Source organism: Streptomyces sp. NPDC026575, from assembly GCF_055567415.1.
In genome coordinates this window covers 1-57,671 of sequence record NZ_JBVHQM010000036.1, presented here as the reverse complement: position 1 = coordinate 57,671, position 57,671 = coordinate 1, and the positions used below count along the sequence as shown (strand labels likewise).

The 57,671-nt window shown below is 70.6% G+C and carries 34 protein-coding genes (1 of these 34 running past the window's edge); 16 read left to right on the top strand and 18 right to left on the bottom strand.

Going from position 1 to position 57,671, the window contains the following annotated elements; genetic code table 11:
- Positions 1 to 1,193, bottom strand: the 5' portion of a protein-coding gene (locus tag ACZ4NB_RS34360; protein ID WP_467666961.1) for a flavin monoamine oxidase family protein. The gene continues 934 nt to the left of window position 1, outside the view; only the first 1,193 of its 2,127 coding nucleotides appear in the window; it begins with the start codon at positions 1,191 to 1,193; the stop codon falls past the left edge of the window.
- 6 nt (positions 1,194 to 1,199) lie between these two features.
- Positions 1,200 to 2,615 carry a Dyp-type peroxidase gene (locus ACZ4NB_RS34355; RefSeq protein WP_467666960.1) on the bottom strand — a complete coding sequence of 472 codons (1,416 nt, stop codon included), beginning with the start codon at positions 2,613 to 2,615 and terminating at the stop codon, positions 1,200 to 1,202.
- A 601-nt stretch (positions 2,616 to 3,216) separates the two neighbouring features.
- Between ACZ4NB_RS34355 and ACZ4NB_RS34350 the strand changes: the two genes are divergently transcribed.
- Positions 3,217 to 4,365: an SCO2400 family protein gene (locus ACZ4NB_RS34350; RefSeq protein ID WP_467666959.1), complete on the top strand. Its 1,149-nt coding sequence runs from the start codon at positions 3,217 to 3,219 to the stop codon at positions 4,363 to 4,365.
- Between the two features lie 186 nt (positions 4,366 to 4,551).
- On the opposite strand, the gene ACZ4NB_RS34345 is transcribed toward ACZ4NB_RS34350, so the two are convergent.
- Together ACZ4NB_RS34345 and ACZ4NB_RS34340 are read right to left on the bottom strand one after the other, a co-directional pair.
- Entirely contained in the window at positions 4,552 to 6,087 is a 1,536-nt protein-coding gene (locus tag ACZ4NB_RS34345; protein WP_467666958.1) for an alpha/beta hydrolase, read from the bottom strand.
- A 185-nt stretch (positions 6,088 to 6,272) separates the two neighbouring features.
- Complete coding sequence (locus ACZ4NB_RS34340; protein ID WP_467666957.1) at positions 6,273 to 7,145, bottom strand: alpha/beta fold hydrolase; 873 nt, start codon at positions 7,143 to 7,145, stop codon at positions 6,273 to 6,275.
- A gap of 207 nt (positions 7,146 to 7,352) precedes the next feature.
- Between ACZ4NB_RS34340 and ACZ4NB_RS34335 the strand changes: the two genes are divergently transcribed.
- Positions 7,353 to 8,180 carry an alpha/beta fold hydrolase gene (locus ACZ4NB_RS34335; RefSeq protein ID WP_467666956.1) on the top strand — a complete coding sequence of 276 codons (828 nt, stop codon included), beginning with the start codon at positions 7,353 to 7,355 and terminating at the stop codon, positions 8,178 to 8,180.
- A 102-nt stretch (positions 8,181 to 8,282) separates the two neighbouring features.
- Positions 8,283 to 9,269 carry an MsnO8 family LLM class oxidoreductase gene (locus ACZ4NB_RS34330; RefSeq protein ID WP_467666955.1) on the top strand — a complete coding sequence of 329 codons (987 nt, stop codon included), beginning with the start codon at positions 8,283 to 8,285 and terminating at the stop codon, positions 9,267 to 9,269.
- 73 nt (positions 9,270 to 9,342) lie between these two features.
- Here ACZ4NB_RS34330 and ACZ4NB_RS34325 read toward each other — a convergent pair whose 3' ends face one another.
- The 7 genes from ACZ4NB_RS34325 to ACZ4NB_RS34295 form a co-directional block, all read right to left on the bottom strand.
- Positions 9,343 to 10,692, bottom strand: coding sequence for a cytochrome P450 (locus tag ACZ4NB_RS34325; protein WP_467666954.1), 1,350 nt, complete (start codon positions 10,690 to 10,692; stop codon positions 9,343 to 9,345).
- A 13-nt stretch (positions 10,693 to 10,705) separates the two neighbouring features.
- Positions 10,706 to 18,292, bottom strand: coding sequence for an SDR family NAD(P)-dependent oxidoreductase (locus ACZ4NB_RS34320; protein WP_467666953.1), 7,587 nt, complete (start codon positions 18,290 to 18,292; stop codon positions 10,706 to 10,708).
- Between the two features lie 419 nt (positions 18,293 to 18,711).
- Positions 18,712 to 19,416 carry a DUF2470 domain-containing protein gene (locus tag ACZ4NB_RS34315; protein ID WP_467666952.1) on the bottom strand — a complete coding sequence of 235 codons (705 nt, stop codon included), beginning with the start codon at positions 19,414 to 19,416 and terminating at the stop codon, positions 18,712 to 18,714.
- Between the two features lie 218 nt (positions 19,417 to 19,634).
- Entirely contained in the window at positions 19,635 to 19,973 is a 339-nt protein-coding gene (locus ACZ4NB_RS34310; protein WP_467666951.1) for a MazG-like family protein, read from the bottom strand.
- A gap of 17 nt (positions 19,974 to 19,990) precedes the next feature.
- Positions 19,991 to 22,051: an ATP-binding cassette domain-containing protein gene (locus ACZ4NB_RS34305; protein ID WP_467666950.1), complete on the bottom strand. Its 2,061-nt coding sequence runs from the start codon at positions 22,049 to 22,051 to the stop codon at positions 19,991 to 19,993.
- A gap of 349 nt (positions 22,052 to 22,400) precedes the next feature.
- A complete protein-coding gene (locus ACZ4NB_RS34300; protein ID WP_467666949.1) occupies positions 22,401 to 25,436 on the bottom strand; it encodes a BTAD domain-containing putative transcriptional regulator in 3,036 nt (1,011 codons plus the stop codon).
- A gap of 478 nt (positions 25,437 to 25,914) precedes the next feature.
- Positions 25,915 to 26,871, bottom strand: a complete 957-nt coding sequence (locus ACZ4NB_RS34295; protein ID WP_467666948.1) for an NAD-dependent epimerase/dehydratase family protein — start codon at positions 26,869 to 26,871, stop codon at positions 25,915 to 25,917.
- 200 nt (positions 26,872 to 27,071) lie between these two features.
- Here ACZ4NB_RS34295 and ACZ4NB_RS34290 point away from each other — a divergent pair, with 200 nt between their 5' ends.
- The 4 genes from ACZ4NB_RS34290 (at position 27,072) to ACZ4NB_RS34275 (ending at position 30,546) form a co-directional block, all read left to right on the top strand.
- A complete protein-coding gene (locus ACZ4NB_RS34290) occupies positions 27,072 to 27,782 on the top strand; it encodes a TetR/AcrR family transcriptional regulator (protein WP_467666947.1) in 711 nt (236 codons plus the stop codon).
- A gap of 171 nt (positions 27,783 to 27,953) precedes the next feature.
- Positions 27,954 to 28,367, top strand: coding sequence for a cytidine deaminase family protein (locus tag ACZ4NB_RS34285; protein ID WP_467666946.1), 414 nt, complete (start codon positions 27,954 to 27,956; stop codon positions 28,365 to 28,367).
- A 372-nt stretch (positions 28,368 to 28,739) separates the two neighbouring features.
- A complete protein-coding gene (locus tag ACZ4NB_RS34280) occupies positions 28,740 to 29,963 on the top strand; it encodes an MFS transporter (protein ID WP_467666979.1) in 1,224 nt (407 codons plus the stop codon).
- A 52-nt stretch (positions 29,964 to 30,015) separates the two neighbouring features.
- A complete protein-coding gene (locus ACZ4NB_RS34275; protein WP_467666945.1) occupies positions 30,016 to 30,546 on the top strand; it encodes a hypothetical protein in 531 nt (176 codons plus the stop codon).
- A gap of 430 nt (positions 30,547 to 30,976) precedes the next feature.
- On the opposite strand, the gene ACZ4NB_RS34270 is transcribed toward ACZ4NB_RS34275, so the two are convergent.
- The 4 genes from ACZ4NB_RS34270 to ACZ4NB_RS34255 form a co-directional block, all read right to left on the bottom strand.
- Positions 30,977 to 31,771, bottom strand: coding sequence for an ABC transporter ATP-binding protein (locus tag ACZ4NB_RS34270; protein WP_467666944.1), 795 nt, complete (start codon positions 31,769 to 31,771; stop codon positions 30,977 to 30,979).
- Complete coding sequence (locus ACZ4NB_RS34265; RefSeq protein WP_467666943.1) at positions 31,768 to 32,631, bottom strand: ABC transporter permease; 864 nt, start codon at positions 32,629 to 32,631, stop codon at positions 31,768 to 31,770. The genes ACZ4NB_RS34270 and ACZ4NB_RS34265 overlap by 4 nt, the downstream gene beginning before the upstream one ends.
- Entirely contained in the window at positions 32,628 to 34,004 is a 1,377-nt protein-coding gene (locus ACZ4NB_RS34260) for an ABC transporter substrate-binding protein (RefSeq protein WP_467666942.1), read from the bottom strand. The genes ACZ4NB_RS34265 and ACZ4NB_RS34260 overlap by 4 nt, the downstream gene beginning before the upstream one ends.
- 74 nt (positions 34,005 to 34,078) lie before the next feature.
- Positions 34,079 to 34,846 (bottom strand): GntR family transcriptional regulator, encoded by a 768-nt coding sequence (locus tag ACZ4NB_RS34255; RefSeq protein ID WP_467666941.1) that lies wholly within the window; start codon positions 34,844 to 34,846, stop codon positions 34,079 to 34,081.
- Positions 34,847 to 35,497: 651 nt separating this feature from the next.
- On the opposite strand from ACZ4NB_RS34255, the gene ACZ4NB_RS34250 reads away from it, so the two are divergent.
- The 4 genes from ACZ4NB_RS34250 (at position 35,498) to ACZ4NB_RS34235 (ending at position 39,480) form a co-directional block, all read left to right on the top strand.
- Complete coding sequence (locus ACZ4NB_RS34250) at positions 35,498 to 37,528, top strand: RICIN domain-containing protein (RefSeq protein WP_467666940.1); 2,031 nt, start codon at positions 35,498 to 35,500, stop codon at positions 37,526 to 37,528.
- Positions 37,529 to 37,680: 152 nt separating this feature from the next.
- The gene (locus ACZ4NB_RS34245; protein ID WP_467666939.1) at positions 37,681 to 38,289 is read left to right on the top strand and encodes a hypothetical protein; all 609 of its coding nucleotides are present in this window, start codon (positions 37,681 to 37,683) and stop codon (positions 38,287 to 38,289) included.
- A gap of 376 nt (positions 38,290 to 38,665) precedes the next feature.
- Positions 38,666 to 39,028, top strand: a complete 363-nt coding sequence (locus tag ACZ4NB_RS34240; RefSeq protein ID WP_467666938.1) for an RNHCP domain-containing protein — start codon at positions 38,666 to 38,668, stop codon at positions 39,026 to 39,028.
- 23 nt (positions 39,029 to 39,051) lie between these two features.
- Positions 39,052 to 39,480: an RNHCP domain-containing protein gene (locus tag ACZ4NB_RS34235; protein ID WP_467666937.1), complete on the top strand. Its 429-nt coding sequence runs from the start codon at positions 39,052 to 39,054 to the stop codon at positions 39,478 to 39,480.
- 186 nt (positions 39,481 to 39,666) lie between these two features.
- Here the strand turns inward: ACZ4NB_RS34235 and ACZ4NB_RS34230 are convergent, their stop codons facing one another.
- Both ACZ4NB_RS34230 and ACZ4NB_RS34225 read right to left on the bottom strand, forming a co-directional pair.
- A complete protein-coding gene (locus ACZ4NB_RS34230) occupies positions 39,667 to 40,647 on the bottom strand; it encodes an aromatic ring-hydroxylating oxygenase subunit alpha (RefSeq protein WP_467666936.1) in 981 nt (326 codons plus the stop codon).
- Positions 40,648 to 41,028: 381 nt separating this feature from the next.
- Entirely contained in the window at positions 41,029 to 42,915 is a 1,887-nt protein-coding gene (locus ACZ4NB_RS34225) for an AfsR/SARP family transcriptional regulator (protein WP_467666935.1), read from the bottom strand.
- Positions 42,916 to 43,651: 736 nt separating this feature from the next.
- Here ACZ4NB_RS34225 and ACZ4NB_RS34220 point away from each other — a divergent pair.
- The 5 genes from ACZ4NB_RS34220 to ACZ4NB_RS34200 all read left to right on the top strand — a co-directional run bounded on the left by ACZ4NB_RS34220 (position 43,652) and on the right by ACZ4NB_RS34200 (position 56,358).
- Entirely contained in the window at positions 43,652 to 45,070 is a 1,419-nt protein-coding gene (locus ACZ4NB_RS34220) for a cytochrome P450 (protein ID WP_467666934.1), read from the top strand.
- Between the two features lie 490 nt (positions 45,071 to 45,560).
- Positions 45,561 to 53,060 carry an SDR family NAD(P)-dependent oxidoreductase gene (locus ACZ4NB_RS34215; RefSeq protein ID WP_467666933.1) on the top strand — a complete coding sequence of 2,500 codons (7,500 nt, stop codon included), beginning with the start codon at positions 45,561 to 45,563 and terminating at the stop codon, positions 53,058 to 53,060.
- Between the two features lie 194 nt (positions 53,061 to 53,254).
- Positions 53,255 to 54,214, top strand: coding sequence for a hypothetical protein (locus ACZ4NB_RS34210; RefSeq protein WP_467666932.1), 960 nt, complete (start codon positions 53,255 to 53,257; stop codon positions 54,212 to 54,214).
- Positions 54,215 to 54,724: 510 nt separating this feature from the next.
- The gene (locus ACZ4NB_RS34205; RefSeq protein WP_467666931.1) at positions 54,725 to 54,916 is read left to right on the top strand and encodes a hypothetical protein; all 192 of its coding nucleotides are present in this window, start codon (positions 54,725 to 54,727) and stop codon (positions 54,914 to 54,916) included.
- Positions 54,913 to 56,358 (top strand): MFS transporter, encoded by a 1,446-nt coding sequence (locus ACZ4NB_RS34200; protein ID WP_467666930.1) that lies wholly within the window; start codon positions 54,913 to 54,915, stop codon positions 56,356 to 56,358. Before ACZ4NB_RS34205 ends, ACZ4NB_RS34200 begins: the two co-directional genes overlap by 4 nt.
- 688 nt (positions 56,359 to 57,046) lie before the next feature.
- Here the strand turns inward: ACZ4NB_RS34200 and ACZ4NB_RS34195 are convergent.
- On the bottom strand, positions 57,047 to 57,671 hold a 625-nt coding region (locus ACZ4NB_RS34195; RefSeq protein ID WP_467666929.1), incomplete at its 5' end, for a hypothetical protein.

Below are 57,671 nucleotides of genomic sequence, written 5' to 3'. Positions count from 1 at the left end.
GTCTGCACCTCGCCATACGGGTCGCTCTCGGGCACGGTCTGGATGGCGACGGCGGGGCCGCCGGGCCCGGTGAGCCCGCCCTGGTGGCCGTCGCGGCCCGCGTCGTAGTACTCCAGCCGGACCATCCGCTGGCCCATCACGATCTCGTCCCGCAGGTTCTTGGCGAGCGCCTCCGGGAGCTTGCGGCTGCCGCCCTCGATCTCCCAGTACGTGGCGGTCGGGTCGATGTCGCTGCGGCCCAGGAAGCTGTGGAAGAACGCCAGGTGCAGTCGCGACGTCATGTTCTCGATCGTCCCGATCGCCTCGATGGCCTCGTCGCTGAACCCGGCGTACTCGCGCAGGAAGCGGCCCATCGCATAGCCGTCGAAGTCGCGGATGACCGCGGCCCAGCCGTCCAGCCACTCCTTGAAGGGCTTGTTGACCCGCGTGCCGTCGTCCTGCCGTACGGAGTAGTAGTCGCGCACCGGCTCCAGGGCCTGGTTGACCATGTCGCCGACGGTCATCCGCGCTTCGCAGCCGGTGAGTTGGAAGCCCTCGTTGATCTGGGACGGGTCCTGGGCGTACTGGGCGCGCCGGGCCTGGGAGCGGTTGGTGCGGATCCAGGTGTGGTTGCGCTTGACCGGCTCCTTGAACTTGGGACTGGGCGCGCCGTTCGTCCAGACCGTGTTTTCCTTGAACGACTTGTAGACCACCGGCGGCACGGGCGCGGTCTGGTTGCCCGTCGACGGATCGATGTCGACGTTGAAGAACAGCCGCCGCTTCAGGCCGAGCTTGTCGATCAGGGCCAGGGTCAGCGGGTGGAAGCTGGGCAGCCGCATCGCCCCGGCCTCCGCGTACTGCGCGGGGTCGGTGAAGGGCGGCGGCTGGCCCTTCTTGGTGTGGAAGGTCTTGATCCGGCCGCCGACCCGGTTGGCGTTGGCCTCCAGGATCGTCACATCGTGTCCGGCGCGGGTGAGCAGATCACCGGCTACCAGGCCGGCGATGCCGGCGCCGACGATCAGGATGCGTTTGGGGGAGACGGGGGGTGTCAGTCCCTTGTCGATCAGGACGTCGAGGTAGCGCAGCTTGAGGTCCTCGTTGCCCGGATCGGGGCCGACCAGCAGCAGTTCGCGGGCCAGCTGCTGGTAGGTCTTGTCGTTGGCGCGCTCGACGCCGGTGCGCTCATCGCGGATGTCAGGGCGGTTCTTGGTCATGGCGGCTCAGACCTTCTCGTGCAGGGACTGGTTCGCGGCGAGCCGCCGCAAAGTCGAAAGGGAGGGGGTGAAGGCGTATACGGCACCGGTGGTCTGTACGAAGCGGTCCATCGACACGGTGCCTTCATGGCCGTCGGCCAGCACGATATGGGCGTCTGGGCTGCCGGCAGCGCCCTGCTTGAGGGTGCCGGTCACCTTGTCGATGCCGTTGGGCGCGCCCTCCGTGCCGGGAACGAAACCGGGGTTGTTCGACCAGGCGCGCTGTACGAACTCGAACTGCCGCTCCAGCGAGGTGCCGTAGCACACGAACATCAGACCGCGGTCCGTCGTGTCATGGCCTCCCGTGTACGCGGGGCCGTAGGGAATGCCGCGGCGCATGATGCGGTGCCGCTGGGTGGTCTCGAAGTGCCGGGGATGGGTTCTGCGGATATGCGCGGCGCACGGGGTCTGTCTTCCCGCACCGTCGTTCTCATAGGTGAAGTCGTTGCCGCCCGGACCCACCCCGGTCACCGGGTTCTGGCCCTGCGCGAGGGGCGTACCGTCCTTCTTGCGGCCGACCAGGCACGCGCCCAGCAGATCGGGCGAGACGGCGTGCGGCTGGAACGTGCCCGCCTCGCGCACCACGGCCTCGTTCCAGCCGGCGACGTCCTGCCGCAGCCGGCGCACCACCTGGAGGGATCCGTTGTCCATCCACGAGGGCGCCTCGGGCGGGGTTCCGCTCTCGCTCCTGTGCCCGAAGACGAACTCGCCCGGTTCGACCAAGGTGGCGCCCGGACGGTTCTCCCGGAATCCCGGATTGTCCCGGTCCTCGCGATGGAATTCCTTGACGCCCGGCTGGGAGATGCCGTCCTTGTAGCCGAAGTGCTCATGGCCGCGCAGATCGCCGGCCAGGGTGCGGCCGTCGTCCTGATGGACCAGCGTCACACCGTGCGCCGAATCCGCGGCGGCGATATTGCCGAGCTTGTCGTTCAGCGCGGATTCGGTGTCCGCGGCCACGATCAGTACGGCGTGCACAGCGGTGCCGTCCGCGCCGAACCGCCAGTTCTCGGGGGCGCTCGTACCGTGGTCGCCGAGGTCCGCCGCCCGCGCGGCCGCGCCTTTCACGAAGGACCCGAAGGGTGCCAGGTCCTGCTTCACCCTGTCGGGCTCGCGGACGACCTGGAGCAGGCCCGGGAAGGTTAACGACACCCCGACCCAGGTGGCGGTGAGGGACGGGTCCTGGCCCCAGGCCCGGCGGGAGAGGGAGAACTCCTCGTTGAAATCCTCGACCGCGGCGGTCACCGCGACCGTGTTCAGCATGACGGACAGCCAGCCGCGGCCGCCCGCGCCGCCGTCGTCCGGGAAGCGCATATAGCGGAAAGCCATGTAGTCCTTGTTGAACGCGGCCAGGATATTGCCCTGGATTTCTCTGGACCGGCGCAACGGTGGTTCTGGAAGCTGCTCGATATCAGGCGCGGCCACAGGGCGCGCTGAAATAGTCGTCACTGCTCTCCTTTGGAAATTCGGATGCCAGGCGCGCAGGAGGGGATGCGCGCGCACACGCATCCGGCTCCCGGCACCCGACGGCGACATGGATGGGGAAAGAAGCACAAGGGCACACCAAAGCCAGCCGGTGCACGGCCTGTGGCGCCAGCCCAGCACCGGATCGGCCACCCCGCAGAGGCACCGGCGCCAACCGGAGTACAGGACCACCCGTCCCGGTGACCGGCCGCGACCGGACGTGCGACGGACGCGGTGACGGGAAGGTCCCCGGCGTCGAGGCCGAACGCAGGGACCCCGGTTTCGGCGACTGGCAGTGCGACGGGGAGGCCCCGGACGGCGACGCCGACGTGGAACTCCAGTTCAGCCGGGACAACACACTCCGCCGAGCGGCTCTGCGACACCGCCAAGGCACTCTCCGCCAAGGCGACGAAGAACATCGCGAGGAACCTTGTGAAGAACGCCGTGAAGGACCTCGTGAAGGACCTCGTGAAGAAGTGAACGCGGTCGGCGCTACGGCACCGCCTCGCCGTGGCGGGCCCTCATGCCGACGTGGACCACACCGGGCGCCACCAGGTCCAGCGGCCCATCCCGGCATTCATCGAGACATGTCCGGAGTGCCGGCGCGGTCGGCAGAGAATCTCCACGGAAGCGTCACAACCTCTACCTGCGGTCTTCTGCGGGTGCCGTTAGCGTTGCTGGCCGCTCGACCCCGCGTTCGAACGTGAAAACAGATCGCCGGCGTCCCTGGCGACGCAGCACAGAAAGCTCGCAGATGGACTACTGCTCGTCGTGCCGTCGAAACCTCAATGGGGCACTCGTATGCCCGGGATGCGGTGATTACGCCCCGGACATAGCCCCGAACGTCCACCGCGACGGCTCCGTGGCCGCCACCGCGGCGACGTGGGAAGCCTGGGACGCATGGCAGACCGAGGTGGCCGCGGTTCCCGGATCCGAGGCCGGTGGTCTCCACTCCGGTGCCGCGCCGGTGGACGGTGGCGGCTATGAAGAGGCCGCGCGCGCGGATGCCCCGGATGCCGGTCCGGAGAGCGGTCCGGCGGCCGCCGCCACCGGTCAGGGGCGGGCGGCCCGGCGCCGGCAGCTCGCACGCTGGAAGAAGCACAAGCGCCGCGCCGTGGCGGCGACGGCCTTCGCCCTCGCCGGCGGTGCCCTGACCGTGGCTCTGCTGCCGGACAAGGCGTCCAACGGCCAGACGCACGCGTCCGCGGCGCCGGACCCGGAGGGTGCGGCCAAGTCCCATCCCCTGGCCACCGATGGGGCGGAGCAGCCGGAGGAGCGGGCTTCACGGCACCCCGGCGCGCGTCCGCCCATGACCGCCGACCGGCACAAGGACACCGGCGCCGCCACGCCTCCGCCCACCGCGACGCACCGGCACCCCGACGGCGGATTCACCGCCCAGCCCTCCGCCCCTGCGAGCGCGGCGCCGCACAGCGCGCCCGCGCCGGCCGCGAGCACCCACACCGGGAACGGCGGCGGCGACGGCGGCGGTGACACCGGTGGTGCCGGGTCGGCGCCGGCAGCCGCCCCCGCATCCGGCTCGCACTCCGACACCGGCTCCTCCTCCGCGCACGAGGAGCCGGCGGCCACGCCGACCGCCGAGCCGACCTCGCCGTCGGCCGACCCGGCGTCGCCGTCACATGTGTGCCTGCTGGGCGTCGTGTGCGTCGGCTGACGCCCTCCCTGCCGCCGCCCGCCCGTGCTGCTGTCGGCCCGAGCCGCTGCCCTCGCGGGCTGAGCGCTGACGGCTGACAGCTGACGGGCGGCACACCACCCCGGCCCTGGCGCCGCCCCGACGCCACCTTGGTCCCGCCCCGGCCCGGCACCGCTCGGACTCCGCTCCCGGGGCCGCCGAGGCGGGCTATCGCCCGCAGTTCATGTCGCGCTCCGGGCGCTGGCCCGTGGCGAGGAACGCGGTGACCTTGCGGTCGGCGCAGGCGTTGCCGTTGTCGAGGTAGACGCCGTGGCCGCCGCGCTCGACGGTGACGAGGCGGGCCCGGTCGCCGAGGGCCCGCCGCATCTTCAGGGCGCCGAAGTACGGGGTGGCGGGGTCCCGGCGGTTCTGGACCATCAGGATGTTGGACGGACCCGCGGCGGTTATCCGCGTGGGCCGCTCCGTGGGGGCGTTCTTCCAGTAGGCGCAGGGCGTGATGTTGGCCGGCATACCGGCCGTCAGCGGATGCCGAACGCGGTCGTCGGCCACCGCGCGCCGGTACCCGGAGACCGAGCCCGGCCAGCGCACGTCGTTGCAGATGACCGCGACGGTGACCGCGGCGTCCTCGTCCCGCAGGGGCTGGGCGAGCTCGGCGGGCAGGACCGGCTTCTCGGCCGGGTTCCGCGCCGCCTGGACGAGCCGGGCCAGCGGGGCGAAGGAGACATCGTCGAAGAGGGCGTTCTGCAGCGCCTGCCGCAGGCGGTTGCCGGTCAGCGGGACACCCGCCGTCGTCGTCTCCTTCGGCGTACGGTCCAACTTCGCCGCCAGCGCGAGGATCAACGGCCGTATGTCCTCGGGCCGTTGGGCCAGCCGCAGGCCGTCGGCCTCCCGGGCCGGGGCCGACGCCCAGGCCGCGAAGTCGGGGAGGCGGTCGTCGGCGCCCGCCGCCATGTTCACCAGCCAGCCCCGTGCGACCCGCGCCGGATCGGGGTCGCCGTTGCTGTCCAGCACCCAACGGTCGGTGCGGTGGGGGTACTTCTGCGCGTAGACGGCGCCCACATAGGTCCCGTACGAGACGCCCCAGGCCGACAGCTTCTCCTCGCCCAGCGCCTGGCGGAAGCGGTCGATGTCGCGCACCTCGTTCGCGGTGGAGAGACTGCGCAGCACGGCGCCTCCGTGACGCGCGCACGCCTCGGCGATCCGCCGCGACCGTGCGACGTTCTCCTCGATCCCGCCGTCGGGCTTCGGCCAGGACCGCAGATGCACCAGATGCCGGTCGTCCGCGTCGAGCCCACAGCTCGCGGTCGTGCTGGCGCCCACCCCGCGCGGATCGAAGCTGACGATGTCGTACCGGCCCGCCGTCTTCTTCCGCAGCGCCTCCCCCTTCTGCCGCAGCCACTCCACCCCGGAGCCGCCCGGTCCTCCGGGGATCATCAGCAGCGTCCCGCGCCGCGCCGCCGGCCGATCGCTGCGGATACGGGACACGGCCACGGTCAGCTGCGGTCCCTTCGGATCGCGGTAGTCGAGCGGCACCGGCAGCTCGGCACACTCCTGCCCGGCGGCCCCACCGGGCTGCGCACAGGACCGCCAGCCGAGCCCGGGTGCGGCGGCGGCAGTCTCGGCCCGCGCCTTCGGGGGAGCGGCAGCGGTCAGCGTCATCGCGGCGGCGGTGGCGGAGAGGGTGAGGAGGAGAGGCAGCGGACGAAGGAAGTGAACGGAGCGTCTGCGGAGGCAAGTCGTCATAGGACAAGGGTTGTTGAGCCGCCCCCCTTTGCCCATGCGGCAGGCCCGACGACGGTGGTGGGGCTAGCCCCCGCCACCGAACGGTGAGCACCGGAGGGCGCCGCGGAGTACGGCGCCGCTCAGCAGTGCTGGACCAGACGGAATTCATGCTCCTCGGGATCGGACCAGGGCGTCGTTGTCGCGTCCTACTCCAGGAACCCCGCTGTGGTTGCCGCGAACCGTTCGGCGTCGTCGAGCCACGGATGGTGTCCGGCCCCGGGCTGGACGACGAGTTCGGCATCGGGGAACAGTCCGGCGAACTCGGCCACCGTGGCGGGAGGGGCGCCCGGATCGACCTCCCCGGCCAGCAGGAGGACCGGCGAGGCGAAGCGGGCGAGCGCGGTGCGGGTGGCCTCCGGGGTGAACGCGCCCTCGGCGCCGAAGGCGGCCACCACCTCCCTGTCCGTCCGTTGGTCCGCCGCAGCCTGATGGGCCTGCGCCGCCTCGTCCCAACGGCCGTACGAGAACGGGGCGACGGCCTGCCAACTGCCCTCGGTGGCCTGGCCCGCCGCGATCGCCTCCAGGGCCGCGAAGGCCGCCGGGAACCACGGTTCGTCCCGGCGCAGCCGCGCGGTGGCGAGCCGGAGCGCGTCACTGATCGGGATGCCGACGGCCCGGACGCTCGGTGTGATCAGCGCGAGCCTGCGCACGCGTTCCGGATGGCGGCTCGCGTACAGGACGGCCGGATTCGCACCGGCGCAGTGCCCGAGCAGGTCGATCCGGTCCAGGCCGAGGTGCTCGCGCAGGGCCTCCACGTCCTCGACCAGCCGGTCGCAGCGGTAGGAGGCGGTGTCCACCGGGACGGCCGACCGACCGGTGCCCCGGAAGTCCAGCCGGATCAACCGGCGGTGTGCGGCGAGGCCACCGAGGTCGCCGAGGTACGCGGAGTCCGTCGGCCCCCCGGGCAGGCAGACCACGGGACGGCCGTCGCCGAAGACGTGGTAGGCGAGCGGGGTTCCGTCGTACGCGGAGAAGGTGGGCGAGACGGACTCGGACGTCGTCTCCGAGATGAGATGCATAGGGTGTGGGCCTTTCGGGATGCCTGTGGGCGCTCCCAGGGCCACCTACGTCAGATGAACCGCACAGCCATGTGGGAGGAGAGCACCCAGCCTGATACAGCGGTAATGGGTCTCACCTCCTAGGTCGGTCATGTGCACGGCGACGGTATCAGGTGATTGCCCCGGCCCCCGTCACCGGTGCACCCTGAAGGTCCTATGAAGACAGGCATGTTGAGCGCTCCCGGGGCCGAGATCCACTACGAAGTGCGCGGATCGGGTCCGCCGCTGCTGCTCGTCAACGGCGGTGACGGCGACGCGGCCATGTTCGCGCCGCTGGCCGGCCTGCTGGCGGACGGCTTCACCGTCGTCACCTACGACCTGCGCGGCAACTCCCGCAGCCGCCTCACCGGCCCGTCCCGGGCGCAGCGGATCGAGGACCACGGCCAGGACGCCCACCTCCTGCTCGGCGCGGTCGCCGGCGAGGAGCCGGCTTATGTCTTCGGCACCAGCTACGGCGGCATGATCGGCATGGACCTCCTGGCCCGGCACCCCGGCCAGGTGCGGGCGCTGGTGGCGCACGAGCCGTTCGTCATCGACCTGCTGCCCGACGCCGACCGCTGGCACGCCCTGTTCCAGGAGGTGTACGAGCTGTACGAGCGCGAGGGCACAGGCCCCGCGATGCGGAGGTTCACTACGGAGATCGGCGTGGACGGACCGCCGGAACCAGCGCAGAACCTGCCCGTACCGGTGCAGCAGATGTTGGCGCGCATCCGCGCCAACATGGAGACCTGCCTGGCGTACGAGCTGCGCTCGTTCGTCCGCTTCAGGCCGGACGCCGAGGCGCTGCGCGGCGGGCCGTTCGCCCTGGTGGTCGGTGGCGACGGACCCGAGACGCTGCTGCACCGTACGACGCGGGCCCTGGCGGAGCGGGTCGGCACCGGGATCGTGGAGTTCCCCGGCGGGCATGTGGGCTTCCTGTCCCACACGGCGGACTTCGCCGGGGCACTGCGCAAGGCTTTCGGGGCCATCGGGGCCATCGAGGTCATCGGGGACTGAGCGCAGGCATCGATCCGGCCTGCCGCACCGGCCCCCGCCGGGTGGCCGAGAACAGGTGGATCGCCGGGCCCTCGCCCGCCACCCGGTCCCTATGCTGACGGCATGATCGATGTACCGCTTTCAGCGTTGGAAGTCGCGATGGTCCAGACGGGGACCCGAGCCGTGAAGACCCTGCGCGACACCACCGCCTTCGCGCAGGGGATGGAACGGCTGGGCTACCACCGGGTCTGGTACGCCGAGCACCACCACTCGCCCGCCATCGGCGCTTTCCCGCCAGTTGTGCTGACCGCGCACTCCGCCGCCTCGACCTCGGCGATCCGCCTCGGTTCGGGCGGAGTACTGGCGCCCAACCACGCCCCCCTCGCACTGGCGGAGCAATTCGGCACGCTGGCCGCCCTGAACCAGGGCCGCATCGACCTGGGCATCGGCCGCGGCCCCGGCACCTTCGACGAGGCCACCGCACGGGCCCTGCGCCGCGGGGCCGGACCGACGACGGACGCGGAGTACCGCGACGACGTGGCCGCGATCCTGGCCTTCCTGGTCGACGAGGTCGCGCTCGACCCGCTGCCGGAGCCGTGGCTGCTGGCCTCCAGCACCGCGGGCGCCGCTCTCGCGGCGAGCCTCGGCCTGCCGATGGCCCTCGCGCACCACATCCGGCCGGAGAACACCCCGGCGGCGCTGGAGCGTTACCGGGCCGACTTCACCCCGTCCCGTTGGTGCGAGCGACCTCGGGTGCTGCTGTGCGTCGAGACGGTGTGTGCCGAGACGGAGGAGGAGGCCGTGCGGCGGGGCGGACCGATGAACGTGGTCAAGGCCGGCCTCCTCAAGGGCCTCAGCGAGATCCCCTTCCCCACGCCCGAGGAGGCGGCCGCCCACCCCTTCACGGCGGACGAGCGCCGGGCACTGGCCGCCTTCCGCGGGCAGCAGGCCGTCGGGACGCCCGAGACCGTCGTGACCCGGCTCGCGCAACTGGCCGAGGCCACCGGAGCGGACGAGCTGATGCTGACCACCCCCGTCTACGACCTCGACGACCGCATCCACTCCTACGAACTCGTCAAGAAGCACGTCGAGGCCGCGAAGGCGCCGTAGGAAGCACGCGTTGCAGGGACGCAGGAATCACTCAGGGCGCCGTCCGGACGGGCGGCGGCCGGGAGGATCGCGCCTACTTGGGAGTCAGCGCGAAGCGCAGGGAGGTGTGGTCGATGGTGTGCGGCAGCGGGGCCGGAGGGACGAGGGGGCGCCGGGGGAGCAGCAGGAGGGCCCTGTGGTCGCGTAGCAGCGTGGCGAGGAACGTTGCTGCGGTGAAGAGGACGAGGTCCTGACCGGGGCATTTCGCGGGGCCGTGGCTGAAGGGCGCGAGCGCCCAGTTGTCCTGGTTGCGGCCGTCGAGCCAGGCGTCGGGCTCGAACTCGTCGGCGTACGGCAGATGCCGGGCGTCGCGGTGGAAGAAGGAGCTGTAGAAGACGACGCCGGTGTCGGCCGGGGTGGTGGTGCCGTCGTGCCAGGTGGTCTCCGTCGTGGTGTCGCGGAGGATGGCCAGCGACGTGGGCCACAGCCGCAGCGACTCCAGGACGCAGGCCCGCAGCAGGGGCAGCGCGTCGGCGGTGGCCGGCCGGTCGGGTGCGATGCCGTCGATCTCGGTGTGCACACGGTCGGCGTGTTCGGGGTGGCCGGCCAGGAGGGCGAGGGCGCTGTACGCGGCGATGGCGGCGGCATCGTAGGCGAAGAGCCAGTGCGGGATCTGCCCCGCGGGTCGGGCCGCTTCGGTGCACGGGGTGGCGGCGACCAGGGCGGCCAGGCTGTCGGGCTCGGCACGCTCCACATACGCGCGCACGGCGGTGAGGAACGCCTCGCGGGTGCGGTCCTTCGGCCTGAGCAGGTTGAGCCAGTTGCCGTCGGTGCGGAGGGCGGCCAGCAGTTCGGTGATGCGGCGGTCGTCGCGGGCGGCGTCCCCGAGCACGACACGGCGGATGACGCGCCAGAAGGCCGCCGAGAAATCGTCCCAGACCAGGGGCCGACCCGAGCCGAGGTGGAGGTCGAGGAGGGCCTGGGCCTCTTCGCGGATGCGGGGGGCGAGGGCCGGGAAGAGCCGGTGGGCCGGGCTGTCCCAGTCGAGGACCGCTTCGTTGAACGCGCGGCGTTCGGGGCGGACTTCGGTGGGGCAGATCAGGACTCCGTCGGGCTCGAAGTGGCGCAGGCCGCCGGCCTTCTCCCGGTTGGCGGAGGTGAGCGAGGCGGGAGTGGCGGTGAACATGTGGCGGGCGTCCTGCGGGGAGAGCAGCAGCAGTACCCGCCGCCCGGGGATGTTGACCGAGACCGGGCCCGGTCCGTGCCGTCGGCGCAGGCGAGCGAGGGTGCGGTTGGCGCTGCGGTTGGTGTCGAATCTGGCGGCGAGGCGGACCATGCGGGGGCGGCGCAGGATCGCCCCCTGGGCCAGGGTGGGTACGAGGACGGTGACGCCCAGCAGGATCGTCTCCAGGGCCGATGCGCGCGCGGGTGGCCGCTGTGGCATATCGCTGTCCCTCTCAGGCTCGCGGTACGGGCAGTGCGGGAGGTTCGGGAGTTTCGGGTGTCTCGGAAGTGCGGGGCCGCTGGCCGGGCAGGTCGGTGGTCGGGGTCGTGGGATCGGCGGCGGCCGTGGCCTGGTCGTTGTGCAGGCCGAGGCGCAGGTGCAGCAGGGTGGTGAGGCCGTCGATGGTGCGGCCGCTGCGCAGGAACTCCATCGGGGGGATGTCGACGTCGAATTGGTGGCGGGTGGACGTCAGGAGTTCGGCGCCCATGAGGGAGTCGAGCCCGTACTCGTCCAGCCGGCGTCGCGGATCGAGGGCGTCCGGGTCCATCTGCATGACGCCGGCCAGCAGCCGCGTGATGGCGGTCTGCAGCGCGACGCGCGCCTCTTCCGGGGGCAGACCGGCCAGTTGGGCGAGGAGCTCCTCGCGGGATCGGCCGCCCTCCTTGCCGTGCGACGGCGTCAGCAGGCTGTGGCGCGGGGCGCTGAGGGTGGAGGTGAGGGCGAGGGCCCGGCCCCAGTTCCAGCGGGCGACTCCGGCCACCGGGGTGTCGCGGGTGAGCAGATCGTCCAGGGCGGCGAACGCGTCGCGGAGGCCGAGGGGTTCCAAGCCGATGGCGGAGAGCTGGGCGGCCAGGTCGTTGCGGATGACATATCCGGTTTCGCCGAGCGCGCCCCAGGCGATGGCCTGGGCGGGGAGCCCGGCCGCACGGCGCTGCCGTACCAGGGCTTCGACAAAGAGATTGCCCGCGACGTACGGGGCCTGGTGGAGGTTGCCGACGTACGCGGCGTCCGAGGAGACCAGCAGGAACAGGTCGAGCCGCCGGTCGCGGGTGAGCCGGTCCAGCACCAGTGCGCCGCCCGCCTTGGGGGCCAGCACGGCGGAGAAACGCTCCTCGGACAGCTCGCTCAGCGGCGCGTCGTCGAGGTGCATGGCGCAGTGCACCACGCCGCGCAGCGGTCGGCGTCCGGCGTCGATGCCGTCGATCAGGGCACGCATGGTCTCGGCGTCCGTGCAGTCGACCGCGTGCGCGGTCACCTGGACGCCGCGGCGGGTCAGCGCGTCGAGAAGAGCGGGGGCCTCGGGGGTGGCCGCCCCGCGCCGACCGACCAGGACGAGGTGGCGGGCGCCACGGTCGGCCAGCCAGTGTGCGGTGGCGGCCCCGAAGCCGCTGAGCCCTCCGGTGATGAGGTAGGTACCCCGCGGATCCAGGGCGGGGCGGGCGGGGGCCGCTTCGACGGTGACGGGTTCGTCGAGGGGGTCGAAGGCGACCACGACCTTGCCGATGTGACGGGAGTGCTGCATCAGCTCGAACGCCTCGCGCACCCGCGCCGCCGGGAACACCGTGTGCGGCAGCGGCCGGTAGGCACCGTCGCGTACCCGCTCACCGACCTCCTCGACCAGGGTGAGTGCCTCGTCGGGCCGGTGCATCAGGGAGAGCAGATCCACGCCGAAGAAGGCCAGGTTGTTGCGGAACGGGGCGAGCGAGAGCGGCTTGTTCTCATAGATGTCGCGCCTGCCCAGTTCGATGAACCGTCCCCCGGGCCGCAGCAGTTCGAAGCTGCGGTCGATGGCCTCGCCGGCGAGGGAGTTGATGACGACATCGACGCCCTGCCCACCGGTGAGGGGGCCGACCTGACCGGCGAAGTCGAGGGTGCGGGAGTCCAGCACCTGCTGGACGCCGAGGGTACGCAGCAGATCGCGCTTGACCTCGTTGCCCGCGGTGGCGATGACGTGCGCACCGCGCATCTGGGCGAACTGGAGCGCGGCCAGCCCGACACCACCGGCGCCGCCGTGCACCAGGACCGTCTCTCCCGGCCGCAGCCGGGCCAGGTGCTCCAGGCTGTAGTGCACGGTGGAGAAGGCCACCGGAAGGGTCGCCGCGGCCTCGAAGGACATGCCGTCCGGGATGTTCCGCATCGACCGAGCCGGTGTGGTCACGTGGGAGGCGAGTGCCGCGGACGCGAGGCCGAAGACCCGGTCGCCGACGGCCAGCGCGCTCTCCCCGGGCCCCACGGCGGTGACGATGCCGGCGCACTCCATACCCGGTGCCGTGTAGAGGGTCCCTTCGCTGGCTTCGGACGGCAGCAGACCGGTCACCGACATGACGTCCCGGTAGTTCAACGCGGCGGCCCGCACCGCCACCGTGACCTCTCCGGGGCCCGGCACCCGCGGCTCGGCCGCCTTCCAGCTGAGGGTGTAGGACAGGCCGGGGCTGTGAACGTCCAGGGCGTAATGGTCCGGAGCTCGGGCGGGCGTGGCGGGCAGCGGCATCTCGCGGGGGACGAACCGCCCCTCGCGGGCGAGGAGGATCTCGTCCTCGTCCGAGGGCGTGAGCAACTCGCGGGCCAGCGAGGACGCGTCCGCAGCCGGTGAACCGGACCGCTCCAGGCTGATCCGGCGGACGGACAGGTCCGGGTACTCGTTGCCGAGTGTGCGGGCGATGCCCCAGGCCGCCGCGTCGGCGGGGGTCCCGGCACGCTCGGGAGCGGGGAGGGCGCCGCTGGGACGGGTCACCAGCCACAGCGAGGTGCGGCCGTGCGGTCGTCGGCCTTCGTCGGCCCGCGCCAAGTCGCACAGCAGAGTGGCCCGTTGGGCGGTACGCCCGGTGAGTTCGCCGACGTCGCACGGTGCGCTGTCGGCCAGGATCAGTACCAGATGGAGTTCCGCCGCCCGCTCACCGGCGATGAGCTGCCATGCGCGTACGTCCTCATCGGCCCGGAGGAGGTGTACCGAATGCCGTCCCCCCGCCGCGAGCAACTCCGCCACGGAGCCGGCGAGCGGCTCCTCGGAGGGTGCTTCCGTGAAGAGGACGAACGCCGCACTCTCCGGGACGACGTGAGGTGCGGGCGGCAGCGCGCGGGGCCTCTGGGGAGCGGTCGCCAGGATGACGGAGGCCGAGGTCAGGGCCGATGCGGCGGCGTCCCCGGTCCGGACGATGTCGGTGAAGCCGCATCGCTCCAGCAGCGGCGGCCATTCCTCCTGGGGCAGCAGGGCGGAGCGCGGACGCAGCCCGCGGTCGGTGTGGTGGTGCCAGAGGCCGTCCACGGTTCCGTACCAGGGGATCAGCGTTTCGGGGTGGTGGTTCTCGAAGCCGAGCAGACGGCCACCGGGTGTCAGGAGGGCGGCGAGCCGCTCCAGGGTGGCGGTGAGGTCCTTGCAGGTGTGCAGGGCGTCGGCCGCCACCACCAGGTCGAAGCTGCCCTCGGCCAGACCCTGGTCTCCCGGATCCAGATCAAGGTCGAAGGTGCGGTACTGCACGAAGTCGTAGCACGCGAACCGCTGTTGGGCGCGGGGGAGGAAGAATCCCGACACGTCTGTGTACATGTAGGTGGTGCGATCGGGCGGCAGAACGGGGAGCAGGGCGCCGGCCAGGCCGCCGGTACCGGCGCCGACTTCGAGGACGCGCAGCGGGCGGTCGGCGGGCCAGCGCCGCGCCATCTCGCCGGCGAGCGTCTGCGCGATGCGGTGGTGGAAGCGGAAGAAGGGCGCGGTGTCGAAGAACTGCTCCAGGGCGTGTGCCGCCCCTTCGCCGGTCAGCATCTCCAGCGGGTCGCATTCCCCGCGGAGCGTCGGCAGCAAGCGCGTGCAGTTGCGTACCACCAGCGCGGTCTCGTTGATGGTGTGGGGAGACTCCCGCACCGCTGACCTGAGTGCGTCCGAAGACTTCGGTCCGGCGTGAGTGAGCGTCCAGTGGCCAGATGCCGTGCGCGTGGCGTAACCGTGCCGCTCCAGAGCGGGCAGTTCCACCTCCATCAGGGGGAGGTACTTGGCCAGCATGCCGGCCGCGGTCAGCTCGGCCGGGGTGAAGGGCTCGGAAGGGGCGGGCAGGAGGTCGGCCAGGGCTGCCGCGACTTCTGCCGCGAAGCCCTTCTGGGCCCCTTCCACGCTCTCGGAGATCCTCAACGGCCGGTAGGCCCCGCGCAGTTCCGCGATCCGCTCCTCACAGGCGGCGGCGATCAGCTGGGAGGCGGGCAGCGGGCTCGGCACGGCCGGGGCGGCGGCATGCGGGGCGGCACGCAGCACGGTGTGATGCCGGCCCACGGGTGCGTGCACGGGGTTGGCGAGGCGGCGCAGACGGCAGCCTTCCAGCTCGACGGCGACCGTGCCGTCCTCGTCGGTGAGGGTGATGTCCCAGCACACTTCGACCGGGGCGCAGGACCGCTCGCGTACGTGCACAAGGCCCGTGGCGGCGGGTGCGCGCCAGACACGGACGGCTTCGAAGGCCGAGGGCAGGTAGGCGTCGCCGTCGACCGCGATCCCCTCCAGCAAGGGGGCACCGGACTGCAGTGCGCCATCGAGCAGAGTGGGGTCCACCGTGAACTGCCGCCTCGGGACGTCCTGGTGGTAGCCGGCGAGCACCTCGCCCGCCCCCACGTGCAGCTCGGTCAGGACCTGGAACGCGGGTCCGTACCCCAACCCTCGCTCCGCCAGCTCCGCGTACTGGTCGGCGGCCGCGATACGGCGGGTACAGCGGGCCCGGGGGCCGGCCAGGTCCAAGGAGCCGGGCGCGCTGCCGATGCGTCGCCGGACTCGTGCGCGCACATGCGGCCGTGGATCGCCGGTGCCCTCTTCGGTGCTGGTGATGGTCACCACCCCGTCATCCGGGTTCACCGCGAGCTGAGTGTGGACGCCGGAGGCTTCGGCCCAAGGGATGGTCAGTGGGCTGCTGATGTCCATCCGGTCCACCGACACCGGCGTCCCCAGCGCCCGTTCGCCCGCCGCCAGGGCCATCTCCAGATAGGCGGCGGCGGGTACGACGACGGACCCGGCCAGCTTGTGATCGGCCATCCACGGCACCAGCGCCGGTTCGACGGCGCCGTGCCACAGCGGGTGCGGGCCGGGCATGCGTTCCCCCAGCAGGGGGTGCGCCACCTGGCCGTTGCCGCTGCTGGACACCCAGTCGTGGGGAGTGCCGCTCCAGTGGCGCTCGCGCTGCCAGGGGTAGGCGGGGAGGTCCACCACCCGGCCCGGACGGGGGAAGTACCGCGTCCAGTCGATGTCGGCGCCGGCGGCGATGGCGGCCTCGACCGCCGTGTGCAGCGCCTGGCCGCCGTCCGTCGCGCGGCGCAGCGTGGGCACGACGGCCGGGGTCCCCGGGCGGGGCCGGCCGGTGGCCCGGCGCAGGTATGGCCGGAGGACGGGATGCGGCCCCAGCTCCAGGAAGATGTCCACACCGTGTTGCCTCGCGGCCTCGACCGCGGGGCCGAACTGCACGGGCTCGCGCACGTTCCGCCACCAGTAGGCGGCGTCCAGCTCGGTGCCGTCGATCCGGGCTCCCGTCACCGTGGAGAACAGCGGCAGGTGGGCCGGGGAGGGCGCCAGGCCGTCCAGGGCCCGCAGCAGCGGCTCGCGCAGGGCGTCCATGGCGGCACTGTGGAAGGCGTAGTCCAGCTCCAGCACCGTGCAGAGGGTGTCCTGGGCGGTCATGTCGGCGGTCAGGCGCAGGAGTGGGGCCTCGGGGCCGGAGACGGTCACATCACGGTCCGAGTTGACCGCCGCCAACTCCAGCCCCGGATAGTCGGCAAGGACCTCGGCGGCCCTCTCCCGGGGCAGGGCCAGGGCCGCCATCCTGCCGTACCCCGCGGTCTCCGCCTGGGCACGGGAGCGCTCGGCGATGACCCGCGCCGCCTGCTCAAGGCTCAGCGCCCCGGCGATCTGCGCGGCGGCCACCTCGCCCACGCTGTGCCCGAACACGGCGGACGGGATGATGCCGCCCGCACGCAGCACGGCCGCCACGGCGATCTGCACGGCGAACAGCAGGGGCTGGGCCACCTCGGTCGCCGCCAACTCGGCCTCCGTGACCGTGCCCAGCCTCTCCGCCACGGACCAGCCCAGATGCGGCAGCAGCTCCGCATCCACAGCCGCGAGCGCGGTGACGAAGGGCCCGCCGCCGTCCAGGAGATCGGCGCCCATGCCCGCCCACTGCGACCCGTTGCCGGAGCACACGAACGCCACCCGGCCGTGCTCCGCCGCTTCACCGACCGCCCCGCCGCACTGCCCCTGCGCCTCCCCGGTTCCTGCTCCTGCCTCCTCCTCGCCGGGGAAGATCGCCGCCAGCCGGTCGGCCGCCTCCCGCGGCCCGTCCGCGATCACTACCGCCCGGTGCCGGTGTGCGCCCCGTCGCCTGGTCGCGGTGTAGGCAAGGTCGTAGAACTGATCCGGTTCGGTCCGCGCGAGCCGTTCGGCCATACCGTGCACCGCTTCCCGCAGGGCCTGCGGGGCACGTGCGGAGACCAGAACCGGGCGCGCGGCGTCCATGGTCTCTTCGGCCGCCCCCGCGGCATCCGGTACCGCCGGCTCGGCGCCGACGATGACATGGGCGTTGGCACCACCGAAGCCGAAGGAGTTGACGCCCACCACCGGTCGCGGCGTGGCCGGCAGGAGCAGGGGGCTGGTCACCGGAGCGAGGTTCAGCCCGGCGAAATCGATGTCGGGGTTGGCCGGTTGGCTGTGCAGGGAAGCCGGAGCGGTGCCGTGGCGGAGCACCAGCAGCGCCTTGAGCAGGCCGGCGATGCCGGAGGCCGGTTCGAGGTGGCCCAGGTTCGTTTTCACCGAGCCGATCGGCAGCACTCCCGCCTGCCGCCGGGTTCCCAGCGCACGGCCGATGGCCTGGCACTCGACCGGATCCCCGACCAGGGTGCCGGTGCCGTGCGCCTCCAGGTACACCAACTCATCGGGCCGGACCCCGGTTTCCTCGTACAGCTCGCGCAACAGCTCTTCCTGCGCCTCGGGATTGGGCAGGGAGATCCCCGCCGTACGGCCGTCGCAGTTGGAGCCGCTGCCGAGGATCACCCCGTGCACCCGGTCGCCGTCCGCCCGCGCGTCCGCCAGCCTCTTGAGGACGACCAGCCCGCCGCCCTCGGCCCGTACGAAGCCGTCCGCCTCGGCGGAGAAGGCCGCGCACCTGCCCCGCTGCGAGAGCATGGACGCCTGCGAGAACCCCACGAAGTGATACGGGCTGAGCAGCACGTTCGCCCCCGCGGCGAGCGCTGTGGGGCTGGTGCCGTCCCACAGCGTGCGGCATGCGCGGTCCAGTGCCACCAGGGAGGACGAGCAGGCCGTGTCGATCGCCATACTGGGGCCGCGCAGATCCAGGCAGTGGGAGAGACGGTTCGCCGCCAGCGAGGAGGCGGCCCCCACCATGGTGTAGGCGTTCACCGAGCGCGGTCTCATGAACTGCAGGCCGCCGTAAGAGGCGTCGGAGATCCCCACGTAGACCGCGGTATGCGAACCCGCCAGCGTGCGCGGGGCGATCGCCGCGTCGTCCAGCGCCTCCGCCGCCAGCTCCAGCAGCATCCGGTGCTGGGGGTCCATCTGCGCGGCCTCCCTCGGCGTGATGCCGAAGTACTCGGCATCGAAGGAGGCGACATCGGCCAGGAAGCCGCCCGCGGCGGTGTAGCTCTTGCCGGTGCGCGGCATGCTCGTGTCGATGAATCGGGTGGCGTCGAACCGTTCGGCGGGTGCTTCACCGACGAGGTCCCGGCCCGCTTCCAGCGCCTGCCACAATCCGTCCACATCGGTGATCCCGCCGGGCAGCCGGCAGGCGGCTCCCACGATGGCGATCGGTTGGTACCGCCCAGAGACGTTGCTGGCGCCCATACGCGCTCCTCACACGGTGCCGGGGGCGATGTAGTGGGACGCGAGCGCTGCTGAGGGCCTCGCCACTTCTCTGCGGAAGGCGCGCTCTCGGAGACGATGGGCGCGCTGCCGGGCATTGCCGCTGCCCACTGGTGCCGACAGTGCAATGCTCCAAGAACTCCCGACGCGGCACGAGAGGGCAGAACTCTGCACCGAGCGCGCCGACACCACCCCCGCGAAGCCGCGTCAACTCACTGAGCAGGACTTTTCGTGGGGTCGGCAGGACGGCCGGACCGAAAGGCCCGACGGCAAGTTCACCGTTGTGGGGGACCGTTTCCTACGCGATGACCTGCGGCCTCAACTGGCCTGGGGTTTCAGGAGGGGCGGGCAGGCACCCCGGAGTCCCCCGAGTCCCCCAAGCCCCCTGATGCCGCCCGCGGTCAGGCAGGCAGACGGTTCGCATGGGACAGCCGGCGAGCCGTGGCCAGCAGGGCATGGATCTGCGGACCGGACTGGTCGATGTCGGTCACCGGGGTCTTGAAGGGCAGTCGGACGTCGTGGTGGTTGCGGGGGTATTCGAGGCGCAGGGTCACGCCGTAGCGGTCCATCGCCACCGGGAGGGCGCGCAGCATGCCGCTGCCCGGACGCGGTCGGACGAGGCGCAGCAGCAGGGGGACGAGTTCGCTGTGGTCGTCCACGAGGTGGGTCAGCATGCTCGCCTCGCTGGTCGCGATCGGGTCGAGTTCGGTCACCTCAAGGGAGTGCAGGTCGACGTAGCTGCGCCCGCGGTCGTCCTCCAGGACCGCCTGGCCGAACTCCATGCAGGTGCTCTCGGTGGCCTGTGCGCTGTACGGGGCGGCGAGCAGTCCGGTCACCGTGACGCGGGCGCGCACCCGGTCGCGTACGGGGGTGGGGGCGATGTCGGTGAGCTCCAACCGGACCGGGATGCGCGTCGCCGTCTGGGCGCCGGGGTCCTCGCACGGCGCGTGCAGGTGGAAGTGGCCCATCGCCCCCGCGCCGTCGAGGCGGCGCACCTCGGTGTGCAGCCCGTCGCTCACTACGGTCATCGAATGGGCGGCGGCCAGGATCGACCGGACGCGCTCGGCGGCGGTAGGTGCGGTGGCGCGGGTGGGGAAGGGACGCATCCGGTGCTCCAGACGAGGGTAGGGAGACGCAACCAGTGGCATGTACTTAGGTAAGCCTAACCTAATCCAGCGTGGAAGGAGGGAAGGGACTGCCCGGTGCGACACCGAGCAGCCCCCGCCCCATGCCGCCCCGCCCCACTTGGCGCACCCGCGCGAGCAGGAGTACCGGATCGCAGGACTGCCGGATCACAAGAGTGCGGGATTGCAGCACTGCCGGATCAAGAGTGCTTGTCGCCGAGGAACCTGCTCGATTTCGCGGCCAGTTGCCGCTGCAGATATTCCTCCGCGTCATCGGGTCGCATACGGGCAAGGGCGACCAGACCGGTGATGACCACGTCCGCGACCTCCGCGTGCACGTCCTGCCAGGTATGGCTGTCGCCCTTGCGGGGGTTGGTCCCGCGCACACCGATGACGGCCTGCGAGGCCTCCCCCGTCTCCTCGGCGATCTTCAACACCTGCAGCGTCCACTGCTGCGCCTGATCCAGCCCCCGCTCGTCGTCATGCGCGGTGAAGCGGCGGGCCAGGTGCGCGATGGTGTCCCAGATGTGTCCGTCCATGGTGGAGTGGTCCTCTTTCACGAGTCGGCCGTCCTGGAGTCGTCGGCGGGGGCTGCGGGCTCGGTCTGGTAGCCGGCTGCCTGGAGGGTGAACATCTGGGCGTAGTCGCCTCCGAGGGACATGAGTTCCTGGTGGGAGCCGGATTCGGTGATGCGTCCGGCGTCGAAGACGTAGATATGGTCGCAGCCGACGACGCTGGCGAGCCGGTGGGAGATCAGCACGGTGATCTGGTCGTCGCGGAGCTTGCCGCGCAGCACCGCTTGGTAGACGTCGTGTTCGGCGCGCGGGTCCATGCTCGCGGTCGGCTCGTCCAGCAGCAGTACGGGCGCGTCCTTGTAGAGGCCGCGGGCCACGGCGATCTTCGCCCACTGTCCGGCCGACAGCTCCTGGCCGTCGCGGAACCGCTTGGACAGCAGCGCCTGCCAGGTACCGGGCAGATCGGCGATGACCTGTGCGGCACCGGAGGCGCGTGCGGCGGCCAGTGCACGCTGCGGATCGGCCTCGGTGAGTGTGCCGCGGGAGACCGTGAGGTTGGCCAGGGCGCTGAAGGGGAAGCGGACCGGGTCCTGCAGCACTGTGGCCACCCGCTGTTGGAGGGACTCGGTGTCCAGGTCCGCGGTATCCACCCCGTCCCACAGGACCGACCCCTCCTGCGGGGCGTAGAGACCGGCGATCAGACGTGAACATGTGCTCTTCCCGGACCCGTTGAGGCCGACGAAGGCCACGGTCTCCCCGGCACGCAGGGTGAGGGAGATGCCGTCGAGGGCGGGGGTGTCGTTGCCGGGGTAGGTGTAGCTGACGTTCCGGAGGGCGATCGCCGCGACGGTGTCGGGTGCCTGCTGCCTGCCGTGGCACGGCTGGAGCGTGCGGCATCGCTCCTGGAAGGCCAGCAGGTCGGTGACCCACAACGCGTGCTCGTAGACGAGGTGGGCGACTTCGACGAACCTGGTCAGGGAGGTCCGGCCGGCCTGGATGGCGATCACCGCACCCGCACCGGCCGCCAGCGGCAGCCATCCGGCGATCAGCATGGCGCCCAGCGCGACGTAGGTGACTCCGGCTCCGAGCCCGCCCAGACCCTGCCCCGCCAGCGTGAGCCAGGCGGCACTCACCCCCAGCCGGGTGTCCTCCTCGGCGATGCGCGTCGTCAGCCGGCGGTGTTCGTCGAGCAGGGCCCTTTGGGCGGTGTCGGCGCGCAGTTCGGCGGCCGAGTCGCGGTCCAGCAGAAGCCAGGAGAAGACCCGTACCCGGCGCTGGAGGGCGTTCCACCGCCGGAAGCTGTGGAACCGCGCCCGTGCGGTGCGCACCGCTGCGGCGCCCACGGGCAGGACGGACAGCGGGAGCAGGGGGAGCAGCAGGGGGTGCAGAACGGTCAGGACGCCGGCCGTGCCGATCAGCCCCAGGAAGGCGGAGGCCAGGGAGACGACCTGGCCGACGATCTGCCGCGCGTAGAACAGCCCCCGGTCGTTGGCCCGATAGGCGTCGTCGTGCCAGTCGGAGTCGTCGACCACCTCAAGGCGGACGTGTGCGGTCAGGTGGAGGAAGTCGCTCTCCAATGCGGTACGGATCTTCGGCGTCACGCGGGCCTGCGCGACGGAGACACCGGCTTCGAGCAGGGCCCGGGCGGCGAGGAAGGCCACCACGAGCAGGATCTCCGGGACGGCGGCGCGGACCTTGTCCGGGGTCGGGCCCTGGGCGAACAGCTGCTGGAGGACGGCGACGGAGGCCGCCAGGCCGAAGGCGGACATCGCCGCGGACACCAGCTGGAGCACCACCACGGCGACGGTGGCCGGGCGGTCGGTCCGCCATGCCAGCCGGCCGATCCGGCGTACGGTGCGCGGAAGCCCGGCGAGGATCTGGCCGACGGTGGCCTTGGCGGCGGCCCCGTCGTAGACCGACCAGTACGCCTCCTTGAGCCCGTCGGTGATGTCGTCGCTCGCCGGGCCGGCGGGCATCGACGACGGCGGCAGCGCCAGCGCCGCACCGCGGGGCGCGGGTACTTTCCCCGCTACCTTCCTCCGCGGATCGGTGGCGGCGGTCGGCTCGTCGCTCTCGCTGGTCGGCTCGTCGCTCTCGCTCACGTCCGCCACCTCGCAGCCGCTCGTGAGGGGCGGCGAATGCCCGGCACACGGGCGCCCACCACCCGCCCTGGGATGTCCTCGGCCGGGCACGGGCCAGAGGGGCGATATTCGAACGCGGCGGGTCCCTCCACGGGGACGGTTAAGGGATTCAGGGCTCCTCCAGGGGAGGCGATGAGTACAGGTGCTCTAAGAACGGCCCGGATCGCTACCCGTAACGGGTATGCCGGGGGCAGATGGTGAGCACATGTTCTGATCGCGGGTGGAGGGCGCTCGGCGCTTGGGGCGCGGGTTTCGAACAGCTCGGATCGCGGTGAGCCGCGGCTACGGCGTGATAGCCGGAGAGTCGCGCCTACGGCGTGAGCGCCGCCGCTCGCGGCAGCAGCCGGGCGAACGGCCACTGCGGCCGATAGCAGAAGTACTCGCCGCGCGTCTCGACCTCCTCGGCGGCCGAGGCGCCGGTCCGCCGGGCCTCGTCCCGGGCGCCCGCGGAGTGCAGGGCGTCGGCGAGCAGGCCGAGGTGGAGGGTGCGGCGCAGGATGGTCCGGTACGGGGCCGCGTCCCGCAGCGCCTTCCGCATCCGGGTCAGCCCCCTCTCGTGCATGCCCTGGTGCACCTCGGCCCAGCCGAGCGGGACCGCGAGCATGCGCTGCCAGAACGGCAGTTGGCAGCGGGCGGCGAGGTCCAGGCCCGCCCTGCCGGCAGACAGGGCACCCCGAACGTCGTGCTCGGTGATGGCGATCAGAGCGTCCACGTACCGGGCGAAGGCCCTGTCCCAGGGCCGTTCGTAGCGGTCGGACTGGGTGACGTTCAGCAGCTCCGAACGGTAGCGCCGGGCCTGGGCGGGGTCGTCGTTGAGACAGTGGCCGAGCGCGAGGTGGGCCCGGTAGCCGATGCGCTGGTCCCTCTGGAGCGCACAGGGGGTGTCGAGGGTGTCGGTGATCTCGACGCCCTCGGCGAGTGCGGTGAGCGCCTCGTCCAGCCGGCCGCTTACGTAGAGGGTGACCCCGTCCACGTAACAGGCCGCCGACCGTGCCTGCGGACCGCCTCCGTGGTCGGCCAACTCGTAGAGCAGACCGCCGATCTCCGCCGCCTGCGCATAGTGGCCGGAGGTGAGCGCGCTGATCGCTCGCACGTGCAGCAGCCCGGTGGGCCGGCTGGCGTCGAAGGCCCGCTCCAACTGCTGGGCGTCGTCGAGCGCCTTCTCGAACCGGGCCGAGCCGTAGCCGTCCATCAGGGCGTGCAGCCGCATCATCCGCTTGCGCAGCTCCAGTTCCACGGCGGCGGTCGGCTCGTCCGCGGGCAGCGCCGCGACGACCGACGCCGCGGCCTGCAGCCAGTGCAGCGCGGCCGTGTGGGAGAAGCGGCCCTGCTCCCGGTCGGCCAGCGCCAGCAGCGGGCGCACGCCCGCGCGGGGACCCAGGAACCGGGCGGCCGCCAGGCAGTGGTGGCGGATCTCCGCGGTGTCGTCGCCCGGCTGGCAGCGCGGAGCCAGCAGGGTGGCCACACGTTGGTGCCACCGGGCGCGGGTGACCGGCTGGATGGCGTCCAGCAGGAAGTCACGCGTCAGGCCATGGGTGAAGGAGAGCCGGCCCTCGGCGGCCGGGTCGTGGCGGAGCAGACCGGTCTGCACCGCGTCGTCGATCAGCGTGTGCCCCAGACCCAGCGTGGACAGGAGGTCCGCCAGCAGGGGACGGTCCACGTTCATGCCCATCACGGCGCAGAGGGTCAGCACATCGAGCGTGTCGGCGGAGCACTCGCTCAGCCGCTCGTGCAGCACCTCGCGCACCTCGAAAGGGACCGAGGACCGCTCCCGCCGCTCCCCGGTGGTGTGTGCGCCGACCGCGCTGAGCAGGAGGAAGGGGTTGCCGCCGGAGGCGCGTTGGAGCCGCCGGGTCTCGCCGGGCGAGGGCGTCGCTCCCGAAACCGAGGTGATCAACGCCCGGCTCTGCTCCTCGGTGAGCCCCTCCAGCCGGAGCATGCTGGTGTTGCCCTCCTGGAGGATGCGGGCCACGGCGCGGCGCACCGCCGGGATCCTCGCCAACTCGTGGTCGCGGAGCGTGGCCAGCAGCATGACCCGGGCCTGGCCGACCTGCTTGACCAGCAGTTGGAGCACTTCGAGTACGGGGGTGTGGGCGAGGTGCAGATCTTCCAGCAGCAGCACCACCGGCGTCCGTCGTGCGGCGGCGAGCACGGCCTGGCAGATCCGCATCTGGTGGAAGAGGTGCTGCTCGGGCGGCCATTCGGCCTGCGCGACGAGGTTCACGGAGCCGGTCTCACCCGCCCCGCCGGCCGACTCCAGCTGTCGTACGAGGTGTTCCCACGTCCAGTAGCCGGGGTCCGACGGCGTCCCGACGCAGTGCGAGCGCACCACCTGGAACCCGTCGGCGGCAAGGCCGCGCGCGGCCTGCTCCAGCAGCCACGTCTTGCCGATGCCCTGCTCACCGCAGACCAGCACCACATGGCCGCGACCGCTGAGGGCCTCGCCCCGTAGGCGCTCCAGCCGCCGCATCTCCGCCCGGCGGCCGACGAGCCGGTCGCCGGGCGGCGGGGACACCGCGGGGGCCGGCTCCCCGACCGACGGCCCGGGGGTCGGGACCGGGGCCGGTGCTGGTGCCGAGGCCGCTCCCGAAGGCCGTACGGAACGTTGCGCCGCCCCCGGGACGGGCGCGGCCGACAGGTCCTGCCGCAGGATCCTCGCGTGCAGCACCTGAAGTTCCCTGCTGAGATCGGCCCCCAGGTCCTCCGCCACCGCATGGCGCATCCGCTCGTACGTCAGCAGCGCCTCCGCCGACTGCCCGAAGTGGTACTGGGCCGTCATCAGTTGCCCGCCCAGCCGCTCCAGTCCGGGATTGCGGCTCAGTTCCTCACCGAGCCGGACCGTCACCTCCTCGTAGCCGCCCAGATCGAGGCTGGCCTGGGCCCACACCTCAAGCGCCCGCAGGCGGATGCGTTCCAGGCGGTCCGCCTCCGCCACCGCGAACTCATAGCCGTACAACTCGCCCATCGGGGTGCCGTTCCACAGCTCCAGGGCGGTCCACGCCGTGGCGCGGGCGGCTTGGAGGTCGCCGGCCTTGAGCAGTTCCCGGCTGTCCCCGGCCTGCGCCTCGAAGACCGCGGCATCGACCAGTCGGGCATCGGCGGCCAGGACGTAGCCCTGGAGATGGTGGACGACCCGGACGGAGTGGTCGTGGCGGTGCAGCGCCTTCCGCAGCCGGGAGACGTACGCCTGCAGCGTCGAGGTCGCCTGGCTCGGTGGGTTGGACCCCCAGATCGCCTTGGTGATCACGGGCAGCGACACCACGCTGCCCACGTGGATCAGCAGCAGGGCGAGCAGAGCGCGCTGCTTCGGCGTACCGAGATCCACCTTCTCCGCACCGGAACTCACGCTTAACGGGCCGAGGATCTCGAATCGAAGGCCGGGGGACCGTGCATCGTCTTTCATCGTGCATCCCGACTGGAGAGATTTACGGAAGTGGGGGGACGGGGACCGCAGAGGGGAGACGGCTTCTCAGTCGTTCATCGAGACGCAAACCAGGGAGGGCGGGTTCACCGGGGCATGCGCTCTCCGTGTTCTCGGCGCGGTCCGAGGCAGAGCGTGCGGGGTCGGTCGGCCGTGCGGCAACGAATCCGGGCCGACGCGGAAGACTGGACTGCCAGGACGGCGCTGACCTGCGGAAACGCCCCTTACGCGGAACGCCTTACTGGGACGCCCGCCGCTCGCCCGACCAGGACATCGACGGCAATCGGTGGCGGCCCCGGCCGGTACGCCATGGCGCAATGTCCCGGAGCGGTACGGGATCCGGGGCGCCAACGGCCGGGTGCGTCAGGTCAGTTCCATGCGCCGGCCAGCAGGGTGCGTCAGGTCAGTTCCGCGCGCCGGCCAGCAGCGTGCGGTACCAGCCGAGGGTGGCGTCGAGCGTCGTCTCCAGCGGCGTCGGACGGAGGCCGAAGGACCGCTCGAACGCCGAGGAGTCCACGATCTGCGCCTCGGTGTGCTGGTAGAACATCTCCGCGTACTCGTCCATGAAGGTCGCGTCGAACGGCCCGAAGGGGCGGGGCTCGTCGAGCACCACCCGCCGCAGCGGGCGGCCCGCCCGCTCCTCGATCAGCGAGTGGATCTCGCGGGTGGTGAGGGCGGGCGCGGTGGGCAGATGCCACACCCGGCCGTCGCCTTCGGGGTCTTCGCCGAGGGTGGCCAGTCCCTTCGCCACATCCTGGATGGCCGTGTAGCTGTGCGGCAGGTCGATGTCGCCCAGCGCGAGGACCTCGCCGCCGGTCAGTGCGGGCGGGAACACCGCACCGCCGAGCGTCGAGTTGAGCACGCCGGGGCCGACGAAGTCGGCCGACCGTCCGAGGACGACACGGGCCCGCCCCGCACGGTGAGCGGCGAGATAGGCCGCGTCCAGCCGCGCCCGCATCACTCCCTTGCGGCTCGTCGCCCGCCAGGGAGTGTCCTCCGTCATCACCTCGCCGTGCGTCGGGCCGTACGGGTACAGGGTGTCCAGGACGACCAGCCGTGCCCCGGTGGCCTCGACGGCGGCCAGCACCGCCTGCTGGACCCGGGGCATGACCTCGGTCTGCTGGTGATAGGCGACGTTCACGCAGTGGTACACGACGTCCGCGCCCTCGACGGCGGCCCGCGCCCCGTCGTGCGTGCTCACATCGGCGGTACGGCGCTCCACGCCCTCGGGGGCGCCGTCCGGCGTCGAGCGGTTGACCAGTCGTACGGCATGGCCCCGGCGGGCGAGTTCGGCGGCGAGCGTGGTGCCGGCCGGGCCGGCACCCAGAACGACATGGAGACGGCGTGCGGCAACAGACATGGCGATTCCTTCTTTCCGGGAGGGCGGGTGGTGCGGATCGGAGGTGGGCGAGGGTGATGGAGCACCCCTTCGCTTCGCTTCCTCACTTCTGTTAGAGACCATAACTCTTGCGATCGTCCATCGCAACTGAAGTGATGGTTACGATGAGCGAGGGCTGCTCACGCACGCCGTCCCGCCGCCCCACAACGCAGGAGGAGAACATGGCCGCCGAGGTACGAAGCCCCCGGGAGCGCTACCGCGAGCAGAACCGTGCGGAGATCAAGACGGCCGCGCTGCAACAGCTCGCCGAGGGCGGCGTCCAGGCCGTCGCGCTCACCCGGATCGCCAAGGACATGGGGCTGTCCGGGCCGGCCCTCTACCGCTACTTCGCGGGCCGCGACGATCTGCTGGGCGAGCTGATCCGGGACGCCTACGACGACGTGGCGCAGGCCATCGCACAGGCCGACGACGGCTCCGCCGAGGACGCGCGGTCCACCCTGCACGCCCTCGCCGGCGCCTACCGGAACTGGGCCGTCGCGCAGCCGCACCGCTATCTCCTGATCCAGGGAACGCCGCTCCCCGGTTACGCGGCTCCGCCCGACACGCTCCAGCGCGCGCGAGCCGTCCTGGGGCCGTTCCTGAAGGTGTTCGCCGCCGGCGCGCCCGCCGAAGCGCTACGGCCGACCGTCGCCGAGATGGCCGCCTGGGTACGCAAGGACGACGGTGTCGCCGACTGGGTGGCACAGCACACCGGGTTGCCGCCGCGCGGCAAGGCGGCGGGCACCGCCCTCGCCGGTACGGTGCTGGCCTGGTCGCAGCTGCACGGCACGGTCAGCCTGGAGGTGGCCGGTCTGTACGCCGGGATGGGGCACCACGCGTCGACCCTGCTCACCGCGCAGATCGACACCCTGGCCGACTCCTTCGGCCTCTAGTTCCGCATCGGACGGCCTTCGCTGGACGGCACCGACCACGCACGCCGCAAGCAGCGGGGCAGCATGATCGGCCGCTCCATCATCCGGCGGAACAAGCACACCGCGGATATGCGCTTGCGCACCCTCGTCACGCGGGCCAACGTCGCATGACACCCGACGGAGGCAGAGAAGATGACCATGCAGACCCGGCACGTCGACCACGAACTCATCCAGGCCGCGGCGGAAGTCGCTCGCACGCGCTGCCGGGGCGACAACCACACCATGGCAGCCGCAGCCCGTGCCCAGGACGGCCGGATCGTCACCGCCGTGAATGCCTACCACTTCACCGGAGGCCCCTGCGCCGAGCTGGTCCTCATCGGCACGGCAGCCGCCCAGGGCGCCTACGAGCTGGACACCATCGTCGCCGTGGGCGACCGCGACCGCGGGGTTGTTCCCCCATGCGGCCGGTGCCGTCAGGTCCTTCTCGACTACTTCCCCGCCCTCAAGGTCATCGTCGGCGAAGGCGACCGCATCCGGACCGTCGCCCTCACCGACTTGCTGCCCGAGAGCTACATCTGGGCCGACCACCAGCTCGATGCCGAGTAGAGCGCGTCACTCGGCACGAGTTGACACACGCAGCCGGCGGCAGAGCGAACACTGTCTGCTGCGGTACTGGGTGCGGGTGCGGCAGCCATGGGGGATGCCGCTCGTGCAGGGAGGGCCAACCCGGAATGCCCAGGCGGTAGTCGAGGGTGACGAGGACGGCGCCGTCCCGGGCGAACGGTCCCCGTCGTAGCGGTCCGCCTCGCCGGTGGCCGACCGGTGGCCGACCGGTGGCCGAGAGGAACGCGCCACCGTGCCCCCGAGCGGTCGCCGGGCAGGCCCACTACCAGGTCGGAAACCTGCCGGACCGCGTCCCGAGCCTCTGCTGGACTGGTGAGCACTGCTTCCCCCACCACCACTCACCGGGACACCGCCATGCCTGCCGCACCCGCCGTCACCGCGCCCACGGGCGCTTCCACCGCCCGCAGCCCCCTCCTCTCCTGGCTCGCCGTCATCGCCCTCGCCCTGGGCATCTTCTCCATCGTCACCACCGAGATCCTGCCCATCGGCCTGCTGACGGCCATCGCCGCCGACTTCCGCATCTCGGACGGCACGGCCGGCCTGATGATGACGCTCCCCGGGGTCCTGGCCGCGGTCGCCGCCCCCACCGTCACCGTGGCCACCGCCCGCTTCGACCGCCGCCTGATGCTCTGCGCGCTCACCCTGCTCCTGGCGCTGGCCGACTTCCTCGCCGCGGCCGCCCCGGTCTACGGGCTCGTCCTGCTCTCCCGCGTCCTGGTCGGGATCACCATCGGCGGGTTCTGGTCCATCGGCGTCGGGCTGGCCGACCGCCTCGTCCGTCCGGAGTCGGCGGGCCGGGCCACGGCGCTGATCTTCTCCGCCGTCCCCTTGGGCTCCGTACTCGGCGTCCCTGCCGGTACCTTCCTCGGTGGCCTCGCCGGCTGGCGTACGGCGTTCCTCGCCATGGGAGTGCTCACCACGGCGGTCTCCGTCATGCTGATGCTGCTCGTCCCCGCCCTCCCCGCCGTCCGGCCCACCCGCCTCAGGGACCTGCGCGTCCTGCTCCGCGGCGTCCACACCCGCTTCGCGCTGCTCACGACGTTTCTGATCGTGCTGGCCCACTTCGGCGCGTACACGTATGTGACGCCCTTCCTCCGGAACGTCACCCAGCTCGGGCCGGGTGGGACCACCGTCTTCCTGCTGGCCTACGGAGTCGCCGGCATCCTGGGCAACTTCCTCGGCGGCGCGGTCGTCCGCCGCTGTCCGCGCGCCACGTTCGCCCTGGCCGCGTGCGCGGTCTCCGGCGCGACCCTGCTGCTTCCCGTATGCGGACAAGGGGAGATGTGGGCGGTCGCGCTGCTGGTCGTCTGGGGGGTCGCGTACGGTGCCGTTCCTGTCTCGTCCCAGACGTGGTTCGCCCGGTCCGCGCCCCGCTCACCGGAGGCCGCCTCGGTGCTCTTCACCGCGTCGTTCCAGGCGACCCTTTCGCTCGGTGCGCTGGTCGGGGGCGCGGTGGTGGACCGCGCGTCGCCGTCGGCGGTCATGACGCTTGGCGGGCTGACCGCGGCCCTCATGGCCGTGGCCGTGTGGTGGCACCGGGCCGGCGGGCGCGAGTGGCCCGAGCGCGGCCAGGTGTGACGAGGCCCTGCGTCAGGGGGCGTTGTCAGTGGCGGCTGGCATGGTGGCAGACATGAGCGATGAGCCGCTGGGCCGGAGCGCCTATGTCCTGGAGAAGACCTACAGCGGGCAGGTCGACTGGAGTCTGTTCTTCGTCTACGCCCAGCGCGCGCACATCCGCGCGCTGTTGCAGGACATGTACTTCGACACTCCGGATCCCGACGTGCGCCAGGGCTGGATAGATGTGCACTTCGAAGGCGAGAGCGCCGATCTGTGGCTGATCGAGAACGGCCGGCGCACAGGCCATGTCGATCTGCGCCGGTTCATCCGGGACGCGGACGAGGAGGGCGGGACGCAGCGCGAGGTGGCCATCGACTGGGCGGGCTTCGAGGAGGCGGTTCCGGCCGTACTGGAGGGCGTGCCGCTGGGGCACGGCCAGGAGCTCCACCTCGCCGACGCGGCAGGCGACTTCCAGGACACGGACGCCGAGCTGCCGTCCCAGTATCCGCACCATCCCGTCCGGTACGGCATGCAGCTGTCGACCGATGACGGACTGTCCGACGAGCCCTACGCCTACTTCATCGACCCGGATCCGGCACCATGACTTCGGGGCCGCCGGCCCGACGGCCCGAATGCTCCATCGGGCAGGGGGCCTTGGTCGTGTGCGTTGGGTCTGCCGGCCGGCATCGTGCTGGCCACTCCCGCTCAGGCCGCCGACCGCGGAGCCCTTGGGGGCATCCGAGAAGCCGTCCCCGTGGGTGGCGATGTGGGCTTTCAGAGCACCGAGTGCTTCCTGGGTGGCCGTGCCGAGCCGTTGCCGCGCCTCTCCGCGAGGTCACTCGGTGATGGTCACGCAGGGAAGGCCGACGCTTTCGCCGCCGCGGAAACCTTCCGCGCACAGTCGCGTGCCCGCCGTGCCTTCAGTGGTGCCCTCACGCCTGGGGCGTGTCCGGTGGGTCCGGAGGCCGGGAGTCGGGGGTCGCAAGGCCGGGAGTCGGGGCATGGGGCCGGAAGCTCAGCCGTGAGGCTGTGCGTCACAGGGCGGCAAGGACGTGGCGGCGCAGCCCGATGGTGTCCGGCGCGTCGTGGGCGTCCCGCTGCCGGGGGTGCGGGACGTCCAGGACCTCGCCGGATGTGAGCAGGGCGATCCGGTCCCCGAGGTAGAGGGCCTCGTCGACGTCATGGGTGACGAAGACGACGGTCGCGCCGGTGCCACGCAGGATCTCCACGAGCAGGTCCTGCATCCCGGTGCGGGTATGCGGGTCGAGCGCGCCGAACGGCTCGTCCATGAGCACCGCACGGGGCCGTCCGGCCAGCGCGCGGGCCAGCTGGACGCGCTGCCGCTGCCCGCCGGAGAGCTGGTGCGGCAGCTTGCGGGCGTGGCCGGAGAGGCCGACCCGCCGCAGCCAGCCGTCGGCGACCCGCTGCCGTTCGGCCCTGGCCACCCGGCGGATGGCCAGCGGCAGTTCGACATTGGCGCGGACGCTCCGCCACGGCATCAGGGCGTCCTCCTGGAAGACCAGCGCCCGGTCGGCGCCGGGTCCGTCGATCGGTGCCCCGTCCTGGGTGACCCGCCCGCTCAACGGGGGCAGCAGTCCGGCGAGGGTGCGCAGCAGCGTCGACTTGCCGCAGCCGGACGGGCCGAGTACGCCGACGAGTTCGCCCGGCGCGATCCGCAGCCGCACGGTGCCGGGCAGGGCCTGCCCGGCCCGATGGCCGAGCCGTACGTCGTCCAGGGCGAGCTCGGCGCCTTGCCGGACGGGAGCAGTGCTCGTGCTCGTGCTGCTGCTCGTGGGACTTGCCGGACTCGCCGGACGTGTGGGGCTCATGGGACGGGCTCCTTGTCGAGGGCCGGAGCGGGGGACGGGGCGGCCGCCGGAGCGGCGCGGAGGGCGCGGCGTGCCGCACGGGACGGGGCGCGCTCGGCCGGCCGCGGCAGCCAGGAGGTGGCGCGGCGGCCGAGGAACTCCACCGCGGTGGAGGTCAGCCAGCCGAGGGCGCCGATGGTGGCCATGCCGACGAAGACGCCCGGATAGTCGACGACCGTGTAGTCCTGCCAGGTGCGGTAGCCGACCCCGTACTCACCGGAGATCATCTCCGCGGAGATCACACAGATCCATGCGACGCCGATGCCCACCGAGAGCCCGCCGAAGATCCCCGGCAGCGCGCCGGGCAGCACCACCGAGAACAGCACCCGCAACCGGCCGCCGCCCATGGTGCGCACGGCCTCCTCCCATACGGGCGTGAGCGCGCGCACCGCGTGCCGGGTCGACACCAGGACCGGGAAGAACGCCGCGGTGAAGGTGATGAACACGATGCCCTGCTCATTGCTGGGCAGCAGCAGGATCGCGACCGGGACCAGGGCGATCGCCGGGATGGGCCGGGCCACTTCCACCAGCGGGCCGAGCAGATCCGCAGCCCACCGCGACCGGGCGATCGCCGTGCCCGCGGCCACCCCGACCACCGCGGCCAGCACGAACCCGACCACGATGCGGCGCAGGCTGTGGCCGAGGTCCTGCCAGTACGGGCCGGTGACCAGCCGGTCGCCGAAGGCGGAGGCCACCTCGCCGACCGTGGGGAACTGGCCGAACCGCAGCCAGAGTTCGACGTCGAGGGAGGTCAGCAGCTGCCAGAGGCCGAGGGCCGCGGCGAGCGAGGCCGCCCGGACCAGCCACCGTCCCGCGCTCATGAGGCGCGCCTGACGGCATCCGCGTAGCTGACGACCCGGGCCCCGGCGTGCCGCACGATGTACGTCTTTGCGTGGGCCGGGGTGACGAAGGCCCGCAGGTCGGAGCCGTCCGCGACCCACACCGCCCGGTTGGCGAACCACAGGGTGCCGGTCAGCGCGTCCGGTACGTACGCGGCCCGCACCTCGGCGCCCTTCACGGCCTTCAGCAGCTCCTTCGGGCTGTCGAACGTACGGGTGGTGGCGCGGCCCCTCAGCCACAGCTCGGCCTCGGCGGCGCCCGGCTTCGGAGCGGAGGCCGCGCGCGCGGTCCGCCGCAGCGGTGCCGGGTCGACGAAGGAGTCCACGTCGACGTCGCCCACCAGCTTGGCCGCCTTGAGGATCGGTACGTCCTTCTTCAGCGCGGCGATCAACTCCGGGCGCAGCGCCGGGTCGAAGGTGGCGATGCCGTGGGCACCGTTGTAGAGGTAGACCACCTCGGCGGGGAGCCCGGTCTCCTTGGCCACCGACTCGGCGGCGGCGACCGGCCGGTTGCGCAGATAGCCGGTGGCCCGCCGCTGCGCCTTGAGGAAGTCGCCCAGGACCCCGGCGCGCTCCTTGGCGAACTTCTCCCGGACGGTGACGCCGTGGAAGGTCGGCAGATTCAGGTCGGCCCCGTCGTACAGGGCCTTCGCCTTGCCCTGGTAGGCCAACTGGCCCGGCCAGGCCACGAATTGGGACAGTGCGTCGACGCTGCCCCCGGCCAGGGCGGATGCGCCCACGCTGGGCTGCTGGTTGAGCTTCTCGATGCCCCGCTCCGGATCGATCCCGGCCTGCTGCAGGGCTCGGACCAACGTGCCGTCGGCGGCCGAGCCGACGCTGGTGGAGACCTTCTTGCCGCGCAGGTCGGCCAGCGAGCGCAGCGGCGAACCGGGTGGGGTGACCACGGTGTTGAGCCCGCCGCGCAGGTTGTAGCCGGTGACCGAGACGAGCCGCGTCGGCTGCCCCAACTGCCGGCCGCGGGCCGCGTTGATCAGTAGCGGGAAGTCGCCCATCGACCCGATGTCGATCTTCCCGGCGGTCATCTGGGCGGTGATCGGGGCACCCGTCGCATAGTCCTGCCACTTCACCTTGTAGGTGCGGCCGTCCTTCTTGCCGCGGGCCGCGAGCTCCTCCTCGAAGTAGCCGAGGGAGCGCAGCAGCGTTCCGGCGGTGACGGTGTTGATGGTCTTGGACTGGTAGCCGACGGTCACGGTGACGGTCTTGGAGTCCTGGGCCCCGGCCGCGCCACCGCCGCACGCCGTGGCCAGCGGCAGCAGCAGGGCCAACGGCAGGAACCGGGGGAGTGGCAGGCGCTGGGGGAGTGGCAGGCGCCGGGGGAGCAGGACAACAGGCATGGCTGTCTCCAGGGAGGGCGGTCGCGGGAAGTCGCAGGTAGGAGTGGGGAGGTGGAGCCGGGGCGGGCCGTGGGTCAGACGGAGCGGTGCAGGACGCCGCTCATGGTGATGCGGTCGCCCCGGAAGCGGATGAACTCCAGGTCCACGGGCCGCCCGTCGGGCAGATGGGTCAGCCGCTCCAGCATCAGCACGGCACTCCCGCGCGGAGCCTGCAGCACCGCCGCGGAGTGCGCGTCGGCGTTCACGGCTTCGAGAGTGATCTCGGCATGCCCCAGTGGGCCGCCGGTCAGCGTCTCCAGGAGCCGGAAGACGTCCATGGACTCCAGGTCGCAGCCGAGCAGTTCACCGCCCACGTCCATGGGCAGATAGGACAGGTCCAGGGAGAGCGGCAGTCCGTTGAGGCGGCGCAGCCGCTCGATACAGAGCACGTCGGTGTGGTCGGGCAGGCCGAGCCGGTGCGCCACCGGGCCGGGGGCACTGACCGGCCCGACGGTGCGGACCTCGTTGGTGACCCGGCCGTGCTCGTGCAGGGTCTCGGCGAGACCTTGGAGCCGGTCGAGGCCGTGCGCGTACTTCTCGCAGACCACGACGGTGCCGACGCCGGCCTTCCGCTCCACGAGCTGCTCGCCGCGCAGCAGGTCGAGGGCCAGCCGGACGGTGTTGCGGCTGGCCCGGTAGTCGGCGGCGATGGCGTTCTCCAACGGCAGGACGCCGCGCGGAAAGCCGCCCGCCAGGATCTGGTGGCGCAGTAGATCGGCGAGTTGCCGGGCCCGGTCCGCACGCAGCCGCCGACGGCGCGCGGCGGCGACCGGGAGTGCGGCGGGGATGCGTTCGGCTGGCATGGCAGGGAACGTACCGGCGCCGCGACCCCGATGGTGTTGCGGCAGTATTGCGCCACCTGGCGGCCCGGTCCGCACCGCTCTGACCTGCGCCATCGCCTGCCATGGGCGAAGATCCGCCACCCCGGTGCCCACAACGTGGACAGCCGCGCCGGCTACGCCTGCCGCTCCACCCCGCTCGCCGGCCAGGCGGGGGAGCGTGAGCGGCCTCCGTGAACTGTGCGTTGGATCACATCGGTCTTCTCCCGCCACATTCCTGTTATCCGACGACCGCCCCCAGGTCTCCCAGGCATCGGACGTTGCCGAGCGACGTCGACGAGCTGGGGACAGGAAGAGGGGCGCGGAGCGTGAACAGTGAGGTCGGGGCGTGGCTCGTCGAAGCCGCCGCCCACTACTGCGACCACACCCGGCCGGACGGCACCGGGCCCGGAGAGCGCATCACCGCTGCGGACCCAGGTCTTCGCCACCCGCTGAGCAGTCGGCGCGACCGGCCAACCCCCTTATGAGCCCCGGCGACCGCCCCCGCTCCAGCCCCTGCGCACCTGTCCCAGCTCCTGCGCGCCTGTCGCAGCCCTGAGTGCCGGGCGCTCGCCCTGGCACCTCCTCAGCCACCTCTCCCCCCTCATCCCCACAAGTACAGACGGGAACCCGTTCATGAACACAAGACGCTCGACACATCGGCGCGGCAAAGCCAGGCGCCGTCTGGCGCTGGTGACCGCGGCGACCGCGGCCGCCGCCGGCCTGGCCGTCGGTGTGGTCACCATCGGCTCGGCCAGCACCACCGACCGGCCGGGCGCCGCGGGCCGGCAGACGCCCGGCGTGGAACCGCTCTACGAGACGCCGCCCGAGCCGCTCACCGACGTGCCCGAGAGCAACGGTCGGCGCGGCATGGTCTACCAGGGGCTCAAGCCGGCTCCCGAGGGCGACCCCTGCGTCGGCGTCTACGTCGTGTCCCAGACCAAGGCGAAGCTGTGCACGCACGGCCCGGACGCCCCGCCGAAGGGCGTCGACATCACCAAGGACGCCGTGCCCGCGGTGCGGCGGACCGCCCCGGCCCCGGCGTTGAACGGCGGTGCGAGCGGCACCCCGGCCGCCTCCGACGTGCTGTCCGGCGGCATTCCCGTGCTCGACGCGCGTACCGGTAAGGCGGAACGGCCCGCATCGGCGGCGTCCGGCTCGACCACCGGCGCCGCCGCCGACGCCGGTTCCAAGGTGCTCTGCGAAGGCGACGGCTCCTCGGGCGACCGCGTCCAGGTGCTCTACGTGCACGCGCCCGGAAGCGACCGGTTCGCACAGTACGTGGCCTCGTTCAAGAAGTGGGCGGCCGAGGCCGACGTCATCTACAACGAGAGCGCCAAGGAGACCGGCGGCAACCGCCACATACGGTTCGTCACCGAATCCGACTGCACCGCCAACGTGCTGAACGTCGAGGTCTCGGCCGCCGCCCTGAGCGAGTTCGGCTCGACCAACAACGCGCTGGCCGCCAAGGGCTTCAACCGCCGCGACCGCAAGTACATGATGTTCGTGGACACCAAGGTCTACTGCGGCATCGGTTCCTTCAACGGCGACGAGCGCCCCGGGAAGGAGAACCTCAGCAACTTCGGTCCCTCCTACGGGCGTACGGACGCCGGCTGCTGGGGCGGCTCCACGCCCGCCCACGAACTGGGCCACAACCTCGGCGCGGTCAACAACAGCGCCCCGCACACCAGCGGCGGCGGGCACTGCGTCGACGAGTGGGACATCATGTGCTACTCGGACTCGCCGAACTACCCGAAGATGCAGACCCTGTGCCCCGAGCGCACCGGTGACGAGCGGCTGGACTGCCACCACGACGACTACTACAACACCGCACCCAAGCCCGGCAGTTATCTGGCCACCCACTGGAACGTCGCCAACAACCGCTTCCTGATAGCCGGCGGCGGCACCCAGCCCGACCCGGACCCGACCGGCACGCCCACCCCGACGCCGTCTCCGACGTCCACGCCCGGCCCGTCTGCCGGTCCCGCCGCGAAGGTCACCCAGATCACCGCGAACTCCGCCGTGGTCAGCTGGGCCAAGGTGCCCTCCGCCGCGGGCTACACGGTCTTCCTCGACGGCCGCAGGCTCGCCGACGTCAAGGACACCGCGACCCGCGTCGTCCGGCTGACGCCCGGCACCTCCTACCGGATCGCCGTCGCCACCCGGAACGCCGACGGCAAGACCTCGAAGCCGGGCCCTGCCGGCACCTTCCGCACCCTCGCCGCCGACGGCGGGCCCACCCGGCCGGGGACGAAGTATGTGCTGGTCAACGGCCTCACCGGGCAGGCCGCCGACATCTGGGGCGGCTCCACGCAGAACGGCGCGGTCGCCATCGCCTACCAGCGCCACGGCTACGCCAACCAGCAGTGGACCTTCAAGAACGCCGGCGGCGGCGCCGTGACCGTCAGCTCGGCGGTGTCCGGCAAGTGCCTGCAGTTCGACTCCGCCGCCGCGGGCCAGTACGTCGCCCAGCAGCCGTGCAGCGGTGCCGCGTCCCAGAAGTGGCGGCTGCGCAGCGCCGAGGACGGCAGTCGTCTGCTCCAGCCGCAGGGCTCGTCCCTCGTCCTGGGCGTCAGCAAGCGCTGGTACTACGGAGGCTGGCTGCTCGAACTGCAGCGGCCGAACAACGAGGGCTACCAGAAGTGGACCCTGCAGCGCGCCTCCTGAGCGGCGTGCGGCGGTCTCCCGACCGCTGACGGCCGAGTGATACGGAGCCGGCGGCTGCCCGACCCCCAGCAGCCGCCGGCTCACCCCTTCACCCCCTCAGCTCTCTCATTTCCCCCTCACCCCCCATCTCCCTCCAGAGCCAGGAGCACCCCGTGCGACACCCGCGTTCCTCCCGCCTCGCCCCGGTCGCCGCCCTCGTCGCGCTGCTCGCCGTCGGGCCGGTACCCTCGGCCGCCGCACACGGCGACACCATCGACTTCGCCATCGTCACCACACAGCCTGCCGACGGCCGGGTGCGCACCGTCGCGACCTGGGAGAACGACAAGGACCCGGTGACCGATTCCCTCGCGGGAACGCTCTCCGCCGTCGATGTGAACGGGCGCTCCCTCGGCCCGTGGAAGCTCGTCCCCGCCCATGGCGCGAGGGCGACCTACACCACCCGCGAGGCGCTGCCACCCGGCCGTTGGAAGGTGACCGTGGACTGCGGCTTCCCCGAACTGGGCCACGGCGCGGGCACCGTGGACGTGCCCGCCCCCGGGGCCAAGCCCACCGACACCCCTACGAGCGCGCCCGCGAATCCGTCGAAGAGCCGGTCGGCGGCCCGGTCGTCGTCCGCCGCGTCATCGGCCCGCTCCGCCGACGGTCACCAGTCCGCCACGTCATCGTCCGCCCCCATCTGGGCGGGCACGGCCGCCGCAGCCGCGCTGGTCGCCGGGGCGGCGTTCCTGGGCGTCCGACGCCGCCGCCGGGCCGGGCGCTGAGCGGATGGACGTGGGGGCCGGCACCTCACCCACGGCCGCCATGGCGCCGCGCGGGAAAATTCGTTGGCACGCCCTCCCACGACCTCGCTACGGTGACGGACGACCGCAGATCGCGGATCGCTGACCGGGCCCGTGTGCCCTAGAGAAGAGTGTCTATGCCCCGGACCGCGCCGAGCGCGCCTCGCCGCACCGCGTAACCAACCGTCTCGCCTGCCGCCGTTTCCGTGCGGCGACCGGACGTGAGTTCCGGTGTCTTCACCGCCAAGCAGCACCTGCCCGCCCCATGGGGCGGCCGGATGCGCATGGATTCTTCGTCGAGGATCGCTCGGCCGGCTCTTGCTGTCATCGCAGACCCTTTCAGCAAGGAGCACCCCGGGTGTCCAGCAGCAGCAACAACATTCTCAAGATCGACACCTTCACCTGCGCATGGTGCGGTCTTACCGTTTCGACCTTCGCCGCCGACGGAACGCGGCGCAACCACTGTCCGTCGTGCCTGCACTCCCAGCACGTCAGCGACCACGTCGAGGGCGGCCCGAGCCACTGCCACGGCCGGATGACCCCGATCGCCATCGCCGTGCTGCGCACCGGTGACTGGATGCTCGTCCACCGCTGTGTGCGCTGCGACGAGCTCACCTCCCACCCCGTCTGCGCGGACGACAACCAACTCATCCTGATGCGTATGGCCGTCCGCCCGCTCGCACAGCCGCCGTTCCCGCTCGAAGCGCTCGGCAGCCTGTGAACCGGCGGAAGGAGGAGTACGACATGCCACGACGCAAGCAGTCCCGCGGCCGTGCCCAGGCGGCACGGCGTCCGCAGCGGCACAAGGACGTCCTGCACGGGAACGGCGGCCACCGCACCCACGACTTCCGGTGCGTCAACTGCCGGTTGGACGTGCCTTTGACCGCACCGGGCACCGCTCACCGCAACCACTGTCCGAACTGCCTGGCCAGTCTCCACGTCGACCACCGCATCCCCGGCGACCGCGCCTCGGACTGCCGTGGGCGGATGGAGGCACTGTGCATGTTCACCCGGCCGGACGGTGAGTGGATGATCGTCCACCAGTGCCTGACCTGCGGCGAACTCAGCGCGAACCGCATCGCCGGCGACGACAACGCCCTCGCCCTGGTGCGCCTGGCACTCAAACCGCTCCAGGACACCACCATGGCCAGCCGCACACTGCTCACCCTGTAGGGAGGTCACGCGGGGGCACCGGTGTGCGCGGCACCGGTGCTCCCCGCCGGCCCGGACGAGGCGGGCAGGCCGTCGACACGTGCGGGTGCCACGACAGGTGAGGGAGTCAACGCGCGCGCTCGCCGCCCTGGCCCGGAGCCGTGGCGCCGGAGCATGTGGCGGCAGGCGGTACCAAGTCAGCGGCGATCACGACGTCCCGGTAGGCAACGTGTCCGGGGGGTAGAACTGACGCACCCAACGGCGGTATTGGCCGATGGCGCTCTCCTCAGGGGCGAGCTGGGGGTTTGGCTCGTACCGCTTCCGGTTCCAGATCCTGGCGTCCTGGCGCATCTGGTGGGCGATGGTCTGCACGAGCGCTTGCCCCGCCACCGCGGACCAGGACATGGAGGCGGCCTTCCGGAGCCGGGAGGAATCCGCGCGCGAAGCGGCCTCTGTCACGATGACTACACGCAAGCGCGTCTGCCATGGCCCGACCGGGGTCGCCATCAGCACGATCCCCAACGTCATTCCGAGCTGGTCCAGCGTCACCTCCCCCGACGCCAGGCCAGGGCCGGACAGGACCACGCCCTGCTCCACGTTGATGGTCGCCAAGCGGACGGACAGCTTGATGTCGGCGCTGAAGGATATGCGCAGCAACGGCCCTTCCTCTACCGGGGGAGCCACCTCACGAAGGGCGACGTTGTGCACGATCGGCTGATGCTGGTAGTCGACGAAGCTCTCCATCACCTCCTGTGGGTGCGAGGCCAGGAGCGTGCTCCAGGAGGCGGCGGGCGCGAACCTGTCATCAGGTGTCTCTGAAGGCTCCCAGGCAGGCGGTGCGGCATCATGGCCGTACCACACATAGATGATCTTTCCCCGCTCGCGCACGGTGAACTGCCCCAGCGTCGCCCGGGGCGGGGCTCCGCCTGGGACCTTGACGCAGGATCCCTCGACGTCGAAGGCGAAGCGGTGGAACGGGCACACCAGATGCTCGCCATCAACCACCCCCCCGGCGCCGAGGTGGGCGCCCAGGTGGGGGCAGTGGGCATCCACGACCCGCAGGACGCCGCCCCTGGTGCGGTAGAGGACAACATCGCGGCCCATGAAGCGCCGGTTCACCACCGCGCCGGCCGGCACCTCTCGGGACAGCGCCAGGCAGAACCATCCCGACGGGTACGGCAGCGGCACCCCGTCTCCCTCGCCCATGGCGAGGTCAGTCCGCAACGGAACGGCTCCCGGCCGCACTCGATGTCGGAGCCCGGCCAGCGATTGCCTGTTCAAGGTCTTCCTCCTCGTCCCTTTGCTCTCGGCCGCCCCCTGAGCGGCCATTGCGCCAGTAGCGACTGGCCGCTCCTGACGGCGATCACCGCGCCGACCTGTCCCTGCGGTGTCAGCAGTCGCTTGTCCAGCGGGGTGCGCCCGGCGCAGGAAACCTCCAGCAGGGGCCGCGTGGCGCGCGGTGAACAACTCGGCCCCCGCCAGCGCCTCCCGGAGCAGGCTGATCTTGCGTCCCGCCCGCTTATCCCGTGCAGGTCGGTGGCCACGGACGACAACTTGACGCCGACACCGCTACGGTGCCGTGCTGTCCGGTGGCCAGCCTTCTTCCTCCCTCGCCTTCTCGGCGGCGTAGGTACTCACCAGGTCGTCGAAGCGGTACCGCTTGGGGGCGTACTCCTGGATGAGGTGCGCGTAGGCGAGCCCGGTGAGGGCCTGCATCGCCGCCAGGGGCGGCACGTCGGCCAGTTGGCCCGCGTCGGCGGCGGTGATGTCGCAGAGCCGGTGCGCGCCGAGAACGCGGAACATGCGCGCCTCGGCGCTCGTCAGCCGCTTGTAGGACCACGAGAAGGCCGCCCGGATGTCGCCCGAGGCCCGGCCGCCGCACAGCACGTTGAGCCGATTCTGCTCGCTCTGCAGTTCCTCGGCCAGGTGACGCAGTGGGACCATGGGTCTTGCGACCGCTCGCGTGGCCGCTATCACCAGCGCCAGTGGCAGCCGTGCGCACGCCTCGGTCACCTCTGAGAGGGCGGCGCTGTCGATGTCGAGGTCGCCGGCGGCCAGCCGGCTCGCGAGCAGGGCCTTCGCCTCGGCCCGGGAGGGCACGTCGAGGGTGGTCAGATGGGCGCCGTGCGAGGTCACCAGGCCGGTGAGCTTGCGGCGGCTCGTGATGACGACCATGCATTGCGGGTTGGCCGGGATCAGGGGCTGCACCTGCGCGCTGTCATACGCGTTGTCGATCAGGATGAGCATCCGCCGCTGCGCGAGGGTGGTCCGGTACAAGTTGGCGTATGCCGCCGGGGTCATCGCATCCGGCTCCGGCAACGAGATCAGCGGGGCGAGGACGGACCGGATCGCCTGCTGACTGCTCACCGAGTCGGTCGCTGGGCTGAAGGCACCCAGGTCTATATACAGTTGCCCGTCGGGGAAGCGGTCAGCGATCTTATGGGCGAAATGGAGGGCGAAGGCCGTCTTGCCGATTCCCGGGGGGCCGCACACCACGGAAACCACCGGCGAGGAGCCGACCGGCGACATCTCGTCCGCCACGTCGGTGAGCACCCTGAGCTCGGCCTCGCGCCCGATGAAGTGCCGAGGCTCAGCGGGGAGCTGGTGGGGAACGCCGACCGGCGGCCGCGGGACCTCGTGCCACTGCGGGCGCGGCTCGCGCGCGGTGTCGGCGTGGACCCGCTGCGGCGGGACAGGCCGTGCCAGGGACAGCCTCGGGTCGCCCGCCAGGATGAGCTGCTGGAGGTGCTGCAGCGGGCCGCCGGGATCGATGCCGTAGTCCTCGGCGAGAAGCCGGCGCGCCCGGGTGAACGTGTCCAGCGCCTCCGCCCGCCTGCCGCACCGGTACAAGGCGAGTATGAGCTGCTCCCACCGTCGCTCCCGCAGTGGCTGCGCGGTGGTGAGTGACATCAGGAACGGCAGCAGTTCATGGTGCTGGCCAAGGGCCAGGCGCGCGTCTACCAGCGACTCCTGGACCGCGTGGCGGTGCTCAAGCAGTTCCGAGATGACCGGCTGCATGATCGGCGTGGCCGGGAGGTCGGCCAGCGGCGGGTCGCCCCAGGTGTCCAGGGCGCGCTGGAAAAACCGGGCGGCGCCGGGGACGTCGCCCAACAGCTGGGCCGCCTGCGCCTGCTGGGCCAGGCTCTGGAAGTGATGCAGGTCCAGCACGTCACCCTCGTGCAGCGCGAGGCCATAGCCGTCACGGCCCGTCTGCAGCCGCTCCTTGATCGGAGCCGCCTTGCGCAGGCCGTAGAGGTTGCTCCGAAGCGCGCCATCTGGATCGCTGGGCAGGTCGGTGCCCCACAACGCGTCAGCAAGATATTTTTTACTGACGCGGCGCTCGCTATTAAGTAGGAGGATGCACAAGGTGCTCCGCTGGCGGGGTCTCATAATTGGCAAGGGATCGCCGTCGGCAAAACGCACCGCAACCGACCCCCCAAGAATTGCGAACTGCACTTCCGCCCCCGTCTGATTAGCAGTTCTCGCCCACATGAAGCCGTGAAGCGCCTCTGTTTCCGGACGCGCGAGGCTATTCGATCATTAATTTGGCGGTTGCCGTCAAGACCCTACGGCGGCTTCTGTCCGGTAGTGGACACGCCATGTTTAGGGTTTGGTATGTGAGGTTTGTCAGTGAATGTCCCTAGGGGAGTCCCCGGCCTGGCGCGCGAACAGCCTCGCCCACCGAGCGCCGGGGTTCTCCGGTGCGGTGTTCTTTTAAGTGTACTCAGCAAGAAAAGTGCTTACGGTATTCGCCGACATAACACCTCCACGAATCCGCACCGTCCCGATAGCCGCCCGGCGACCGGAATGTCATCTAGCTGCCACACCGGCACACCCTGTCGCACGACCCCCTATGGTGGGCGCCGAGGCCGCCCCGGGAGGCTCATGGAGTGAGTCCAACGGCGCACCGATGCAGACCGAAAAACCGCGCTCAAGGTCCGGCACCTCGCCAACGATCCCGGAGTGAGACCTGGGCTGGATGATTGACCGAGCCCTTCCGATGACAGTGGGGGCTACCAGCGAGGTCACGCTGCGGTCATGCTTGGATCACGTCCCTGTCGCGAGCATGCTGATAATCTGACCGGCGCGAAAGGCGCTCATTTGTGTCGCATCAATAGAACACTCAATCATTCATTATCGGCCCTCTTTTCAAATGGGCCTGAATGTTGCTTGACGCACCTGGGAGGATCGCATGCGCAACGTGCTTGCAGGCAAGAGGACCACAGCAGATCCCAGCGAGACCGTTCCGCTAGCGCCTGGGGGCCTCCCGGTCGTGGGTCATGCGGTGAAGGCACTCCGTGATCCAAAGGGATTCCTGCGTTCGCTGCCCGCGGACGGCGACATGATGCGCATCAATGTCGGCCCGCTCAAGGCGGTGATGGTCTGTGACCCGGAGCTGATCTCACAGATACTTCTCAACGATCGCATCTACGACAAGGGCGGTCTGCTGTTCGACAAGGCCAGGGAGGTATTCGGCGACGGTCTGGTGACCTGCCCGCATGCCATGCACCGACGGGAGCGCCGACTGGTTCAGCCTGCGTTCCACCGCAGCCGACTTCCCGGCTACGCCCAGGCCATGACCGAGGGGACGACCCTGCGGACCGGCCGGTGGCGTGATGGTCAGGTCCTGGATATTCCGGCGGAAATGCTCAGCCTGACGATGCATAACATGTTGCAGGCGATGCTCGGCGGGACACTGCCCCCAGAGGGCCTTCGCCAGACGGTCAGCGACGCCACCGAGGTGCTGCACGCGACGTACCGGCAGACATTCATGCCGGCGGCGGTGAACCGGATTCCGACCCCCGGCAACCGGCGCTATCAGCGGGCTGTGGCCGGACTCCACAACACCGTGACCGACATTATCGCCAAGGCCCAGGTGGACTCGGCGGACCATGGGGATCTGCTCTCGGCGCTCCTGACAGCCCGCGATCCAGGCAACCCCGATGACCCGGCCGACGGCTGCCAGAGCGAGCGTCTGAGCAGCGCCGAACTCCGCAACGAGGTCCTGACCTTCCTGGTGGCAGGTTCGGAGACCACAGCGATTGCCTTGTCATGGGCGCTGTACCTCATCGCCTGCAATCCGGATATCCAGCAGCGGCTGTGGGCCGAGACGGATCGCGTCCTGGACGGCAGGCCGGTTTCCCTCGACCACCTGCCCGACCTGAAAATTGCTCACCAGATCATCACCGAGACGCTGCGGCTGTACCCGCCGGCTGGGATGATATGGACCAGGCTCGTCACGGCAGACACCCGCCTGGGCGGCTATGACATCCCGGCCGGGACGACCATCGCGTACAGCTCTTACGCTGTGCACCGCCAAGCGCGCTATTATACGGACCCCGACGTCTTCAATCCTGACCGCTGGGATGCCGAAATGCTGCATTCAGCACCGCGCAATAAGGCATATCTCCCCTTTGGTGGCGGTGCGCGCAAATGCGTCGGCGACCAGTTCGCCATCACAGAGGCTGTGCTGGCGCTTACGGAAATCGCCTCTCTCTGGCGGCTGGAATCCATTCCCGGACAGAAACGTCCGGCGGTCACCACCTCCATGGGACCACGTCATCTCAAGATGCGCCTGAGTGCCAGGACTGCACCGGAGCGCACATCATAGCGCGAGCGCACAGATCCATTCGGGATAGACAGATCCATTTAGGATAGTAAGGCAGGCTCTGCCGTCCAGGGAGGCCGGCAAGCCGAACGTACAGGTCGCCCGTGCCCTGGAGTGAGGAAGCCTCCAGGGTTTCCGGGGAATAGCGACCCATTTCCGGCAATGCGGCGGCGTTCCTTTTATGTGACGCGCCAGAAGGCCCGCGAGAACATTATGCGGTGGATCGGGCTCCGCTGAAGCCGGATCGTCTTCACTCTTTATCTGTTACTGGTGTCCGCATGGGGCCAGTATGAGTATCTGAGAATTACAGGCAGCCGCGTAAATAACTACAGGCTCCCCTGTCCGGGAACGCGAGCGGTCACGCATATGAAAAACGCGGGCGGTCACGCGTGTGGAAAAAAATATGTGAAAGGCAGGCGCAGTGATGGTGAGTCAGGAGCGAGACGGCATGAGTGGTGCGAGGACTGCCGAGGGGTCGGGGGAGCCTGTTGCGGTGATCGGCGTGGGGCTCCGTCTCCCGGGCGGGATCACCACGTTGGACGGGTTGTGGGATGCCTTGTCCACTGGCCAGGATCTTGTGACCTCGGTCCCCGAGGACCGATTCAGTACCGATGATTTCGTTGTGAGCGATGGTGGGGTGAGACCGGGGAAGACGTATACCGGTGCGGCCGGGATCGTCGGGGACGTGTGGGGGTTCGACCCGGAGTACTTCGGCATTTCGCCAAAGGAGGCAGGCCAGATCGATCCGCAGCAACGGTTGCTGCTGGAGTGCGCGGTGGAGGCCTTCGACGACGGGGGCGTGGATCCGCGGCTGCTGGCTGGTGCGGAAGTTGCGGTGGTGATGGGCCTGACCGTTCAGGACTACTGGGGTCTGCTGACCCGGCGTCCCGGGGTGCTGAATTCGTTCGCCCCCACTGGTACGGGGGCGTTCAGTGCGGCGAACCGCATGTCGTACCTGTTTGATTTCCATGGGCCGTCCCACACGGTGGACACGGCGTGTTCGTCGTCCTTGACCGCACTGCATCTGGCGGCTGAGGCGGTCCGTTCGGGCCGTTGCGAGGCTGCGTTGGCCGGCGGTGTCAACCTGGTGCTCGGCCCGGGCGGGCACGTCATGTCCAGCCAGGCGTCGATGCTCTCCCCGACGGGGCGTTGTCACTCGTTTTCGCAGGACGGCGATGGCTTCGTCCGGTCGGAGGGCGCGGGGGTCGTGCTCCTGAAGCCGTTGAGCCGTGCTCTGGCTGATGGTGACCGCGTGCACGCGGTGATCAGGGGTTCGGCGGTCAATTCCGACGGGCGGACCCTGGGGATGTCCATGCCGGGTGCGGATGCGCAGGCGGCGATGTTGGAGCGTGCCTACGCCGAGGCCGGTGTGCGCGCTGACCAGGTGTCGTATGTGGAGGCTCACGGGACCGGGACGGCGGCGGGCGACCCGACGGAGTGCGAGGCTCTGGGACGGGTTCTGGGGCGGCAGCGCGGGGGGAAGCCGTTGCCGATCGGGTCAGTGAAGTCGAATCTGGGGCACCTGGAAGCGGCGGCCGGCATGGCGGGCCTGTTCAAGGCCATGCTGGTCCTGCGCGAGCAGCGGGTGCCCGCTACCTTGCACGCGCAACCGTTGAACCAGGCGATCGATTTCGGCGGGCTGGGTCTGGACCCGGTGACGGCCATGCAGCCGCTCGACGGTGGGGCCGGCGCGCGGCGTATTGCCGGGGTCAATTCGTTCGGTATCGGCGGCTCGAACGCGCACGTGGTGCTGGAGTTGCCGGATGCGCCGCCGGCCCCGGGCGTCATCGAGGACGGGGCCGCGGGGACTGAGGGCAGGCGGTCGGATGCGGCCGTGCCGGTGGTGGTCACCGGCCGGACGGAGGCGGCGCTGCGGGAGTCGGCGCTGGCAATGGCCTCCTACCTGGAAGGCATTGACGATTCCGCCCTGGTGGACGTCGGGTTCACCACGGTGCGGCGCCGCGAGCGCCGTGAGTTGTGCACGGCCGTGCTGGCCTCCAGCGGCGCGGCGGCCGCGCAAGCACTGCGGGAGACGGCGGAAAAGGGCGCGTCGGACGAGGCGGCATCGGCCGCCAGCACGGCCCGCGGACGTGTCGGGTTCATCTTCAGCGGAAACGGTACCCAGTGGCCGAGGATGGGCGCGGAGCTGCTGGGGCAGGACGCTGCCTTCACCGCCGAGGTTCGGGCTGTCAGCCGCGAACTGGAACCGCTGCTGGGCTGGTCGGTCGAGGCGGAAATGGCGGCGCCGGACACCGGGCGGTGGGCGCTGACAGAAGTGGCGCAGCCGATGCTGTTCGCCCTGCAGGCCGGATTGATCATGTCGCTGCGCGAGCGCGGGGTGCGACCGCACGGGGTCGCGGGTCACAGCGTCGGTGAGGTCGCGGCCGCCTACTGCGCCGGAATTCTGGATCGTCCCCAGGCATGTCGCGTGATCGCGCACCGTAGCCTCGCGCAGGCGCCCACCTTCGGGACCGGGCGGATGGCGGCGTTGGCGCTGTCGCCTGCGCAGGCTCAGCGGTTGCTCGACGAGATGGGGGCGAGCGACCGTGTGGTGATCGCGGCTGTGAACTCCGGCAATGACGTCACCCTGGCCGGGGACAGCCAGACACTGGAGGCTGTTGAGGAGCGCTGTGTTCGCGACAGTGTGTCCTTTCGGTTCCTGCGCCTGGACTACCCCTTCCACAGCCCGGCCATGGATGTTGTCCGCGGCCCGCTGCTGGACGGCCTCGGAGAGCTTGAGACCGGCCAGGGCGGGATCCCGATGGTCTCCACCGTCACCGGCCGCGTACTCGCAGATCACGAGATGGACGCCGACTACTGGTGGCGCAACGTGCGTGAACCGGTCCAGTTCGCCGGGGCGGTCGAGGCGCTCATCGGTGAGGAGCATGGCTGTGACGTTCTGGTCGAGGTCGGCCCTCACCCGGCGCTCAGCGGCTACCTGCGCCGCATCGCCGTCGATGAGGGGGCGTCGGTGGAGGTGGCGTCGACGCTGACCCGGATCAGCGCCGGCCCACAAGCGCTGAACGGCACCGTGCTGCACGCGGTCGCGGCCGGGGCGCAGCTGGACTGGGAGCGGTTCTTCCCCCAGGGCGGACGCGTCGTGGATGTCCCGGCCTACTCGTGGCAGCGCCAGCGCTACCAGTTGGGAGACCCCTCGTGGTGGTCCGACCACGAGATCGCGCCGGCGCCGCAGCCGGTCCCGTCCAACCCGCTGCTGGGCCGGCGCCTGCTTGCGGCCGACCCGACGTGGGGGCGGGAGCAGAGCGCAGCCTGGATCGCTGATCACAAGATCGGCGACGCTGTCGTCATGCCTGGCACGGGCTTTCTCGACATGGCGCTGACGGCGTCCCGCGAGGTGTCCGGCGGACCCGTGGAACTGCTCGACATATCCCTGGCCAGGTCGCTGGTCCTGCCCAGCGATCCCACATCGGCTCCGGTACGCACCACCACCACCGTCCGCCCCGATGGGACCTTCGTCGTCGCCGGGCACACTGGTGCGGATATCGAGGCCGTCCAGCACGTGAACGGGCGGTGGCGCGGCTTGGCCGAGGTCAGGCCCGCTCCGGTGGACGTGGCTGCGCTCGCCGGCCGCATCACCGAACCCGTGGACGCGTCCGACCACTACCAGGCATGCGCCGCGGTATCGCTCAACTACGGGCCGGCATTCCGTACGCTGGCAACGCTGACTGTCAAGGACAGCGAAGGGCTGGCGAGGCTTCACACAGATCAGTTCGCCGACAGTGAGCATCAGGCCCGTGTCGTTCTCCTCGACGGCTGCCTCCAAGCGATGCTGCCGCTGGCCGCTTCCGTCGTCTCCGGCTCCGCGCAACCCTACGTTCCGCACCTCCCGGTGTCGGTGGGAAGCGTCCGCGTCTGGGGTCCCCTGCCCGCCACCGTCATGGCGTACCTGCGGCTGACGTCCGTTACCGAGACCGGCCTCATGGCTGACATCACCGTCTGCGACACCGACGGAACGGTCCTGCTCGACCTGGGGGACGTATACGCGCGGCGCATCGAGAACAGCGGTTCTCCTGCGCCCGAGCTCTACACCGAGGTGCTCAGGGCACGCCCGCGGATGACCGCGCTGCCCGGCACCCCCTGCCCGCTCCCTTCGCCTTCACGCGTCATCGACGAGTGCGGCCCGATCGTCACCCGGCTCGATGACGCGTTCAGGGACCAGGGCTACAGCGGCCACATGGAACGGTCTCGGGAGCTGAGCGCCCACTACATGGCGGCTGCGGTGAGCAGCATCCTGGACTCCGCGGTGGCACGAGGTGCGATCACGGTCGACGGACCGGTCGGTGGACGGGACTTCAGCCTCGATGACCTGAGGACTGCCGGCGTCAGGGAGAGCCTGAGCCCGTTGGTGGAGATGATGTTGGCGATCGCGGTCCGGTACGGGCTGCTGACCGCTCGTGCCGACGGGGGCTGGCGCCAGAGCGGAACACCGATGCCTGAGGAGCTCTTGCAGGACAGGCTGAACGAATTTCCAGAACTCATCGTGATGTGGCAGGCCGCTGCGTGGGTCGGGCGCAGCCTGCCCAGCGTCCTCACCGGTGAGATGGAGGGGCTGGAGGTGCTGTTCGGCGAGTCCGGTCCGATCGCGGCGCAGGTGTACAACCACGATCCAGGACTCACGTACCTGTCCGATGCCGCCGTGGCATACATCCGCGCCGCCCTGGCCGACTGGCCGGCTGACCGGCCCTTGCGGATCCTGGAGATCGGCGCCGGCACCGGGGGCTTCACCGCTCGCATCCTGCCCCACCTGCCGCCCGAGCGCACGCACTACGTGTACACCGACGTCTCCTCGGCGTTCTTCCCCAAGGCCGAGGCTCGCTTCGCCGCCTACAACTTCCTCGAATACCACGCCCTCGACCTGAGCGCTGATCCCACCGAGCAAGGGTTCGCAGCGGGATCCTTCGATCTCGTCGTCGCGAGCAATGCCCTGCACACAACGACCGACATCACTCAGGGGCTGCGCAACGCCGCCACGCTCCTGGACGACAACGGTCAGCTCGTCGCCCTTGAGCTGCACACCAACTCCTACGTCGCGACGTTGTTCGGCATCCTGGACTCCTTCTGGGATTCCTCCGACTCCGAACTGCGGCCGACCGGCGCGGCGCTGACCCGCGACCAGTGGCCGACAGTGCTGGAGCAAGCGGGCTTTTCCGCCAGCGCATTCCTGAGCGCACAGCCGGAACACGAGGGCGTTCCCGCATCGGTGATCGCGGCGGTCCGGGCCACGGGCGCTCAGCCTGACAGCGCGCCGCGGGACCAGGACGCAGACGGCGCAACCCCCCCGTGCCTGCTGATCGCTGAGAGCGGGGACAGCTCTGCCGACCGCCTGGGCGACTTCGTGGCAGCCGCCCTGACCGCCACGGGAGCACGCGAGGTGGTGCTCTCGGATCTCCAGCCGCAGACGGACTGGGCGGCTCTGCTGCCGGCCGCGGGGCCGGTCGATATCGTCTTGGTCACCGACGACGCCGAGCAGACGACGGTCGAGCAGACCACCGCGCGTGCCGCGCATGCCTGCGCCCAGCTGAGTGCCCTGGCAACCGCCTGTGCGCAGGCCGGCGGAGATCTTCACCCCACCCTGTGGCTGGTCGCGGGCACGACTGCCGACAGGCTGGACGCCCCGATGACCCATACCGGTGCGGCCCTGTGGGGCGCTACCCGCACTCTGGCCAACGAACAGCCGCTGCTGACCGTCCGCAGGATCCGTGTTGTCAGCGGGACCGAGGGGTCGGCACAGCAGGCGGCCGGTCACGTCGCGTACGAGATCACCCACCCCGATGCCGAAGACGAATGCGTGATCACTCCTCATGGGCGCTTCGCTGTGCGGGTGCAGGCGCTGCCGGAAACCCGGCAGACACGCGCCCACGGCGCCACTGAGAACTTTGCGCTGGCCGTCTACGGCGAAGCAGGCACCCCCCACAGGCTCGTCTGGCAGGACAGCAGCGTCCCCGCCCCAGGGCCGGGTGAGATCACCGTCCGCGTGCAGGCTGCGGCCCTCAACGGCCGTGACGCTCTCTTCGCCACGGGACGCCTGCTCCCGCCCCGTGGCGCACGTCCGGGCGACGTCCACCTCGGCTGCGAAGGCGCGGGGATCGTGACCGCCGTCGGAGACGACGTCACCGGCATCGTCCCAGGAGACCGGGTTGCCGGTATCACGCACGGCGGCTGGCTGGCCTCGCACATCAACCTGCGTGCCGACCGGGTGGTAAAGCTCCCCGAGCAGGTCACCTCCGCCGCGGCGGCAAGCCTTCTCATCGCTCAGCTGACCACGCACCATGTCCTGGGACACGTGGCCGGTCTGGGACCTGACGACAGTGTTCTCATCCTGGGCGGATCTGACGGGACTGGGCTGGCGGCCATTGATTTCGCCCGGCGCGCCGGGAGCCGCGTCATCGTCGGCGCCCCCACGCCGGCTCTGCGCGCCCTGCTGGATCTTCCGGGGGTCGACCACGTGGTGGACTCGGGTGCTCCCAGCTTCGCCGAGGAGGTCCGGCACGTCACCCAAGGCGGCGTCGACGTCATCCTCAATCTCAGCTCTCTCACTGCGGACCTGCGCCAGCGTGCGCTGGACCTCCTGGCGCCAGGGGGCCACTTCTTCGACGCCGGACCGCTCGTCGCGTCATCAACGACGCCGCTGGACCGCGACGTCACCGTTCACGCCATCGATGTCGTCGGCTGGTTCGAGCAACCCTCACTCACGGCAGATCGCTGCCTGCACGACCTGCAGAAGCTGATCGACAGCGGCGAATACCGCCCAGTGCCCCACATGCTCTACTCCGCCGACAAGGTATACGAAGCCATGGACGGCGTCCTGGCCGGTCAGGAGGCCGGGAAGACCGTCATCGCCCTCGACGACGGGGTCCTTATCGATCGCGCCCCCGAGCCGCCGGTGCTGGATCCCACGGCAACCTATCTGGTCGTCGGAGGTCTTGACGGCTTCGGAGCCGAGACCGCCCGGCACCTGGTCCGCCGGGGAGCGCGTCATCTCACGCTCGTCAGCCGACGTGGCACCGCACGCAACCAAGACGCCGCCGCCCTGGTCAGCAGCTTGAACGACCAGGGAGTCCAGGTGGACGCGCGCGCTGTCGACATCTCCGACCCGAAAACGGTCGACCAGCTCTTCCGCGACCTTGACGCAAGCGGACGCCGCCTCGCGGGGGTGATCCACGCTGCCATGGTCCTCGATGACGACGAGGTCACCGACCTGTCCGTCGAGCGCTACCTGACCGTCCTGAACCCCAAACTCACCGGAGCGCTTCTCCTCGACTCCCACACCCGCGAACGCGACCTCGACTTCTTCGCCATGTACTCGTCCTTCGCCGCGTTGCTGGGCAATAGGAGGCAAGCCTCGTACAGCGCCGCCAGCCTTACCTTGGAGAACATCGCGCGCCAGCGCAGGCACGACGGCCTGCCCGCCGCCGTCCTGCAGTTGGGCGCCATCTCCGACGCCGGATACGTGCTCCGCACCGGAATCACCTCAGTGATGAGCGATTACGGCATCCTGCCCATGACCTCGTCCCAAGCACTGGACCGCTTCGACATGCTGGTTCTCCACCCGGACACCACGGTCACCGCGGTCGTCGCCGAATCCCGGGGCCGTGAGCAGGCACTCATGGCCTTCCTCCCCACGGTTACCGCGCCCCGTACCGCCACGCTGGTCCACACGCCGGATGCCGGCGCTGACGACAGCCTCTTGCCGCGGCTGCGGGCCGCTGCCACCGCAGAGGAGGCCCGGCCGATACTGCTTGAGGCCCTCACTGCCTGGCTGGCCTCCGGTCTCCACACCACACCCGATCGCGTCGACGTCAGCCGCCGTATCGATCACCTCGGCGCCGACTCCCTCACCGCCACCGAACTCATCGGCCACATCCGCCGCCACACCGGTTGCGCGATCCCCGCCCCCGAAGTCATGAGCGCGTCTCTCACCAGCATCGCCGCCACCGTCCTCCAGCACCTGCGCCCCGAGAGCCAGTCCTGACAAACCCGCGTCAGGGTGCGTGCGAAATGGCCGCGACCCAGCAAGTGATCAAAGCCAATAGCTAAACCGCATGCCAGTTGTACAGAAAACGGATTCGGTAGCGAGGCAGGCCGAATCCGTTTTCTGGATAACCTGATGGGAGCAGCCTCTGCTCCTTGTGGCTACGAACGGGCAGATATCCCGGGAGAGAACAGATGCCGCTCACGACAGCCCTCGCTTTTCCGCCGTTCAGCAACCCTTACCCTCCGGGGATCCTCAGCACGCTGGCTCACACGAACGCGAGCGTGGCCGATGCTCTTGAGATGACAGACGAGAAGCTCGCGGAACTCGGCCAGCCACCCGTGACACACAGGCTCACCACCGAAGCTTCTGGACCGGCCCCCAGCCTGGAAGCGGAATACGTCCATAACCTGGTTGCGGCAACGCTTGTCCCGTACTCGGTATATGTGTCACTAGATCTGAAGGTTCAGCCGTCTATCCTTCTCGGACATGGCGCAGGCTTCAATGTCGGTAGTGTCATCACGGACCTCATGTCCATGGCAGAGACAATCGATGTTCTCCTTACGGGCTTCCTCGAAGCCAAAAGGCTTTCGCTGCGGGGCGGAATGCTCGCCCTCGCCGTCAACCAGCAGACCGCTTGGGCGCTGTGTCGGCAGATCTCGGAAGACGGCCTCTACGTCGGCATGATCAATGCCCCGAATCAAACGGTCGTATGCGGCCGATTCGGCGACCTGGACCTACTGGAGAGTCACGCGGAACGCAAGGGAATCCCCTGCAGGCGTCTCGCTGCCCTCCTCCCCATCCACACCCCTCTGTTCAAGCCGGCAGCCCTCCAGGCGATCCTTCGGCAAGAAGAGCGAACCGTGCAGCCCGTACTGCCCCCTCTGTACTTCAGTACCGAATGCCGACCCATCATCGAAACTGACACGGTCAGAAAAGCGTCACTCGCCATCTGGACCAAACCCGCGAACCTCATCGAATCCATCGCGGATCTTCAGGAGAACTTCGGTATCAACCACTTCATCGAAGTCAACACCACCCCGACACTCGCGCCAATGATCATCCAAAACGCGCAACCGGGCACACGAGTCGACGGCCCGCCACCCGGCATAACGGATGCCGCGGACGTACTCCCATTCCTCAACGGCGCTTAGTGGCCTCGATCTCGCATGACGGCTCGCCAGTCTCTCTGGCGGGCCGTTTCTGCGTTCGCGGTGGGTCCAGGGCCGGGGGCGGGCCAGGCGGGGTACCGGTGGTGCGGGAGGTGAAGCAGGTCAGCCGCATCGGGCGATCTCACCGCAGTCGCCGGCTCGGTCCGCCCCGGCCCGACCACCCGGTCACGGACCCTTCCCCAGAGCCGACGCCGCACGTGTGAAGTGCCTCACCACCGCAACGGCTACGGAGCAACGAGCTGCTGTATCTCCATAGTTGATAGCCTACGGCTATCAAGATCAGTCCAATACTATATTGGATGACAGCTTGCTTCAGGCCATACAGTCCTGTGCATGACCACCCAATCCGCATTAACGGCCCTGCCGTGTCCGGCTCCCCGGCAGGTGACGGTGCCCTCACGGCCCCGTGTGGGCCCTCAGCTGCTCCGCCTCGGCTCCGCCGCCTGTGGCGACCCTGAGGTCCGCGACTCCGTACGGATCAGCTTCGGCCGCATGCGGCAGACGGTTGCCGAGACCACCGGGCTCGACCCCGTGACGATCAATAAGTTCCCGGCCTTCGGGATGCTGCTCGACAACGGCGCCGCGCTCCAGGCCGCCGAGTCGGACGGCCCGTGGGCGGAAGGGGGACGGACTCGCATCCGTCCCGGTCTGCTCGACCACACCACGACCGGGAGCAGCCGATGAGCACGACCCGGGAGCACTCCGAGGCGCGGCTGCTGGTCCCCTCCCTGGTGTTCATCGCCCTGGTCGTGGCGGCAGTCGCCAGCCTCGGGGCGCCGCTCATCACCAGCGTGGCGACCGCGTTCGATGTCTCACTCGACAGCGCGCAGTGGACGCTGACCATCGCGCTCCTGAGCGGCGCGGTCGCCACGCCCATCCTCGGTCGGCTCGGAGCCGGCCCACACCGACGAGCCACGATTCTCACCACGCTGGCGGTCGTCGTCGTCGGCAGTGCGCTCACCGTGCTACCGCTGCCGTTCGCGTGGCTGCTGGTCGGTAGGGCCGCACAAGGCATCGGGCTCGGTCTGACGGCGCTGATGATGGGCGTGGCCCGCGACCATCTCCCCGAGGAGCGCAGCGGGTCCACCATCGCCCTGGTCTCGGTGGTCTCCATCATCGGGGTCGGCGTCGGCTACCCCCTCGCCGGCCTGCTCACCGAGTTCGGCGGGGTGCGCGCTGCCTACGGCCTCGGTCTGTTCGTCACTGCCATTGCCCTCCTGGCCGCTTGGCGCTCCATCCCCGTAGCCCCCGAAGGCCGCTCCGGCCACATGGACATGGCGGGCGCGCTTCTCTTGGCGGGTGGACTGTTCCTCGTCCTGTTCCTTGCCGGCCAGAAGAGCCTGTGGAGCCATCACCTCGCCCTGGCGGTGGTGCTCGCCATCGTTGCCGTGCTCTTGCTCTGCGTCTGGACCGTCTTCGAGCTGCGCGCCAAGACGCCCCTGGTCGATGTCCGGGCGCTCCGGCACCCGGCGGTCGCCGGAGCGAATGCCGCCATGTTCGTCGGTGCGATCGGCATGTACATCCTGCTCACGCTCATCTCCCGGTACGCGCAGACGCCGCACAGCGCCGGCTACGGCTTCGGGCTCACCACCTTCGTCGCCGGGCTGGTCCTCATCCCGTTCTCTGTGCTGGGGTTCATTGCCGGCAAGCTCACGCCTCGGATGCGCGAACGGGTCGACGCACCCTTGCTCTTGGCCGGCAGCGCTGTCGTCATCGGTGGCGGGTTCGTCCTCTTTGCTGCGGCCCGGTCGAACCTGGTCGAGCTGTTCGCAGCAATGAGTGTGCTGGGCTTCGGTGTGGGCAGCTTCTCGGCCGCTATGCCCGGCGTCATCCTGGCCGTCACCCCCAAAAGCGAGACGTCCAGTGCCATGAGCTTCAACTACGTCGTGCGCAGCGTCGGGTACTCGCTCGGCAGTGCCATCGGTGGCCTGGTCCTCGCCGCCGGCACTGACACCGGCCGTATCTTCCCGAACGACAGCGCCTACACCACGGCAGCGCTGGTCGGCATCGTCGCGATGGCGATCACGGCGATGACCAGCCTTGTCCTGGCCCGCCAGCGCTCGCCCGAGGCGGAACCGGCCGTCTCCCCGGCCGGCGCGCCGAGCCGGAGCCGGTCGAACCAATGACCGGCTCGCCGGAAGGCGCCGGCACGCGTAAGACCGAAAGGAACTACTGCTCAGGTTGAAGTCGAACTCGCCTTTGGGCTTTCGGCCAAGGCCGTGAAGCTCTCGCCGCCGGCGGCGGTGCCGGTCCTGAGCGGCTGGTGGGCGGTGAGCAGGGGGCAGGACCGACCGGTGGCCTGCGGGTGGCCGAGAGCCGGGCGAGGTACGCCGCTCCGGTGCCGGCGATCGCGACCACCGGCGGGCCCGCCCGGCGGGTCCCGGCGGTGGTCGCGATCGCCGGTCCGCGCAGCAGATCGAACAGGGCCCGTATCGGGCGCACACCGAGCCGGGCGCGGGCGTGCCCCCCACTGCTCGCCCGTGCGCTTCGGCAGCGGCTGCTGGACGCCAGAGCAGCCGTAGGTGTCGAACACCACGGCGTTGGTGCCGGTCTGGTTGTCGGCTCCGAAAGCGGGGGAGTCGAAGTCGTAGCAGACGCCGTTGGTCGGGTTGGTGACCTCGCCGTGAGTGCCGTCGGTCCGGTCGAAGGCGAATGCGCCGGTAGCCGCCTGGGCCCCCCGCCGCGAACCCCTGGGACTTGCTCTCCGCCATGCCCCTGGCACTCCCAAGGAGCTCAGAAGCCCCCGAGGACCGCAGGACAATCACTTACTCGTCGCAAGGTACTTGACGCGCAACTGAACCCATCGGACACGCCCTAAAGTCGGCTGCTCCAGATGACCTCGCGGTCCTCGTCCTCGGGACCTGCTGACGGCCCCAGCGGGTCTTCTCCGCCGCGCAGAGCGCTGATCCGTGTGCACAGCACAAACCCCGACCCACTTGTCGAGTGGAGGGCCACCACGAGATGCCGATCCCTCCAAGGCGAGGCAACTTCGGAGAAGTCCAGAATCTGCTGGGTTGCGTCGTCGCTCGCGGTGTGTAGCTCCATCGACTTGTAGTGAGTGACCAGTTGCATGGCGCGCACGCCTTCGAAGAGCAGGTCCAGACAGCGGGTATCCGTACTGTCCGGAGCAGCGCGAAGGAGTAGTTGGGAGTGTCCGACCCCGTAGCGCCAGACCGTGAAGGTGCGCTCAGAACGGAAGAGAACCTCAGAACTGGAGCCATCGTTCGATGGGATGGGCAACAGGACGACCTCCTCGAAACCATGGAACACCGACTTCGTTGCGCGCGCTGGGCCAGGCGGCAGGGCGTTGGGGCAGCCACGCGGCGGGTTGGGCATCGGGATTTCGGCTAGGGCCTGTCCGATGGGTCCTGGCCGGGCCCGCGACGCCTGGCACGGCACCTCGCGGCGTTGCCGAATCATCCCGATAGCTCCGCTATCG

Excerpts from the sequence above, each read along its gene's own strand:
- ACZ4NB_RS34260 (WP_467666942.1), bottom strand. The coding sequence starts at position 34,004 with ATGCCTGTTGTCCTGCTCCCCCGGCGCCTGCCACTCCCCCAGCGCCTG.
- ACZ4NB_RS34235 (WP_467666937.1), top strand. The coding sequence starts at position 39,052 with ATGCCACGACGCAAGCAGTCCCGCGGCCGTGCCCAGGCGGCACGGCGT.
- ACZ4NB_RS34295 (WP_467666948.1), bottom strand. The coding sequence starts at position 26,871 with ATGTCTGTTGCCGCACGCCGTCTCCATGTCGTTCTGGGTGCCGGCCCG.
- ACZ4NB_RS34210 (WP_467666932.1), top strand. The coding sequence starts at position 53,255 with ATGCCGCTCACGACAGCCCTCGCTTTTCCGCCGTTCAGCAACCCTTAC.
- ACZ4NB_RS34270 (WP_467666944.1), bottom strand. The coding sequence starts at position 31,771 with ATGAGCCCCACACGTCCGGCGAGTCCGGCAAGTCCCACGAGCAGCAGC.
- ACZ4NB_RS34350 (WP_467666959.1), top strand. The coding sequence starts at position 3,217 with ATGCCGACGTGGACCACACCGGGCGCCACCAGGTCCAGCGGCCCATCC.
- ACZ4NB_RS34335 (WP_467666956.1), top strand. The coding sequence starts at position 7,353 with ATGTTGAGCGCTCCCGGGGCCGAGATCCACTACGAAGTGCGCGGATCG.
- ACZ4NB_RS34255 (WP_467666941.1), bottom strand. The coding sequence starts at position 34,846 with ATGCCAGCCGAACGCATCCCCGCCGCACTCCCGGTCGCCGCCGCGCGC.
- ACZ4NB_RS34325 (WP_467666954.1), bottom strand. The coding sequence starts at position 10,692 with ATGCCACAGCGGCCACCCGCGCGCGCATCGGCCCTGGAGACGATCCTG.
- ACZ4NB_RS34200 (WP_467666930.1), top strand. The coding sequence starts at position 54,913 with ATGAGCACGACCCGGGAGCACTCCGAGGCGCGGCTGCTGGTCCCCTCC.
- ACZ4NB_RS34250 (WP_467666940.1), top strand. The coding sequence starts at position 35,498 with ATGAACACAAGACGCTCGACACATCGGCGCGGCAAAGCCAGGCGCCGT.
- ACZ4NB_RS34290 (WP_467666947.1), top strand. The coding sequence starts at position 27,072 with ATGGCCGCCGAGGTACGAAGCCCCCGGGAGCGCTACCGCGAGCAGAAC.
- ACZ4NB_RS34340 (WP_467666957.1), bottom strand. The coding sequence starts at position 7,145 with ATGCATCTCATCTCGGAGACGACGTCCGAGTCCGTCTCGCCCACCTTC.
- ACZ4NB_RS34345 (WP_467666958.1), bottom strand. The coding sequence starts at position 6,087 with ATGACGACTTGCCTCCGCAGACGCTCCGTTCACTTCCTTCGTCCGCTG.
- ACZ4NB_RS34265 (WP_467666943.1), bottom strand. The coding sequence starts at position 32,631 with ATGAGCGCGGGACGGTGGCTGGTCCGGGCGGCCTCGCTCGCCGCGGCC.
- ACZ4NB_RS34220 (WP_467666934.1), top strand. The coding sequence starts at position 43,652 with ATGCGCAACGTGCTTGCAGGCAAGAGGACCACAGCAGATCCCAGCGAG.
- ACZ4NB_RS34310 (WP_467666951.1), bottom strand. The coding sequence starts at position 19,973 with ATGGACGGACACATCTGGGACACCATCGCGCACCTGGCCCGCCGCTTC.
- ACZ4NB_RS34275 (WP_467666945.1), top strand. The coding sequence starts at position 30,016 with ATGAGCGATGAGCCGCTGGGCCGGAGCGCCTATGTCCTGGAGAAGACC.
- ACZ4NB_RS34315 (WP_467666952.1), bottom strand. The coding sequence starts at position 19,416 with ATGCGTCCCTTCCCCACCCGCGCCACCGCACCTACCGCCGCCGAGCGC.
- ACZ4NB_RS34205 (WP_467666931.1), top strand. The coding sequence starts at position 54,725 with ATGCGGCAGACGGTTGCCGAGACCACCGGGCTCGACCCCGTGACGATC.
- ACZ4NB_RS34280 (WP_467666979.1), top strand. The coding sequence starts at position 28,740 with ATGCCTGCCGCACCCGCCGTCACCGCGCCCACGGGCGCTTCCACCGCC.
- ACZ4NB_RS34285 (WP_467666946.1), top strand. The coding sequence starts at position 27,954 with ATGACCATGCAGACCCGGCACGTCGACCACGAACTCATCCAGGCCGCG.
- ACZ4NB_RS34330 (WP_467666955.1), top strand. The coding sequence starts at position 8,283 with ATGATCGATGTACCGCTTTCAGCGTTGGAAGTCGCGATGGTCCAGACG.
- ACZ4NB_RS34320 (WP_467666953.1), bottom strand. The coding sequence starts at position 18,292 with ATGGGCGCCAGCAACGTCTCTGGGCGGTACCAACCGATCGCCATCGTG.